Annotated in this window: 56 protein-coding genes (2 of these 56 only partly in view); 29 read left to right on the top strand and 27 right to left on the bottom strand. The window is 58.3% G+C overall.

Annotation, left to right across the window (positions count from 1 at the left end; genetic code table 11):
• From sbcB to IEY47_RS02705, 3 genes are all read right to left on the bottom strand, one after another.
• On the bottom strand, positions 1-1,429 hold the 5' portion of the coding sequence (sbcB, locus tag IEY47_RS02695; RefSeq protein WP_188981586.1) for an exodeoxyribonuclease I. The gene continues 8 nt to the left of window position 1, outside the view; only the first 1,429 of its 1,437 coding nucleotides appear in the window; the start codon lies at positions 1,427-1,429; its stop codon lies off the left edge, out of view.
• Between the two features lie 102 nt (positions 1,430-1,531).
• Entirely contained in the window at positions 1,532-1,891 is a 360-nt protein-coding gene (locus tag IEY47_RS02700) for a PilZ domain-containing protein (protein WP_188981587.1), read from the bottom strand.
• 74 nt (positions 1,892-1,965) lie between these two features.
• Complete coding sequence (locus IEY47_RS02705; RefSeq protein WP_188981588.1) at positions 1,966-2,349, bottom strand: tetratricopeptide repeat protein; 384 nt, start codon at positions 2,347-2,349, stop codon at positions 1,966-1,968.
• Between the two features lie 219 nt (positions 2,350-2,568).
• Here IEY47_RS02705 and pyk point away from each other — a divergent pair, with 219 nt between their 5' ends.
• The 3 genes from pyk (at position 2,569) to IEY47_RS02720 (ending at position 6,981) form a co-directional block, all read left to right on the top strand.
• Positions 2,569-4,020 (top strand): pyruvate kinase, encoded by a 1,452-nt coding sequence (pyk, locus tag IEY47_RS02710; RefSeq protein WP_188981589.1) that lies wholly within the window; start codon positions 2,569-2,571, stop codon positions 4,018-4,020.
• Positions 4,021-4,368: 348 nt separating this feature from the next.
• Positions 4,369-5,892: a fumarate hydratase gene (locus IEY47_RS02715; RefSeq protein WP_188981590.1), complete on the top strand. Its 1,524-nt coding sequence runs from the start codon at positions 4,369-4,371 to the stop codon at positions 5,890-5,892.
• Between the two features lie 321 nt (positions 5,893-6,213).
• Positions 6,214-6,981: a TSUP family transporter gene (locus IEY47_RS02720; protein WP_188981591.1), complete on the top strand. Its 768-nt coding sequence runs from the start codon at positions 6,214-6,216 to the stop codon at positions 6,979-6,981.
• 435 nt (positions 6,982-7,416) lie between these two features.
• Here the strand turns inward: IEY47_RS02720 and IEY47_RS02725 are convergent, their stop codons facing one another.
• Positions 7,417-9,060 carry an OpgD/OpgG family glucan biosynthesis protein gene (locus IEY47_RS02725; RefSeq protein ID WP_188981592.1) on the bottom strand — a complete coding sequence of 548 codons (1,644 nt, stop codon included), beginning with the start codon at positions 9,058-9,060 and terminating at the stop codon, positions 7,417-7,419.
• A gap of 188 nt (positions 9,061-9,248) precedes the next feature.
• Positions 9,249-12,662, bottom strand: a complete 3,414-nt coding sequence (locus IEY47_RS02730) for an AAA family ATPase (protein ID WP_188981593.1) — start codon at positions 12,660-12,662, stop codon at positions 9,249-9,251.
• A gap of 183 nt (positions 12,663-12,845) precedes the next feature.
• Here IEY47_RS02730 and IEY47_RS02735 point away from each other — a divergent pair, with 183 nt between their 5' ends.
• Positions 12,846-13,430, top strand: coding sequence for a cyclodeaminase/cyclohydrolase family protein (locus tag IEY47_RS02735; RefSeq protein WP_188981594.1), 585 nt, complete (start codon positions 12,846-12,848; stop codon positions 13,428-13,430).
• On the opposite strand, the gene sbcD is transcribed toward IEY47_RS02735, so the two are convergent.
• Positions 13,427-14,695, bottom strand: a complete 1,269-nt coding sequence (sbcD, locus tag IEY47_RS02740; protein WP_188981595.1) for an exonuclease subunit SbcD — start codon at positions 14,693-14,695, stop codon at positions 13,427-13,429. The two genes, IEY47_RS02735 and sbcD, sit on opposite strands and share 4 nt — an antisense overlap.
• Before the next feature lie 292 nt (positions 14,696-14,987).
• Here sbcD and IEY47_RS02745 point away from each other — a divergent pair, with 292 nt between their 5' ends.
• On the top strand, positions 14,988-16,334 hold the full coding sequence (locus IEY47_RS02745) for a TAXI family TRAP transporter solute-binding subunit (protein ID WP_188981596.1): 1,347 nt from the start codon (positions 14,988-14,990) through the stop codon (positions 16,332-16,334).
• On the opposite strand, the gene argC is transcribed toward IEY47_RS02745, so the two are convergent.
• Entirely contained in the window at positions 16,335-17,288 is a 954-nt protein-coding gene (gene argC / locus IEY47_RS02750; protein ID WP_188981597.1) for an N-acetyl-gamma-glutamyl-phosphate reductase, read from the bottom strand.
• A 284-nt stretch (positions 17,289-17,572) separates the two neighbouring features.
• Here argC and IEY47_RS02755 point away from each other — a divergent pair, with 284 nt between their 5' ends.
• The 4 genes from IEY47_RS02755 (at position 17,573) to yejK (ending at position 21,676) form a co-directional block, all read left to right on the top strand.
• Complete coding sequence (locus IEY47_RS02755) at positions 17,573-18,364, top strand: SAM-dependent methyltransferase (protein ID WP_188981598.1); 792 nt, start codon at positions 17,573-17,575, stop codon at positions 18,362-18,364.
• Between the two features lie 4 nt (positions 18,365-18,368).
• Positions 18,369-19,709: an APC family permease gene (locus tag IEY47_RS02760; protein ID WP_188981599.1), complete on the top strand. Its 1,341-nt coding sequence runs from the start codon at positions 18,369-18,371 to the stop codon at positions 19,707-19,709.
• Between the two features lie 105 nt (positions 19,710-19,814).
• Positions 19,815-20,513 carry an HAD family hydrolase gene (locus tag IEY47_RS02765; RefSeq protein ID WP_188981600.1) on the top strand — a complete coding sequence of 233 codons (699 nt, stop codon included), beginning with the start codon at positions 19,815-19,817 and terminating at the stop codon, positions 20,511-20,513.
• Positions 20,514-20,668: 155 nt separating this feature from the next.
• Positions 20,669-21,676: a nucleoid-associated protein YejK gene (gene yejK / locus IEY47_RS02770; RefSeq protein ID WP_188981601.1), complete on the top strand. Its 1,008-nt coding sequence runs from the start codon at positions 20,669-20,671 to the stop codon at positions 21,674-21,676.
• Positions 21,677-21,816: 140 nt separating this feature from the next.
• Here the strand turns inward: yejK and IEY47_RS02775 are convergent, their stop codons facing one another.
• From IEY47_RS02775 to IEY47_RS02800, 6 genes are all read right to left on the bottom strand, one after another.
• Positions 21,817-22,158, bottom strand: a complete 342-nt coding sequence (locus IEY47_RS02775) for a GIY-YIG nuclease family protein (RefSeq protein WP_268240414.1) — start codon at positions 22,156-22,158, stop codon at positions 21,817-21,819.
• Positions 22,151-22,864 (bottom strand): phosphatidylcholine synthase, encoded by a 714-nt coding sequence (gene pcsA, locus IEY47_RS02780; RefSeq protein WP_229779133.1) that lies wholly within the window; start codon positions 22,862-22,864, stop codon positions 22,151-22,153. Before pcsA ends, IEY47_RS02775 begins: the two co-directional genes overlap by 8 nt.
• Before the next feature lie 245 nt (positions 22,865-23,109).
• A complete protein-coding gene (locus IEY47_RS02785; RefSeq protein WP_188981602.1) occupies positions 23,110-23,877 on the bottom strand; it encodes an amino acid ABC transporter ATP-binding protein in 768 nt (255 codons plus the stop codon).
• A 15-nt stretch (positions 23,878-23,892) separates the two neighbouring features.
• On the bottom strand, positions 23,893-24,990 hold the full coding sequence (locus IEY47_RS02790) for an amino acid ABC transporter permease (protein ID WP_188981603.1): 1,098 nt from the start codon (positions 24,988-24,990) through the stop codon (positions 23,893-23,895).
• A gap of 9 nt (positions 24,991-24,999) precedes the next feature.
• On the bottom strand, positions 25,000-26,178 hold the full coding sequence (locus IEY47_RS02795) for an amino acid ABC transporter permease (RefSeq protein ID WP_188981604.1): 1,179 nt from the start codon (positions 26,176-26,178) through the stop codon (positions 25,000-25,002).
• 85 nt (positions 26,179-26,263) lie between these two features.
• Positions 26,264-27,292, bottom strand: a complete 1,029-nt coding sequence (locus tag IEY47_RS02800) for an amino acid ABC transporter substrate-binding protein (protein ID WP_188981605.1) — start codon at positions 27,290-27,292, stop codon at positions 26,264-26,266.
• A 360-nt stretch (positions 27,293-27,652) separates the two neighbouring features.
• Here IEY47_RS02800 and IEY47_RS02805 point away from each other — a divergent pair, with 360 nt between their 5' ends.
• From IEY47_RS02805 to IEY47_RS02820, 4 genes are all read left to right on the top strand, one after another.
• On the top strand, positions 27,653-28,303 hold the full coding sequence (locus tag IEY47_RS02805) for an alpha/beta hydrolase (protein ID WP_188981606.1): 651 nt from the start codon (positions 27,653-27,655) through the stop codon (positions 28,301-28,303).
• A 223-nt stretch (positions 28,304-28,526) separates the two neighbouring features.
• On the top strand, positions 28,527-29,462 hold the full coding sequence (locus tag IEY47_RS02810; RefSeq protein ID WP_188981607.1) for a GGDEF domain-containing protein: 936 nt from the start codon (positions 28,527-28,529) through the stop codon (positions 29,460-29,462).
• Positions 29,463-29,678: 216 nt separating this feature from the next.
• Positions 29,679-31,106 carry an ATP-dependent RNA helicase RhlB gene (gene rhlB, locus IEY47_RS02815; protein ID WP_188981608.1) on the top strand — a complete coding sequence of 476 codons (1,428 nt, stop codon included), beginning with the start codon at positions 29,679-29,681 and terminating at the stop codon, positions 31,104-31,106.
• A 77-nt stretch (positions 31,107-31,183) separates the two neighbouring features.
• Positions 31,184-32,464 (top strand): acyltransferase family protein, encoded by a 1,281-nt coding sequence (locus IEY47_RS02820; RefSeq protein WP_188981609.1) that lies wholly within the window; start codon positions 31,184-31,186, stop codon positions 32,462-32,464.
• Positions 32,465-32,576: 112 nt separating this feature from the next.
• Here IEY47_RS02820 and moaE read toward each other — a convergent pair whose 3' ends face one another.
• The 12 genes from moaE to IEY47_RS02880 form a co-directional block, all read right to left on the bottom strand.
• Entirely contained in the window at positions 32,577-33,044 is a 468-nt protein-coding gene (moaE, locus tag IEY47_RS02825; RefSeq protein ID WP_188981610.1) for a molybdopterin synthase catalytic subunit MoaE, read from the bottom strand.
• Between the two features lie 6 nt (positions 33,045-33,050).
• Positions 33,051-33,299 carry a MoaD/ThiS family protein gene (locus tag IEY47_RS02830; protein ID WP_188981611.1) on the bottom strand — a complete coding sequence of 83 codons (249 nt, stop codon included), beginning with the start codon at positions 33,297-33,299 and terminating at the stop codon, positions 33,051-33,053.
• The gene (moaC, locus tag IEY47_RS02835) at positions 33,296-33,769 is read right to left on the bottom strand and encodes a cyclic pyranopterin monophosphate synthase MoaC (protein WP_188981612.1); all 474 of its coding nucleotides are present in this window, start codon (positions 33,767-33,769) and stop codon (positions 33,296-33,298) included. The genes IEY47_RS02830 and moaC overlap by 4 nt, the downstream gene beginning before the upstream one ends.
• Positions 33,770-33,905: 136 nt before the next feature.
• Positions 33,906-34,853, bottom strand: a complete 948-nt coding sequence (gene cyoE / locus IEY47_RS02840) for a heme o synthase (RefSeq protein ID WP_188981613.1) — start codon at positions 34,851-34,853, stop codon at positions 33,906-33,908.
• Positions 34,854-34,868: 15 nt separating this feature from the next.
• Positions 34,869-35,207 carry a cytochrome o ubiquinol oxidase subunit IV gene (locus IEY47_RS02845; RefSeq protein WP_188981614.1) on the bottom strand — a complete coding sequence of 113 codons (339 nt, stop codon included), beginning with the start codon at positions 35,205-35,207 and terminating at the stop codon, positions 34,869-34,871.
• Positions 35,208-35,825 carry a cytochrome o ubiquinol oxidase subunit III gene (gene cyoC, locus IEY47_RS02850; protein ID WP_188981615.1) on the bottom strand — a complete coding sequence of 206 codons (618 nt, stop codon included), beginning with the start codon at positions 35,823-35,825 and terminating at the stop codon, positions 35,208-35,210. It lies immediately after the preceding gene.
• 3 nt (positions 35,826-35,828) lie between these two features.
• On the bottom strand, positions 35,829-37,802 hold the full coding sequence (gene cyoB / locus IEY47_RS02855) for a cytochrome o ubiquinol oxidase subunit I (protein WP_188981616.1): 1,974 nt from the start codon (positions 37,800-37,802) through the stop codon (positions 35,829-35,831).
• Between the two features lie 3 nt (positions 37,803-37,805).
• Positions 37,806-38,705: a ubiquinol oxidase subunit II gene (gene cyoA, locus IEY47_RS02860; RefSeq protein ID WP_188981617.1), complete on the bottom strand. Its 900-nt coding sequence runs from the start codon at positions 38,703-38,705 to the stop codon at positions 37,806-37,808.
• Between the two features lie 542 nt (positions 38,706-39,247).
• A complete protein-coding gene (locus IEY47_RS02865) occupies positions 39,248-39,847 on the bottom strand; it encodes a DUF6436 domain-containing protein (RefSeq protein WP_188981618.1) in 600 nt (199 codons plus the stop codon).
• On the bottom strand, positions 39,844-40,134 hold the full coding sequence (locus IEY47_RS02870) for a hypothetical protein (protein ID WP_188981619.1): 291 nt from the start codon (positions 40,132-40,134) through the stop codon (positions 39,844-39,846). The genes IEY47_RS02865 and IEY47_RS02870 overlap by 4 nt, the downstream gene beginning before the upstream one ends.
• Before the next feature lie 154 nt (positions 40,135-40,288).
• The gene (locus IEY47_RS02875; protein ID WP_188981620.1) at positions 40,289-41,680 is read right to left on the bottom strand and encodes a PhoH family protein; all 1,392 of its coding nucleotides are present in this window, start codon (positions 41,678-41,680) and stop codon (positions 40,289-40,291) included.
• Between the two features lie 319 nt (positions 41,681-41,999).
• Positions 42,000-42,884 (bottom strand): LysR family transcriptional regulator ArgP, encoded by an 885-nt coding sequence (locus IEY47_RS02880; protein WP_188981621.1) that lies wholly within the window; start codon positions 42,882-42,884, stop codon positions 42,000-42,002.
• A gap of 118 nt (positions 42,885-43,002) precedes the next feature.
• Between IEY47_RS02880 and IEY47_RS02885 the strand changes: the two genes are divergently transcribed.
• Positions 43,003-43,614 carry a LysE/ArgO family amino acid transporter gene (locus IEY47_RS02885; protein ID WP_188981622.1) on the top strand — a complete coding sequence of 204 codons (612 nt, stop codon included), beginning with the start codon at positions 43,003-43,005 and terminating at the stop codon, positions 43,612-43,614.
• 185 nt (positions 43,615-43,799) lie between these two features.
• Complete coding sequence (locus IEY47_RS02890) at positions 43,800-44,381, top strand: superoxide dismutase (RefSeq protein ID WP_188981623.1); 582 nt, start codon at positions 43,800-43,802, stop codon at positions 44,379-44,381.
• A 78-nt stretch (positions 44,382-44,459) separates the two neighbouring features.
• Here IEY47_RS02890 and IEY47_RS02895 read toward each other — a convergent pair whose 3' ends face one another.
• On the bottom strand, positions 44,460-45,338 hold the full coding sequence (locus tag IEY47_RS02895; RefSeq protein WP_188981624.1) for an ATPase: 879 nt from the start codon (positions 45,336-45,338) through the stop codon (positions 44,460-44,462).
• A gap of 551 nt (positions 45,339-45,889) precedes the next feature.
• On the opposite strand from IEY47_RS02895, the gene yaaA reads away from it, so the two are divergent.
• From yaaA to IEY47_RS02925, 6 genes are all read left to right on the top strand, one after another.
• The gene (yaaA, locus tag IEY47_RS02900; RefSeq protein ID WP_188981788.1) at positions 45,890-46,663 is read left to right on the top strand and encodes a peroxide stress protein YaaA; all 774 of its coding nucleotides are present in this window, start codon (positions 45,890-45,892) and stop codon (positions 46,661-46,663) included.
• 403 nt (positions 46,664-47,066) lie between these two features.
• Positions 47,067-48,518 (top strand): mannose-1-phosphate guanylyltransferase/mannose-6-phosphate isomerase, encoded by a 1,452-nt coding sequence (locus IEY47_RS02905; RefSeq protein WP_188981625.1) that lies wholly within the window; start codon positions 47,067-47,069, stop codon positions 48,516-48,518.
• Positions 48,519-48,569: 51 nt separating this feature from the next.
• Positions 48,570-49,031, top strand: coding sequence for a multidrug transporter (locus IEY47_RS02910; RefSeq protein WP_188981626.1), 462 nt, complete (start codon positions 48,570-48,572; stop codon positions 49,029-49,031).
• 265 nt (positions 49,032-49,296) lie between these two features.
• Entirely contained in the window at positions 49,297-49,620 is a 324-nt protein-coding gene (locus IEY47_RS02915; protein WP_188981627.1) for a DUF3509 domain-containing protein, read from the top strand.
• 177 nt (positions 49,621-49,797) lie between these two features.
• Positions 49,798-50,061, top strand: a complete 264-nt coding sequence (locus tag IEY47_RS02920; RefSeq protein ID WP_188981628.1) for a YebG family protein — start codon at positions 49,798-49,800, stop codon at positions 50,059-50,061.
• A 191-nt stretch (positions 50,062-50,252) separates the two neighbouring features.
• Complete coding sequence (locus IEY47_RS02925) at positions 50,253-51,059, top strand: SirB1 family protein (RefSeq protein WP_188981629.1); 807 nt, start codon at positions 50,253-50,255, stop codon at positions 51,057-51,059.
• Positions 51,060-51,086: 27 nt separating this feature from the next.
• Here the strand turns inward: IEY47_RS02925 and IEY47_RS02930 are convergent, their stop codons facing one another.
• Positions 51,087-51,551: a flavodoxin gene (locus IEY47_RS02930; protein WP_188981630.1), complete on the bottom strand. Its 465-nt coding sequence runs from the start codon at positions 51,549-51,551 to the stop codon at positions 51,087-51,089.
• A gap of 255 nt (positions 51,552-51,806) precedes the next feature.
• On the opposite strand from IEY47_RS02930, the gene IEY47_RS02935 reads away from it, so the two are divergent.
• From IEY47_RS02935 to IEY47_RS02970, 8 genes are all read left to right on the top strand, one after another.
• Complete coding sequence (locus IEY47_RS02935) at positions 51,807-52,403, top strand: hypothetical protein (RefSeq protein ID WP_188981631.1); 597 nt, start codon at positions 51,807-51,809, stop codon at positions 52,401-52,403.
• 137 nt (positions 52,404-52,540) lie between these two features.
• Positions 52,541-53,107 (top strand): antibiotic biosynthesis monooxygenase, encoded by a 567-nt coding sequence (locus tag IEY47_RS02940; protein ID WP_188981632.1) that lies wholly within the window; start codon positions 52,541-52,543, stop codon positions 53,105-53,107.
• A gap of 141 nt (positions 53,108-53,248) precedes the next feature.
• Complete coding sequence (folM, locus tag IEY47_RS02945) at positions 53,249-53,956, top strand: dihydromonapterin reductase (protein WP_188981633.1); 708 nt, start codon at positions 53,249-53,251, stop codon at positions 53,954-53,956.
• A gap of 26 nt (positions 53,957-53,982) precedes the next feature.
• The gene (gene folX, locus IEY47_RS02950) at positions 53,983-54,360 is read left to right on the top strand and encodes a dihydroneopterin triphosphate 2'-epimerase (RefSeq protein ID WP_188981634.1); all 378 of its coding nucleotides are present in this window, start codon (positions 53,983-53,985) and stop codon (positions 54,358-54,360) included.
• 36 nt (positions 54,361-54,396) lie between these two features.
• Positions 54,397-54,687, top strand: a complete 291-nt coding sequence (locus IEY47_RS02955) for a DUF1244 domain-containing protein (protein ID WP_188981635.1) — start codon at positions 54,397-54,399, stop codon at positions 54,685-54,687.
• A complete protein-coding gene (locus tag IEY47_RS02960) occupies positions 54,684-55,019 on the top strand; it encodes a HopJ type III effector protein (protein WP_188981636.1) in 336 nt (111 codons plus the stop codon). Before IEY47_RS02955 ends, IEY47_RS02960 begins: the two co-directional genes overlap by 4 nt.
• Positions 55,020-55,297: 278 nt before the next feature.
• A complete protein-coding gene (locus tag IEY47_RS02965) occupies positions 55,298-57,367 on the top strand; it encodes a putative bifunctional diguanylate cyclase/phosphodiesterase (protein WP_188981637.1) in 2,070 nt (689 codons plus the stop codon).
• Positions 57,368-57,477: 110 nt separating this feature from the next.
• Positions 57,478-57,671, top strand: the 5' end (the start) of a protein-coding gene (locus tag IEY47_RS02970) for an imelysin family protein (protein ID WP_188981638.1). 1,150 nt of this gene lie beyond the right edge of the window; the window shows 194 of its 1,344 coding nt (coding positions 1-194); the start codon lies at positions 57,478-57,480; its stop codon lies off the right edge, out of view.

Consider the following 57,671-nt stretch of genomic DNA (forward strand, 5'->3'; position numbering starts at 1 on the left):
AACCGTATTTGCTGGCGATTTTTTTGCCATAAGCCCGCCAATCGTCGAGCATTCCACTTTTTTCCGGCGGCGCAGTGAGCGCGCTCTGCTCCAACGCATTGCAAAAATCCGGATAAGTCAGCGGCGCGCCATATTCCGGGCGGCGCAATCGTTGCTGACAGAATTGATGCCAGTCCTGTTGCTCCTGCGGAGACAAGGTATGCGGATAATTTCGCGCGCGGTAGCGAAAGAGCAATTCCGTCAGCCTTGGATCTGCGAATGTCCAATCATCGCCGTTGAGTTCGGCAGGGTCGGCACTTCGAATCAGCGTGCATAGGCGCTTGTCTCGTTCGCCGAAGAAACCGTCATAGAGTTGCTGCTCTGGGTCATCGCACGCCGAAAAGTCCTGCGCGGCATACACCGTAGATAGCTTGTCCTGCCACGCGGATTGTTGATCGCGTAGCCGCTGCGCTCTGCGCTCACACAACGACAGGTCAATGCCTAGACGCGTTTGATCGGCCTCCCGCAGCACTGACAGCGGCGCAACCACCGGGCATTTGTTTATGTGGACCAACTTCAATGGGACAGGCCGCTCGTTTTCCTTGAGGTCGGTATGGCGTGTATATAAACGCTCGCGAAGCTGGTCGCCCGACAAGGACATCAAATCATCGCTTTCGACTTGCAGGTCGCAGACCACCAGCGCATTTCGATTGGTGGGGTGCCACGCAAGCGGCAATACGATCGATAGGTAGCTGCGCTCACCGGCGTACCGGCCAGAAATGTGCACCAGCGGACGAAGTAGCTGCACTTGCTCCATCACACGGTGCTTGCTGCGCAGTGCGTACAGATACGCATACAGTTTGGGTTGGCGATCGCGTAGCAATCGGGCTAGCGCAATAGTCGCCCGGACATCGGAAAGCGCATCGTGTGCCTGACCATGCACGAGGCCGTTGGCTTGAGTGAGTAGTTCCAGCTTGAGCGTGACGCGCCCATCATCCGTCTTTGGCCATTCGATACCCTCGGGCCGCAGCGCGTAGGCGGTCCGCACTAGATCGATAAGATCCCAGCGGCTGTTGCCGGATTGCCACTCGCGGCCGTACGGATCGTAGAAGTTGCGATATAGGCTGAAACGCGTGACCTCATCGTCGAAACGCAAGCTGTTGTAACCAGCAACACAGGTTGAAGGTTGACAGAGCTCGGCGTGCAGGCGGGCCATGAATTCGGCTTCATCGAGCCCGCGCTCTTGTAGACGGGACGGCGAGATACCGGTGACCAGACAGGCAGCAGGATGGGGAAGGATGTCATCGCTCAACCGGCAATACAGATTGAGCGGCTCGCCGATTTCGTTGAGCGCTTCATCCGTACGAATACCCGCGACCTGTAATGGGCGGTCACGGCGCGGGTCGATGCCCGTGGTTTCGTAGTCGTACCAGAAGATGCTGGCGGTCACGATCGCCTCCCTTAAAAGGCATCGAGTCTACCATTCACAGGCGTAGGCGGATCGTTCAGGGCCGCGCTCGCATTAGCTAGTGCGCGGCCGCCTTGAGAACGATCAAGCGGATGTTGGGAGCGGGTGAAAGCTGAAATAGGCGCGCAGTACGTCTACCAGTTCTGCATATTCGACAGGCGGTTCGGAGAGGGAAAAACCCGAATCGTACACCCCCGGATTCACATCCTCGCGACTCCAGTGACAAAGCGCCTTGAAGTCGATGTTGTGCACCACGCCATCCTGCCCAGGGATTTTGAGGCGTAGGTCAAAGCGCGCGTTGACGAGCATTGGTAGCTCGCTGACGAGCATCAATCCTTCCAGGGACACGTTGCCCAGATAACCCATTGGTTTATCCGTGACGCCGTTGAATACCTTGAGGTAGTACGGCAGTTGGTGACGCTCGATTCGTCGCTGCATATGCATGAAGGCATTTCGCTATGATGACACGAGTATGTACACAGCCAGCCGCGTCTGACAATCGCCAACCGCCAAAACCGTTATTTGGCAGCGGTCGGCACGGCGTAAGTCTTCGCGGCTGCGCTGTCCCTGACAAGCCCTAGCTGATCGAGCGTTTGCAAGCGGGCCCGCGCGCGAAACGCATACTCGCTCGCAGGAAAACGCCCAACGATGTACCGATAGGTTTCCGCCGCATCGAGATACAGGCTTTCACGCTCCAGGCACTGACCGCGCAACAGTGAAATCTCCGGCTGCAAATAGGTGCGTGCGTGTGCATTGCGCTCCGCTCGTGACAGCTCAAGCATCGCCTTGCCGCAATCGCCCTGCTCATAGGCCAGGTAAGCCTCGTCCAACTGGCCATGCAGCGCAGCCCGCGTGCACCCGGCCAACACCAGTACTGCCGAACAAATGAGTAAAAAACGCATGATGAAATCCTCCGATGACTTTTTTCATCGGCGCCCGTCCGTATTTCTTCAATATTTGTGATGCATATTCAGTTTCCCCTTCCGAACGGTCCAGCCGGATGGACGGGAATCATCCCCTGAATTTCGATTCGAATAGCAGAAGTAGTGTCCAGCAGGCGATGACTACAGCCACCCCACGTAGTAGCCTGCCAGCCAGCCAAGATGCTCAGGAGCAATTGCATGACCACGCGCCGTACCAAAATCGTCGCCACCCTCGGCCCAGCGAGCCAGTCCCCCGAAGTACTGGAGCAGCTGATCGTTGCAGGGATTGACGTCGCCCGTCTGAACTTCTCGCACGGCACCCCGGACGAGCATAAGGCCCGCGCTCAACTGGTACGTGATTTGGCTGCGAAGCATGGCCGTCACGTGGCGCTGCTGGGTGACCTGCAAGGCCCGAAGATTCGCATCGCCAAGTTCACTAGCAAACGTATCGAGCTCAAGGAAGGCGACACCTTCCGACTTTCCGTCACTCACCCGCGTGACGCGGGCACCCAGGACGTCGTCGGGATCGACTACCCCGATCTGATCAAAGACTGCGGCGTAGGTGATGATCTGCTGCTCGACGACGGTCGCGTCGTGATGACAGTGAAGAATAAAACCGCAGACGAGCTCGAGTGCACCGTTTTGATCGGCGGTCCGCTATCCGACAACAAAGGTATCAACCGTCGCGGCGGTGGCCTGACTGCCCCTGCCTTGACCGCCAAAGACAAAGCCGATATCAAGCTTGCCGCTGAAATGGAGCTGGACTACCTGGCCGTGTCGTTCCCACGTGATGCCGCTGACATGGAGCTCGCCCGCCGCCTACGTGACGAAGCCGGCAGCACTGCCTGGCTCGTTGCTAAAGTCGAGCGTGCCGAAGCAGTCAAGGATGACGAAGCGCTTGACGGCCTGATTCGCGCCAGCGATGCAGTGATGGTTGCCCGCGGCGACCTCGGTGTCGAAATTGGCGATGCCGAACTCGTGGGCATCCAGAAGAAGATCATTCTGCACTCGCGCCGCTACAACAAGGCGGTAATCGTAGCCACGCAGATGATGGAGTCGATGATCACCAACCCGATGCCGACCCGCGCCGAGGTCTCCGACGTGGCGAACGCAGCGCTGGATAATACCGACGCCGTGATGCTGTCTGCCGAAAGCGCAGCCGGCGCGTACCCGGTCGAAGCGGTGAAGGCGATGGCGCGCGTGTGCCTTGGCGCGGAAAAGCATCCGATCAGCCAAAAATCCAGCCACCGTCTTGGCAAGACCTTCGAGCGCTGCGATGAAAGCGTCGCCCTGGCTGCGATGTACACAGCGAATCACTTCCCTGGAGTCAAAGCGATCATCAGCCTGACAGAAAGCGGCTACAGCCCGCTGATCATGTCGCGACTGCGTTCGTCGATCCCGATCTATGCGTTTACCCCCCACCGTGAAGCGCAGGCCAGAGTCGCTCTATTCCGCGGTGTCTACACGGTTCCGTTCGATCCGCTGGCCTATCCGGCGGACAAGGTCAGCCAGGCCGCCGTCGACGAGTTGATCAAGCGTGGCGCGGTTGAGCCCGGTGACTGGGTTGTCCTGACCAAAGGCGACAGCTACCACGGTACCGGAGGTACCAATACGCTCAAGGTACTGCACGTCGGCGACCCTATCGTCTGACCTGAAGGCCGCCTCGCACGAGGCGGCCTTTTTCGTGGGCCGCCTATGATGCGTGCCAACGGCTTCGACTCCCTGCCACCTCAACGTCCCCCAAACGCCCTTCCTGTCAAATCGAGCAACGCCAAGTCTGACCATCGCGGTATACTGCCGCGCTTTTTGCGATAAGCCCGCACGTCGGTATGTGCGAGCCGCAACCGGAATCCGAATGAACGCCACGCAGGGCAAGAACGAGGTTCGGGGTTTCCAACCCTCGACCGCCTCGTCTGCCGGCTGCCAAGGCGATCTGGAGCCGTACGTGGACGCGACCGGCGATAGAACAATGTTCCCGCCTAGAAAGAGGAGCGCCCTGTGACCGTGATCAAGCAAGACGACCTGATTCAGAGCGTCGCCGATGCCCTGCAATTCATTTCGTACTACCACCCCGTCGACTTCATCGAAGCCATGCACGAGGCCTACCTGCGCGAGGAATCCGCAGCGGCGCGTGACTCAATCGCTCAGATCCTGATCAACTCGCGCATGTGCGCCACGGGCCATCGCCCGATCTGCCAGGACACCGGCATCGTCACCGTCTTCGTGAAAGTCGGTATGGACGTGCGCTGGGACGGTGCGACCATGAGCGTCGACGACATGATCAATGAAGGCGTACGCCGCGCCTACAACCTGCCGGAAAACGTCCTGCGCGCCTCGATCCTCGCCGATCCTGCCGGCGCGCGTAAGAACACCAAGGACAACACCCCCGCGGTCATCCACTACTCCATCGTTCCCGGCGACAAGGTCGAAGTGGACGTTGCGGCCAAGGGTGGCGGCTCGGAAAACAAGTCGAAGATGGCGATGCTCAACCCATCCGATTCTATCGTCGACTGGATCCTCAAGACCGTACCGACCATGGGCGCTGGCTGGTGTCCGCCCGGGATGCTGGGTATCGGCATTGGCGGTACCGCCGAGAAAGCAGCCGTATTGGCGAAAGAGTCGTTGATGGACGAAATCGACATCCACGAGCTCAAGGCACGTGGCCCCCAGAATCGTCTGGAAGAGTTGCGCCTCGAAATTTTCGAGAAGGTCAATGCACTGGGTATCGGCGCCCAAGGACTTGGCGGCCTGACCACAGTGTTGGACGTCAAGATCAAGGATTACCCGACGCATGCGGCATCGTTGCCGGTGTGCATGATCCCGAACTGCGCCGCGACTCGTCATGCGCATTTCATTCTCGACGGAAGTGGTCCCGCAGCACTGGAAGCGCCACCGCTAGACGCCTACCCGGAAATCGTCTGGGAAGCTGGCCCCTCGGCCCGCCGGGTCGACCTGAACACCGTCACCCCGGAAGACGTCGCCAGCTGGAAGCCAGGCGAAACCTTGTTGCTCAACGGCAAGATGCTTACCGGTCGCGACGCTGCCCACAAGCGCATGGTCGACATGCTAAACAAAGGTGAGCAACTACCTGTCGACCTCAAAGGCCGCTTCATTTACTACGTTGGCCCAGTCGATCCTGTAGGTGACGAAGTTGTTGGTCCGGCCGGCCCCACCACGGCCACACGGATGGACAAATTCACCCGGCAGATCCTTGAGCAGACCGGCTTGCTGGGCATGATCGGCAAATCCGAGCGCGGCCCGATCGCCATCGAGGCGATCAAGGACAACAAGGCCGTGTACCTGATGGCTGTCGGCGGCGCGGCTTACCTCGTCGCCCAGGCGATCAAGGGCTCCAAGACCCTAGCCTTCCCTGAGCTAGGGATGGAAGCGATCTACGAGTTCGACGTCCAGGACATGCCCGTCACCGTCGCCGTTGATACCAACGGCGAATCGGTACATATCACCGGCCCAGCGATCTGGAGCAAGAAAATTGCTGAAAGTCTTGCGGTAGAAGTGAAGTAAGATCTTGCCGCTAAGCAAAAAGGAGCCCGGCCCAGTGCCGGGCTTTCTTTTGCGCGAATGAACGGAGTCGAATGCTACAAGCGGACCGATGGAAGCCTTCCAGGATTCCAGCCGGCGCTCGAGCAACGTCAGGGAGCCGGCCGGGCGGCGCCCGCCATGCCCACGATTGCGAACCCACCGAGAAAACGCGGCAATACGGTTGAATGAAAGGCACGCTGGCTACCGCGATACTTTTCTTCCAAACGATTGACCCATGACGTTTGTTTCCCAGCGCCGCTCGGCTGATAATTCCCGGCTTCATTCATGGCGGGATGAGCGTTGATGGACGTCGTACTCGATCCACAGATGCTGCTTTTGCTCGGTGTCATTGCGCTCGGAGCGGGTTTCATCGATACCCTCGCAGGCGGCGGTGGGCTTATCACCTTGCCGGCCATGCTGCTCATGCAGGTACCACCGGTCCAGGCGATCGCGACAAACAAGCTGCAGGGCACCTTCGGCACGTTGGTATCGACCCTTACATTGTTGCGTAAACGACAGCTCAGCCTCGATGAGGTCAAGGCTGCATGCCTTTCCTCGTTCATCGGCGCCGCACTCGGCGCGGTAGTGATCCAGTTCATCGATGCCTCAGCGCTAGATCTGTTGGTTCCGGTCGTGCTGCTTAGCATCGCCCTGTATTTCCTGCTCGCGCCGAGCGCTGGTGAGCTCGAACGAAAACCGCGAATAGGTGACCGTGCCTATCGACGTTTCGTGATCCCGGTTATAGGGTTTTACGACGGTTTCTTCGGCCCCGGTACGGGATCGTTCTTCTCACTCGCCGGTGTCGCGCTTCGCGGACGCAACTTGATCAACGCCACCGCGTCTGCCAAAGCCATGAACCTCGCCAGCAACGTCGCGTCGCTGGTCGTATTTGTTTTAGGGGGCAAGGTCCTCTGGACGCTCGGCCTTGTGATGGCAGCCGGGCAACTGGTGGGTGCCTATCTCGGCTCCATGGCACTGATCGCCGGTGGCGCAAAATTGATCCGCCCGTTGATCGTGATCGTCTGCTTCGCCATGGTCGGCCGCTACCTGTACCAGAACGTTTGGCTTTGATGCGGGCCGGGCTGCGAAGGGCTTGCCCGCGAACGCGCTGGCGATGACAACCGCTCCTGCATCTGTATACGTCTTCGATGCGACCGTTTCACGACGGAAGCTTTAAAGCCAAAGCAAAATCTGCACTGATTAACGCAGGATCACCGATCCGATACCGATCCGCGGGCAAGCGAACCGCCGCCTAGCCCTTTCGTACAGCGATCCGGGAATGCTTTTGTAGGAGTACACGAGTCTTCAATGCGGCAGCTTCGATACAAAAGTCCTGCGGTCATACCGAAGGGGCTGGGCTGTCTACACCCGAGACAGCAGGTCTGGTAATGGTTCGCAGGCTGGCCCGCGAATACGGTTACGGGGCAAGAGCGTGGCTAACGTTGGCCCTGTAGTAGATACGGGGCACCCATAAAAAACGCCGCGTGAACGCGGCGTTTTTTTGGCCTAGTAACCGACCGGCGGGTATTTCCGTTCATCGGCGGGCGGCGGAAAGTACTGGTACAGCCAGGTTTCGCTGAGCACTTCCTTGGTTTCGACACGACGAATGTAGGCGCGGAATTCGACAGGATCGGTGCTATCGGTGGTTGGGAACCAGTCGAACTGCGCGCGGAACCCTTTCTCCTCCGGGTGCAACGCGAAGATATTGAATTCCTTCGTCGTGCCACTGGAGGCATCGACAACGACTTCAACCGCGTCTTTCCAATCCATATCGTCCAGCGGGCCACCGATGTAGTCGACGGCGAAACGGCGGGCCCATACGTCCGGCCAATGTTCGCCAGGCGCCCAACCTTGCTTGAAGCCACCCATACCGGAACGCGTGGCGAGCACGCGCGCCAGCGTTGGCTTCACGGGCGGCACCGCAGCCCAGTGCAGCTTGTAGCCGAAACCTAGGGAGTCGCCGGCCTTGATGGGTTGTTTTGGGTTCCAGAACGCCACGATGTTATCCATCGTCTCGCCGGTGGTTGGAATCTCGAGCAGATCGATGCTGCCCTCCCCCCACTGCGTGGTCGGCTCGACCCACAGGCTCGGACGACGGCTGTACCAGTTCGAGGTGTCCTGGTAGTTCATGAATTCATGGTTGCTCTGCACCAGACCGAAACCCTTCGGGCTGTTGTCAGCGAAGGCGTTGAACTGCAGCTTCTCGGGGTTGTTCAGTGGCCGGCAGACCCACTCACCATTTCCACGCCACATGGACAGGCGGTCCGTGTCGTGGATGTTCGGGTTGATGAAGTCGCACATGCGGCGTTCATACGGACCACAAGCGAACATGCTGGTCATGGGCGTGATGCCGAGCTGCTTGATGTCCTTGCGTGCATGGACATGCATATCGATATCCATGATGACGCGGTCCGGCTGGCAATCGATATCGAAACGGTAAGCGCCGGTGATGCTTGGACCGTTCAGCAGGGCATAGAGCTTGAATCGTGTACTGTCTTTCGCTGGGGTTTCGAACCAGAACTCCACGAAATCCGGGAATTCTTCCTGCGTGTCGGCGTAAGTGTTGATCGCGACGCCGCGGGCGGATAGCCCGTACTGCCCCGTGTTGTCCACCGCACGGAAGTAGCTCGCGCCAAGGAAGGACACAATGTCGTAACGGGCGATATTTGGCTGCTTGAAAACCTTGAGACCTGAAAACGCCAGGTCCTTGCCCTTGAGTTGGCTGACGTCGACACCGCTCTGACCGTAGTCGAACAGCTCGGGGCGGTAATGCACCTCCCGCGCTTCGCCGGTTTTCGGATCGAGGCTATGCATGCGAACGGGCTGTTTGAAGCCCATGCCCACGTGGAAGAACTGCACGTCCAGTTGCCCTTCGAGCTCTTTCCAGAGCGAATGCTCGGGGTCGTACTGGATTGCGTTGAACTGTTGCGGCGTCATCTGGGCCAGCGTCGGCGGCAGTGTCTGGGCATTGCTGACATAGGCCTCGCCGGCCATCTTCTTCGCACGTGCCTTTAGGTCGTCATAGCTGAAGCGCTCGGCTTTGCCGTCGGCGGTTTGCGCCATTGCACGCGCGGCAAAAAGGCTGGTTGCGGGGATGCCAGTATAGGCGGCCAGGGCCATGGAAGCTTTCAGTAAGTCTCTGCGTTGCATGGATAACCTTAGCGGTCGGGACAAAGGGGCTGTGCGCGTAGCGCCAATTCGGTCTACAGCGAAGCGGTTAAAAAGGGCTTTGCAACAGATGTTTCAATAGCCCGTCAGTTCCATCGACGGGCGCGATTGTGTCTCCGAACCGCGCGGAGACTGGTATAAGCAATCATTACCGGCTATGTCGGCGCCGATCATTGGGCGACTGCATAGCGGCGGTCAAGTGTGCTGTAGCCCAGCCCGACACCCTTGCTGACCTTTACCTGAACAGGGATGCGTTCCTTCAGGGCCTCGACATGACTGATGACGCCCACCGTCTTGCCGCTGGCATTGAGGTTATCCAGCGCGTCCAGGGCGATTTCCAGCGTTTCGCCGTCGAGAGTGCCGAACCCTTCGTCGAGAAACAGCGAGTCGATACGTGTTCGATGGCTGACGAGATCGGACAACGCCAGGGCCAAGGCCAGGCTGACCAGGAAGCTCTCGCCGCCAGACAGCGTGCGCGTGTCACGGGCCGCATCCGCTTGCCAAGTATCGAGCACCTCGAGCTCCAGCTCACCCACACTACGCCGCGCCAGTTGATAACGCCCATGCAAGCGTTCCAGCTGTCGATTGGCGAGGTGGATCAAATGATCCAGCGTCAGCCCTTGGGCGAAGCGGCGGTAGCGCGCACCGTCCGCTGACCCGATCAACCCATTGAGATGCTGCCAGTCATTGCACCGCTGCGCCTGGCGCTCGATCTCTTCGAGTTGCGCCTTCTGCTCGGCACGGCGCGCATGGTCGTCGCGCAACTGCGCCGCAATTTCGCCCTGTCGCTGAACGCACTGCTTGAGTTCGAGCTCGAGCGCTTCTAACGCCGGCTGCAATACTTCCAGCGAACGCTCCGTTTGCGGATCGGCGAGTAGCCGCTCGAGCGATTGCGCAGCGGCGGCCTGCACGGCTTGGGCCTCGGTAAGCGCTTTGTCGAGACGCGCCTTGAGCGCCAACAGCGCCAGGCGCTGCTCTTCGTCAAGCGACGCGGCAAGAAACGCGTTCTCATCCGTGAAGGGGCTCGCCGCAAGCGCAGCATGCCATACGACAGCCGCCTGAGATTGCGCCTGCGCACAACGCTCAAACTGCGCAACACGGGCGGCCAGCGTTGCCTGCAGAGCCGTTAGCGTTTTCTCACTGTGAAGATAATCCGACTCAACGGTCTCCAATGTGCGATCAGAAAGCCTGTCCAACGAGACGGATGCTACTACTGCGTTCCCTTGGCGTGCCTGCCAGCGCTTGGCGCTCTGTGTAGCGGCCGCCAATGCATGCTCCAGCGCAGGTTGTCGCTCGACCAACGCCTGCCGCTCACGATCATCCGTCTGCCAGCGCGCGCACTCTGCTTCGCGCTCGGCTAACCATGCATCACTATCCACAGGCATGTCATAACCGAACGGTGCCAGCTCATCCTTCAAGGCTTGTGCGAATGCCTCGAATTGCTGTTCGGCGACGCTTAGCCGGCGGGCGACCTCCAAACGCCGAGCTTCAATCGCTTCACGTTCTTTTTCCAACAACGCAAGCCCATTGACCGCCGATGACTCTCGTTGCGCGCATGTCTGTAACGTGCTTAGACGACGCTCAAGATCGCGTCGCAATCCCTCGAGCGCACTCAGCGTTTTTTCCACGGCCGAGCGATCAGCGATTTGCCGTGTCTGCTCGGCACGAATAGCGGCTTCATCCTCAAGGTTCATACCGAGCCGTTCACACAGCGTCGCCCAGTGCTGGTGCAACGATTCGAGCTGTTGACGCGCCTCCTGCTCTTGCTCTGCGGCAGCCTTGATCTGCGCTTCGAGCGAGGCTACCTCGGACGCCAGCGACTGCCCGTCCTGGGTGAGCGTGTCGAGCAATGTGCGGGCTTCGTCGAGCGCGCGCTGCGTTTCGGAGACATCGAGATTCTGATAGTCGTCCACCGCGGGATGGTCGCAAGACCCACACAGCGGGCACGCCTCGCCGGGGCGGAGCTCGGCACGATGGGACTCGAGCGCGCGGATGCGTTGCTCCTGCTCCAGCAGTTTTTCCTTATCCCGGCTCTGTTGCTTGAGCGAACGGTAGCGCTGCCGTAGCGCCTCGACGGCGTCCTTGCGCTGCTGCAGCGTATTGCTGTGACGCGCGGTCGCCTGCGCGGCCTGCATCGCCTTTTGCTCCAGTTGTTGGCGACGCAACACGAGTTGATCAAGGTTTTCGAGAATGGAGCCCCTATCGATAAGCGCCTGCCAGGAAGTGCGCAACGTTGCCTCATCACGCCCTGCCAGCAGGTCTTCCCATCGCTGCTGCACCGATTGCGCTTCCGCCACGGCACTTTCGTGAGCCTGCCGTGTGTCACGCAGATTGGCGTGTGCGGATTGGATTCGCTCGTCGTGCTCCTGCGCCTGACGTAGCTCCTGTACGTGCTGCTGGCGCAGGGTTTCGATCTCCGCCGCATGCTGTCGGTGGGTATCGAAGCGATTGCGCCAACCCTTGAGCCACTCGCCAAGACGCGCGTGCATCGCGCGCTCGGACAGGCTCGTTTCAAGAGCGGTACGCGCATCGAACGACGTTTGTAGCGCGTCGCTGGCGGCCTGATGCTCGATTGCCGCCAATTGAATACCGACACCGAGATGCTCGAGTGCCAGCGCCTGTTGCGACTCGAGATCCTCCTCACACCGGTCACGCTCGCTTTGAGCCTGGCTTTGGGCAAAGACCGTTTGCTGAAACGCGTCGTACTGAGGGCGAATACGCAGCGCCGGTTCGCAATGAGCAAGCCGCTGCAAATCGTCTGCCGCGTCGCTCAAGTCGGCCCGAGCGCGCGCTTCTTCTACGGCGGCCGCGCTCATTCGTTCTTGCGCTTGCAGCGTGTCCTGCAGCCAACGTTGTTCCTGTAACACGGTGGCACGCTGGTTAACGAGCGCTGCTTCAGCCTCCGCTAGGCGCGCAGCATCCTCGGTCAGTTCAGCCACCTGCGACTCGGAAAGCAACGATGCCCCTTCTGCCCTCGCGCGCAGCTGAGCCAGCGACTCGCGCGCTTCACGGCTACGCTCGAATACGCGCTGGGAAACCAGCCCGTAGATTTCGCTGCCAGTCAATTCCTCCAGCAACTCCGCCCGCTGGTTAGCGTTGGCTTCGAGAAAGGCGGCGAACCCGCCCTGTGCCAGCAACATGGATTTGGTGAAGCGGCCGAAGTCCAGCCCTGTCAGCACTTCGACAGCTTTTGGCTTCTCGCTCAGCTTGTCGGTGATGATCTCGCCATCCAACCTGGCCAGCTCCGCACGCGCAGGCTGCAGCGAACCTTCGCTGCGATCCCGCGCCCGGCGTTGACTCCAGAAGGCGCGATAGCCGACCCCTTTCACCTCGAATTCCACTTCGGCCAGGCACTCAGCGGTATGGCGGCTCATCACCTCGTTTTCGCTACCGACGCGCTCCATACGGGGCGTTCGGTGGTAGAGCGCAAGGCAGATCGCGTCCAACAGCGTGGTCTTCCCTGCACCGGTCGGCCCCGTGATGGCGAACAGACCCGCCCCCGCGAAGGGCTCGGCGGTGAAGTCGATCTTCCACTCCCCTTTTAGCGAGTTGAGGTTCTTCAGGCGCAGGCTGAGGATCTTCACGAAGGACTTCCCGAATGGATGAAGGGCCGCCGGCCCCGAATGGATGCAAATCGCCGGGGGGGCGTTGGACAAGCCGCCGATTTTCGCATCGATATCCGCGTGACGCACGCACGGCGCCGCCATCCGACGAACCTAATCGCCTGTAGCGTTATCCAACAGGGACACCTTTGAAAGAGCGCCCCCGTGACCGATTCACTCTGGCATTTGAGCCTCGCCGAGTTCCGCGACAGGGTCGCCTCCGATGCGCCCACGCCAAGCTGCGGCGCCGCTGCGGGTGTCAGTGCCAGCCTTGGGTTGTCCCTCATTCTGAAGGCCATCCGGATCGGTAGCGATCCTGCGGACGTAGGGACCCGCGGACTTATCAACGAGGCCGCGACCCTCCATCAGCAATTGTCGACGCATGCAGATACGGACGCGCGCGTATTCCAGCGCTTCCTGAAAGCCGAGGCTCCGGAGATGAAAGGGCAAGCGGCACGGGACAGTGTGGCTATTCCGCTCGCCACCGCGCATAGCTGCCGAGAGGCCATGCGTCTGGGCGAACGCGCCGCGCCCTATGTGAAAGAAACGATGCGCTCGGATGTAGTCGCGGGCGTCCTGCTGCTGGGAGCCGCCCTGGAGGCCGTATTGCTCAACGTGCGCGCCAACCTTGCGCAGGTCGATGACGACACCGAACGGCGCACGCTGGCGGAACGATGCAGGACCTTACAGGCCGACGCAGACCAGATCCGATCTGGGCTGACGACCAACGAATCCGGCCCAACGGGTTAATCAGTCTCCGAAAGGGTGCTTAGCACCTCACGATGCATGTCCCGCAGGCGGCCCGCCAATTCATCGTCCAGGCTTTCGGAGGAGAGCCGGCGTTCGAACACGTCATGGGGATCGAGCTCGTCCAGCGTTTCGCTCGCGTCGCCTTGCAAACCGGGCGCAAGGTTCTTGCGCTCCCGGCGCACCCGCAGCACATCCACCGACAGCCCCTCGCACAGGGCGTTGATCCGCGGTTGCAGGTCGGCCAGGTAATCGTCCTGGGTCACCACGACTTCCAGCCACAGACGTACATCGGCCTCCAGCGTTGCCGCCCGCTCTGGAAGGGTTTCCGCCAGCTCCGCCAACGAGCCCTTGAGCGATGCGAGAGGCTGGAATACCGGAATGAGGAGTGGCTCGACCGAGCGCAGGGAAGCCCCTTCGAAATCGACGAGCAAGACTTGCTTCTGCTGCGCGCTTTCATCAAAGGCAAGTGCGATCGGCGAACCGCAGTAGCGTATGTGCTCCTCTCCACCCACCGCCTGCGGTCTGTGGATGTGGCCCAGCGCGATGTAGTCGGCTGGCGGAAAGGCATTGGTTGGAAACGCCTCCAGGGCGCCGACATAGATTTCTCGAACCGACTCACTCGCCGAGGCGCCAACCGTCGTCAGATGCCCCGTCGCAATGATCGGCAGATCGGCTCGTAGCGTTTGACGACGCGCTTCGGCAAGCTCATAGACGGTCGCGTAGTGCGCCTGTATGGCCTGCTGCAACGAGCGCTGCTTTTCCTGGGCACTTTGTCCGCCTTCACTTCGTAACAGGTCACGTGGGCGCAGGTAAGGAATGGCGCAAAGCACCGCGCCAGGTTTGCCGTCACGGTGACGCAAGACAACCACCTGATCCGACGCATCTTCTGCACTCGCCGGGATGACCTGGGCATCCAGCGCCGCCAGCAGACCACGGGACTCGCCCAGCATAGCCGCAGAGTCGTGATTGCCCCCGAGCACGACCAGCCGCGCCCCCGTGTCGCGCAGGGCGAGAACAAAATCGTTGTACTGCTCGCGGGCGTAGCTCGGCGGGGTTCCGGTATCGAACACATCGCCCGCGATGACCACCGCATCCACGGCATGCAGACGAACCTGCGCCACCAGCCATGCGCAAAATGCCTGGTGTTCGGCCTGCCGGGTACGCCCCATGAAATGCTGACCCAGGTGCCAGTCGGACGTATGCAATAGGCGAAAGCGCCGCGCGGGCGGTGAAGCGGGAGCGTCGAACAGGTGTAGCGTTTCCATCGGAGGTCCAGAAAGGTGGGTCGCCATGCGTGCCAGGAGGTGAACGCCCGCACCGGGCGACCGGTCAGAATTTTGAATGATGATACGCGCTTAGCACGAGATGGGTGGGCGCGGTCGAGTTGGCCCGACGGAGGTGAGCCCCAGACGGTTCGCGATTTGCCGGATGCTAACCAGAGGGGCCGCAAATGCTAACAGCGCATTCGGCAAGACGTTTCTTGGCCACGACCATGAACCACGAATTCGCTCCCCCAACGCATCGATCACCACAACGAGAAATAACCCAAGGAGCCCCATGAGCAAACTCAACGATGTGAAGCTGTTCATCAAGGGCCACCTTTGGGTCATTCCCATCGTGTTACTAGCGGCGGGCCTATTCTTCTGGGCACTTGATCCCGCGCCGCCGGATCGACTGAAGATGGCTACCGGGGGAACCGGCGGCGGGTATGCCGATTTTGGCGAACGTCTCAAGGCGCGCCTGGCGGAAGACGACATCACCCTGGAACTCGTGCCCACATCCGGGTCACCCGAGAACCTTCAGCAGCTTCTGCGAAAAGACGTACAGATCGCCCTGGTGCAAAGTGGGACCGAGCTCGATCTCGCCCCCGAAGAGCGCCGCCATCTGACGGGCTTGGGTGTCATGTATCGCGAGCCGCTCTGGTTGTTTCAGCGTGAAGGCCTGGACATCGAGGACATCGGCGATCTGCGCGGCCTGAGCGTGGCCAAAGGTGCTGCCGGAACAGGCACCGAAGCGGTCGTCGAAGCGCTGCTGCGGGCAAACGGCATTGGTGACGAAGGCGACTGGCAAGCCATTGGCGGCAATGAAGCGGCGTCAGCCCTACTGGACGGCAACCTGGACGCGGCCTTTTTCGTCGCACCGCCGCAAAATCCGCTGATCAAGCGCCTCGCAGCTGACCCTGGGGTTCGTTTGACAGGCTTTAGCCGCAGTGACGCTTACCGCGCGCACTTTCCGTTTTTGACGACGGTCCGCGTCCCGCGAGGGTTGATTGATCTGGCGAGCGACAATCCCGCTCGCGACATCACTACCCTGTCGCCATTGGCGACACTTGTCGCGAATAACACGCTGCACCCGGCACTGACCCCCCTCCTGCTGGAAGCGGCGCGAGATGTATTGAAAGCGGGCAACTTGCTCGACGAACCGAACCAATATCCGCAAGCAGAGCCGATGACCTTCCGATTGGGAAAAGAAGCGGACAACTACTATCGCAACGGGCCGCCCTATCTGCAGCGCTACCTGCCGTTCAAAGTGGCATCACTGGTGGATCGCTGGATCGTTTTGCTCATTCCCTTCATCGCGATCCTGATTCCACTTTTCAAGTCGATATCGCCGCTGTACACCTGGCGGATTCGCTCACGCATCTACAAGTGGTATCAGAGCTTGCGTGACGTTGAGGAGGAAATTCACAAAGGGACCATCAAGGGCAACGAGGACGCGCGCCTGGCCGACCTCAAGCGGGTGGAAGACGAGCTGAGCGAGGTGGAGGTGCCACTCTCCTACTCGCACGAGCTCTACCAGTTGCACCTGCATGTACGTTACATGCAGGACAGGCTGCGCAACCTACGCGATGGCACGCCGGATCGATCCATCATCGCGGAGGACGGCAACCCCCGCGACGCGTGATCACAGCCCTGTGTTCAGGCTCTGATGCTCGTCGACGCCAAGGTGAATGTTCATGCTTTGCACCGCAGCACCAGCGGCGCCTTTGCCAAGGTTGTCGAGCCGCGCCACCAGGGTCACCCGTTCGGCATTACCGAAGACGAACAGATCGGCGCGGTTCGTGTCATTGGCACCTTGCACATCGAAAAAGCCGTCATCGAGATTGGCGGCGTCCTCAAGCGGCATCACGCGAATGAAGCGCTCGCCCTGGTAGTGTTTAGCCAATGCAGCGTGCAGCGCCGCGGGCGTCGCCTGTGCTGGCAGGTGCGAGAGCTGTAGAGGCACCGTGACGGCAAGCCCTTTGAGAAACTCGCCAACGATTGGGCTGAAGACGGGTGCGGCGGAAATACCCGTCTGCACGCGCATTTCTGGCAAGTGCTTGTGGGCCTGGGCAACGGCATAAGGCCGCGGGCTCTTGAGACGCGGATTACCTCCCGCCTCGTACTCAGCGATCATTTGCTTGCCACCGCCGCTATAGCCCGTCAACGAAAACGCGCTCAGTGCATAGTCGATTGGCAAGAGCCCAGCATCCACCAGTGGGCGGACCAGCAAAATGAACGCTGTCGCGTGACAGCCGGGATTGGCAATTCGCTTGCTCGCACGGATCGCTTCACGCTGGCCGGCAACGAGCTCCGGCAGGCCGTACGTCCAGCTCGTATCGGTACGAAACGCGGTACTGGCGTCGATGATGCAAGTGTTTGGGTTGTTCACCAGGGAAACCGCTTCGCGCGACGCGGCATCAGGAAGGCACAAGAAGGCGACGTCCGCGGCATTGAGGAATCGGCCACGCTCAGCAGAGTCCTTACGCTTCGACTCATCGATGCGCAGCAGCTCAATATCAGTACGGCCATCCAGATAATCCAGCAGGCGCAGACCTGTCGTGCCTTCCTGACCATCCACGTAAACCTTGAACGTCATGACGTAACCCTCATTTCGATCACCCGATGCCCAGGTGAATTGCAGACGTCGGCATTGTACTCATCCCGGCGGGGTTCGCCATCGCGGACGGGCACGCCCAGCTGATACATAGCGTTACACACCCGAAAATCCGCGAAAGTGCCGAGATACGTGCTCTAAAACCATTTTTGGAGACGCGGACGGGCGTCATCGAACGTACCGACAGAAACGTTTTTGCGTTGGGCGGGTCCGCTTTCTGAGCGCCTGCCGTCTAGGTCTTACGAACCCATTCAAGGAGCCGTGCCATGTATCGCATTCCTAGATTCTGTCTTCCCGCCCTCCTGGTTGCCTCGTTATTTCCCGTACAGGGCGTCGCACAGACTGCCCCGAAGCTCGACGTCCCCTACGTTCCAACGCCGGAACCTGTCGTCGCCCGAATGTTGGAAATGGCGAACGTACAGCCTGAAGACCATGTGGTCGATCTCGGATCAGGCGATGGGCGTATTGCCATTGCATCGGTCAAGGACCGAGGTGCGAAATCCGCACTGGGCGTTGACCTCAACCCGGAGCGTATCGAGGAAGCCGAAGCCAACGCTCAGAAAGCGGGCGTTGCCGACAAGGTGACCTTTGAACAGGGTGACCTGTTCAAGAAGGATATTTCCGATGCCAACGTGCTGACAATGTATCTCTTACCGCGAGTGAACATGCAGTTGCGCCCCGTCATTCTCGAAGAGATGGAGCCTGGTACACGCATCGTCTCCCATGCGTTCAGCATGGAAGACTGGGAAGCCGACCAAACCGACGTGGTCGATGGGCGCTACATCTATCTCTGGATCGTTCCTGCCAAGGTGCAAGGCCAATGGCAGGTTAAAAATGGTGAGCAGGCCTTTACGCTGGATCTCGCGCAAACCTTCCAAAACGTGAGAGGCGAAGCGACCGTGAATGGCCGGCCCAGTACCGTGGAAGGCAAGCTCGACGGCGAGCGCCTCCACTTTACCCTGGGTGAGCAGCAATTCATCGGCATCGTGGACGGCGACGAGATCAAGGCCGTGAGTGAAGGCGGCGCTGTCGCCGACTGGAGCGCAACGCGGAGCTGACCCTATGAGCGCACTGACAGATTCGAAGCACGCCCGGGAAGGACTCTCGGTCACGGACGGTGTCGCCGTGGTGGTAGGCGTCGTGGTCGGCATCGGGATATTCGGGTTTCCACCCATGGTCGCCCAACATGTGGAAACGCCCTTGGCCTATTTGGGCCTGTGGCTGGCGGGCGGATTGTTCATGCTGGTCGGTGCGCTTTGCTATGCCGAACTCGGATCGAGCTACCCGAGCGAAGGCGGTGAGTATCACTATTTGCGTAAGGCCTTCGGCGGCCAGCTCGCGCTGCTGTTTGCCTGGGCGCGCGGAACGGTGATCCAGACCGGTGCCATTGCGGTCGTCGCGTTCATCTACGGCGAATATGCGCAAGGCCTGCTCCCCCTCGGCCCGAACGGGGCCAACTGGCATGCGCTCTTTTCTGTCCTGGCATTGACCGCCTTGAATGTCCTTGGCACCCGCGAATCCAAACGTCTGCAGGTCACGCTGAGTCTGCTCACCGTCTTCGCGGTGAGCGGCGTCGCCATTGCCGGCATCCTGATCGGCAACGAACCGCTTGCGCCTGCACAGCTGCCGTCGGGTGGGCCGTCGCTTGGCGTATTAGGCATGGGCATGGTGTTCGTATTGCTGACCTATGGCGGCTGGAACGAAGCGGCCTATCTCACCGGCGAGCTGAAGAACCCCGAGCGTAACGTCGCTCGTGTGCTCGTCATCGGGACGCTCATCGTCACGGGACTTTACCTGCTCTCGAATTTTGCCTTCCTGCAGATATTCGGCCTCGAAGGACTCCGCCAGACAAGTGCGGTGGGCGCGGACCTGATGAGCACAGTCGCAGGCCCTTGGGCATCGGTCGCGCTGAGCCTCATCATCTGCATTGCGGCATTGAGCACCTTGAATGCCACCATCCTAACTGGGGCACGTGTCTATTACGCCATTGGCCGTGATGTGCCGCGCTTCGCCATGCTTGGCGAGTGGAACGACCGTGGCTCAACGCCGGTGCGCGCGCTTCTAGTCCAGGCCGGTATCACATTGATTCTGCTGCTGTTCGGTGCCTTGAGCGAAGACAGCGTCAATAGCATGGTGGCCTACACGGCGCCGGTCTTCTGGTTCTTCATGTTCATGGTGACGCTCTCGTTGCTTCGGCTAAGGCAGCTGGACAAGCGTCGAGAGCGACCTTTCAGCGTACCGCTCTTTCCGTGGCTGCCCCTGTTGTTCGCCGCCGTTTGCCTTGGTTTGTTCTGGTCGAGCACGTTGTATGCGGGAACGGGTGCGCTGCTTGGATTGGTCGTCCTCGCGGCGGGCTTGCCATTGCTTGCCATGCGCAACCCGGTACCGATCGGTACGCGATAGCGTGTTCATCACGGCAAAAATGAATTCCGTTCCGAGGATGCGCAGGAATCTTTCATCAAAGCGTGCTATCAAACCCGCTTTGCCTTATCGCTCCCTAGAGGTTGAATGAACAACGTCCGCTATATCGATCTACTCATCTGCGACTGTGACGGCGTGCTGATCGACAGCGAAATCATCGCCGAGCGCAACGTGCGTGACTCATTGGCCGAACGCTTTCCTATCCATGAGCTGGAACAGGTTCTGGCGGGCACGTTTGGCCTGCAGAGCCGCGACATTCTTGCGCGGGTCGAAGCGCATTTCGGTGTTCAACTGCCACCGTCGTTCTACACCGAAATGCGTGCACGTAACGAAGCGCTGATTCGTAGCCAGGTGCAGGTCATCCCTGGCGTTCGCGACGCGCTGTACGCTATCGATCTACCCTTGGCTGTCGCGTCCAACAGCCGCTACGACGCCGTCGAATTCGCGCTGCAACGAAGTGAGCTTACCGATCGCGTAAACGTTGGTATTTTCAGCGCCGACCGCGTGGAACGTCCAAAACCGGCACCTGATGTCTACCTCGCTGCGGCCAAGGCGGCCAATGTCGATCCCGCTCGATGCATCGTGGTCGAGGACAGCAGCACAGGCGTCACAGCCGCCTTGACCGCCGGCATGCGCGTTTTAGGATTTCTAGGTGCAAGCCACATTCCTGCGGAGCATGGGGAGACCTTGCTTCAGTTGGGCGTGGAGCGCGTTTTCGACGACATGAGCGAACTGCCAGGGCTTATCCATTCGCTTATGCAAATCCCTGGCGAAGGGCACGCCTGACCTTGCTTCCCAACGCGCCCCTTCGTCACTGGCCATCCGAGCAGGGGGCGCAGTACTGGGCAATCAGACGGTGAGGCGTAGTACCGCAGGCGAAGCCAACGCGGAACGACTGGGGTAGACTTCCCGCCTTTAGCCTCTGTTAGCCGGGAAGCCTCATGCCCATCCGCCATTGCATCGTTCACTTGATCGAAAAGAAGCCGGACGGCTCCCCCGCCGTCCTGCATGCGCGTGATTCCGAATTGGCCGAATCACGCGCCATCGAAAACCTCCTCGCCGATCTGAATGACAGCTACAACGCCAAGCAAGGCAAGGCGTGGGGACTGTTTCATGGCGAGTCCGGCGCCTATCCTTTCAGTGGCTGGTTAAAGGAATACCTCGACGGCAACCAGACGTTCGCGCCCTTCACGCGGCAGGCGGTCGAGCATCTGCAAAAGCTGATGGAAGAATCCAACCTGTCAGCCGGCGGCCATGTGTTGTTCGCCCACTACCAGCAAGGCATGACGGATTACCTCGCTATCGCCCTGCTCCATCACAGCGAAGGCGTCGCCGTTACCGATGAACTCGATGTCGCGCCAGCCAAACATCTCGATCTCGGCCAATTGCATCTGGCGGCCCGCATCAACCTTTCCGAATGGCAGAACAACACGCAATCTCGGCAATACATCTCCTTTATCAAAGGCAAAGGCGGAAAAAAGGTCTCGGACTACTTCCGAGATTTCATCGGTTGCCAGGAGGGTGTAGATGCGCCAAACGAGACCCGTACCCTGCTCAAGGCCTTCAGCGACTTCGTCGAAAGCGAGGACTTGGCCGAGGAGCAGGCCAAGGAAAAAACCAGTGCGCTGGTCGACTACGCCAGCAGTCAGGCTCGATTAGGCGAACCCATCGCGCTGGATGAGCTTTCCAGCCTGATCGACGAGGACCGACCGAAAGCGTTTTACGACCACATCCGCAACAAGGATTACGGTCTGGCTCCGGAAATCCCCCCCGACAAGCGCACGCTGAACCAATTCCGGCGCTTCACCGGCCGCGCGGAGGGTTTGTCCATTAGCTTCGAGGCGCACCTTTTAGGCTCGAAAGTTGAGTACGACGAGCAACAAGACGTGCTCATCATTCGCCAGGTTCCGACACAGTTGAAGGATCAATTGAAGCGGCGGCAAGAGTAATCACTCGCCAAGTATTGCGTTCTCGCGCCCCGCTAGTTCCCACGGAGTCAGCAAAATAGGTAGGGTGGATAACGGCGCAGCCTTATCCACGTAACGGCAGCAGCGCGCGCGAAACCAGTGAAAGCAGCTTATTTCTACGCTCACGCATCAAGCAGAATCTTTCGCTTGATAGGCGCGATGTGGGAAGACTCGGCAAGCACCGAACTGGCGACGATCAGCGCTTCCTTTCGATGCTTGCCCAAGCGCTTGATCGCCCGCTCTCGGCGGAGCGCGTCGCCCTTGTTGCCCACCGTTTCGATATAAACGAGCGCCTCGGCCGGGCTTGACCGGAAGAACCGCGCGCCTTTTCCGCTCTGATGTTTGGCAAAGCGCTTGAATGGGTCATCGCTGATGCCGCAGTAGAGCGCTCCGTTCATCGCACGAACGAGGTAGACGAACCAAGGCTTACCTTCGCCTACCTCGAGTAGATCGCCATCAGGCACCCGCGAGCTTTCCGCGTACGGTTCTCCATACGCATACACCGACGAAATACACGCCGGACAGCCACCACAGCGCGGTGATCGCCACCGAGTGATGAGGGTGCTGCCAGATAAGCAGCGCGCTCGTAACCAGCCATATCGCCGTCGCAGCAATATTTAGCGCCATGAACTCGCGAACCCGGAACGGGTGGAGAAACTTCATACGCGTCAACGTCAGTGCCGCTAGCACGATGACGACCACCAAATTCGTCGTTGCACTCATATCCAACAAGAAGAGATACAACGCGACAACGTTCCAGGCAGCTGGAAAGCCGACGAAATAGTTGTCTTTGCTTTTCATGTTGACGTTGCAGAAGCAGTACAGCGATGAGACCAGTATCAGGCCAACGGCAACCAGCGAGAGCGCGGGCGGCATTTCGATGTACTGGTAGATGAAGAGCGCGGGAATGAAAACGTAGCTCAAATAATCGATGACGGAGTCGAGAATCACGCCGTCGAAATGCGGTAGCACAACCTTCACTTGGAATTTACGTGCGAGTGTACCGTCGAGGCCATCGACGATGAGCGCCGCCCCAAGCCATAACAAACAACCCTGAGGCTGCCCATTGACCAGAGCCAACATGGACAACAGCCCGAAGATCACGCCGGTAATTGTAATGGCATGAGCACTCCAGGCCTTGGCTTTATCAAAAATCACGTACTCGGCCACTTGCTAATCTCGACATCGCGGGAAACGGCGGATTATTCACGTCTTATAAGGCACAGACCATGCCCCCGGACAAAAAAATCTTCCTTAACTCACCGCCCAAAAAGGAGGCCCATCAGGCCCCCGCCAATTGCGAAGTAGACCATGACTGCCCGGTGGCGTTCAGGTTCATCGGACCAATTGCACCATTGCATGTCAGCTGTGCACAAAAAAGGGGACTCGAAAGTCCCCTTTCTCTCCATCTTAGCTCAATGCAGGATCTGCCCGAGGAACAGTTTGGTACGCTCGTTTTGCGGATTGTCGAAGAACTGGTTCGGCTCGGCCTGCTCCACGATCTCACCTTTATCCATGAAGATGACTCGGTTCGCCACGGTACGGGCGAAACCCATTTCGTGGGTAACACAGAGCATCGTCATGCCGTCTTCGGCGAGGCCAATCATCGTGTCCAGAACCTCTTTCACCATTTCAGGATCAAGTGCGGACGTCGGCTCGTCGAACAACATGATTTTCGGCTTCATGCACAGGGCACGTGCGATGGCGACGCGCTGCTGTTGCCCACCGGAAAGCTGTCCTGGAAATTTGTTGGCCTGCTCAGGAATCCGAACGCGCTGCAGGTAATGCATTGCGACTTCTTCGGCTTCCTTCTTTGGCATCTTGCGCACCCACATAGGGGCAAGCGTACAGTTCTGCAATACCGTGAGATGCGGGAACAGGTTGAAGTGCTGGAACACCATACCCACTTCGCGGCGGACCGTTTCAATGTCCTTGAGGTTTTCGGTTAGCTCCACGTCATCAACAATGATACTGCCTTTCTGATGCTCTTCGAGGCGGTTGATGCAGCGAATGGTCGTAGACTTGCCCGAGCCAGATGGTCCGCAGAGTACGATACGCTCGCCCTGCTTCACGTTCAGGTTGATGTCCTTCAATACGTGAAACTGGCCGTACCATTTGTTCACGTCCGTCATCTGGATCATCGTCTTATCGCCGATTTCCAGGCGCTTAGCGCTATCACTCATGTTTGCTTTGCTCCTTTAACGACGATGGCCGGTGTCGAGCTTGCGCTCGAGTCGCTGACTGTACTGCGACATGCCAAAGCAGAAGATGAAATAGATCAGGGCACCGAACACGTATCCTTCGGTGGACATACCCAGCCAGGCCGGGTCGACCGTTGCCTGGTGCAGGCTATTCAACAAGTCGAACAGCCCGATGATGATTACTAGGCTGGTGTCTTTGAACAGCGCAATGAAGGTGTTCACGATGCCTGGAATGACCAGCTTCAGGGCTTGCGGCAGGATCACCAAGCCCATCACGCGCCAGTAGCCAAGCCCCATCGCACCTGCCGCTTCGTACTGCCCTTTCGGAATGGCCTGCAAACCGCCCCGGACGACTTCAGCGATGTACGCGGACTGGAACAGGATCACGCCGATGAGTGCACGCAGCAGCTTGTCGAAGCTCATGCCTTCCGGAAGGAACAGGGGCAGCATGACCGACGACATGAACAGCACCGTGATCAACGGGACCCCGCGCCAGAACTCGATGAACGTCACGCAGAGCACACGCACGGCCGGCATGTGCGAACGACGCCCCAGCGCCAACACGATGCCGAGCGGCAGCGCGCCTGCGATACCGGCAGCAGCGATGACGAGGGTGAGCGTGAGCCCGCCCCAGCGAGTCGTCGGTACCTGCTCGAGGCCGAGTACGCCACCATGCAGCAGAATCCAGGCGACCACTGGGTAGACGATGAGGAATCCGATACCGTAAATCGCCCGGCGCGGCATCGCTTTGAAGAATACCGGGGCGGCACCGACGATCGCGATCAACAGCGTCAGGTTTACACGCCAGCGCTCTTCAGTCGGATAGAACCCGTACATGAACTGACCAAAGCGTTCTTTAATGAAGACCCAGCAGGCACCGCCCGGCGCGCAATCCGCCCGCGTAGTGCCACTGAACGTCGCACTGATGAACGCCCAGTCCAACAATGGCGGGATGAGCAACCAGATCAGGTATGCCGCCAACAGCGTCAGCAATGTATTGACGGGGCTCGAGAACAGATTGGCCCGCATCCATGCCCATGCGCCGACCGTCTTTCCCGGCGGCGGCAAGTCTGGTTTGAAAGTATGTGTCGTCATGTTCTTGCCCTATCGCTCCGCCAACGCCATCCGCTTGTTGTACACGTTCATCAGCAGCGAAATGGTCAGACTGATGGTGAGATAGACGGACATGGTAATTGCGATCGTTTCGATCGCTTGCCCGGTCTGGTTCAACACCGTGCCCGCGAACAACGCGACCATGTCGGGATAACCGATGCCAGCGGCCAAAGACGAATTCTTCGTCAGATTCAGGTATTGGCTGGTCAGCGGTGGAATGATGACGCGCATCGCTTGCGGGATGATCACCAGCCTTAGCGTTTTCCCAGCGGGAAGACCAAGCGAATTGGCCGCTTCTGTCTGACCATGGCTGACAGACTGGATACCGGAGCGAACTGTTTCGGCAATGAACGCAGCGGTATAGACCGACAACGCCACCAGCAACGCGAACAGTTCGGGAATCACGACCCAACCACCACGGAAGTTGAAGCCCTGGAGCTGCGGCACTTCCCAATGGAGTGGTGCGCCAAACACCAGCGCAGCGAGCAATGGCAGACCGATGAACAGCCCAAGCACAGTCAGCAGGACCGGGAAGCGCTCGCCGGTCGCGTGGCGTTTCGCTTTGGCCCAGCGGAATACGACGATGCTCGCAACGAAGGCGATCGCCAGCGCGACCAACATCGCTGTCAGGCCTTCTGCACCCACGGGCGCTGGCACGTAAAGTCCGCGGTTGTTGAGGAAAAGCGTACCCATGAAGTCCAGGCTTTGCCGCGGGTTCGGTACCAACCGTAGCACGGCGAAGTACCAAAAGAAGATCTGCAGCAACGGCGGAATATTCCGGAAGACCTCGATATAGACAGAGGCCATTTTGCGAATCAGCCAGTTAGGCGATAACCGCGCGACACCAATGATAAATCCGAGCACTGTGGCAATGATGATGCCGAGTGCGGAGACCAGGAGCGTATTGAGCAAACCGACAAAGAAAAGTCGGCCGTAGCTATTGGCTTCGCTGTAATCGATGAGGCTCTGACTGACGCCGAACCCCGCGCTGTTATCGAGGAACCCGAAGCCGGAGGTAATGCCTCGGTTCTGCAGATTGGTCTGGGTGTTCTGGAAGAGATACCACCCGAGGGCAACCACAGCGACGATCGCGATGATCTGGAACGCCCATGCACGCGTGCGCGGGTCGTTGAGTAACGAGGAGCGCGATGCTCCGACTGGTTTTGCCATGATGCATTCCGGTAAAGACTAAACAAACGCCGCTACCCGGCTCACAGCATTTCGCTAGGAAGCCGGGTAGCGGCGAGGCGACGGATCAGCGCACCGGTGGCGCGTAGAGGATACCGCCGTTGTTCCACTGCGCGTTAAGACCGCGCTTGATCTTCAACTCACTGCCTTGACCGACGTTGCGCTCGAAGGATTCACCGTAGTTGCCGACTTGCTTGACGATCTGAACGGCCCAATCCTTCGGCAATTTCAGGTCGTTGCCGAAGCTGCCTTCAGCACCCAGCAGACGCGCGACGTCCGGGTTCTTGGTTTCTTTCGCCATTTGCTCGACGTTCGCCGAGGTGACGCCCAATTCTTCTGCGCCAATCATGGCAAAGAGGGACCACTTCACGATCGCGAACCAATCTTCGTCGCCACGGCGCACAGCTGGGCCGAGCGGTTCTTTGGAGATGACTTCCGGCAGCACGACGTACTGATCCGGCTGAGCCAGCTTGATACGTTGAGCGTAGAGCTGCGACTGGTCAGAGGTCAGTACGTCGCAACGGCCTGCTTCCAGCGATTTGGCGCTTTCGTCGGAACGATCATAGGTGATGGGGGTGTATTTCAGACCGTTGGCACGGAAGTAATCCGATACGTTGAGTTCGGTCGTGGTACCGGCCTGGATGCAGATCGTCGCACCGTCGAGCTCTTTGGCGCCAGAAACACCAAGCTCCTTGTTCACGAGGAAACCAACGCCGTCATAGTAGTTGACGCCAGCGAAGTTCATGCCCATGCCGCCGTCGCGGGAACTGGTCCAGGTGGTGTTACGCGACAGCATGTCGATTTCACCGGACTGCAGCGCAGTGAAGCGCTCCTTGGCGGTGAGAGGCGAGTAGCGAACCTTGGTTGCATCCCCGAACACCGCTGCGGCGACCGCGCGGCAGACGTCAACGTCGAGCCCCTTGTAGGCGCCGCCCGCTTCGGCATAAGAGAAGCCAGGAAGACCATCACTGATGCCACACTGAACGAAGCCTTTCTTTTTAACGGCATCCAGCGTGGGGCCGGCATGCGCTGTGCCTGCGAGGCCGAACACGGCGGCAGCGGTCAGCGCCGCAAGGGTGGACTTAACCATCTTCATCAAAACCTCCAGTTGCTTTCTTTATATTGGCCCGACAAAAACTACCTACGTCGAACCCTAGCCTGCTTCCTTGGCTTTCGCGTACTTCATCTCGAAACAGCCTTGATGAATTCGATTGACCACAGGACCTGCCGGCATCGGTTACTCAGCATGTAATAACCGCAGGGTGTTACCGTCGTACGAATCGCACGGTGACAAAGTTTCCCTTAGCAAGGGACGTACCACACCCCGACTTTAAGCCCTACTTAACGGGGTCAATAGCAAAAGTTTTATCCTTGCGACATCCTTGTTCACCAATTCCATCGGCCAGTTTTTCCCAGCGCACCGTTATGGACAGACAGGCCCCAAAAAGGAGCATCGATGAGTTCCCCTTTGATTCTAGACCCCACACTTGAAGCGGATGCGTGCATCATTTGGTTGCACGGGCTCGGTGCATTCAAAGACGATTTTCAACCTGTGGGCTTGCACCTGCAGCAACGCTTCCCTTCACTGCGGTTCGTATCGCCACAGGCGCCAACGCGCCCCGTTACCGTCAATGGCGGCATGGAGATGCCCAGTTGGTACGACATTCTCGCCATGAGCCCCACTTCACGCGCTATCAACGAACACGACATCGACAGCGCGGCACATTCGGTGCAGGCACTGGTGAACGAACAACGCCAGTGCGGCCTTCCGTCCTCGAGAATCTTCCTTGCTGGCTTTTCACAGGGTGGAGCCGTGGTTCTGCATACGGCGTATCGCATCTTGGACGCGCCTATTGGCGGCGCTATCGCGCTCTCCACCTATGGGCCAACGCTCGACCGTTACGAGGCTCAGGCGCACGCAACACCCGCGCTGTTCATACACGGGACGTGGGACAATGTGGTCACTCTACCCTTCGGACGTATGGCGTACGACCGGCTCTCTGAGTGCGGCGTGGAGACCGCTTGGAGACAGTTCGACATGGACCACGAGGTAACGATTTCGGAGGTCGATGCCATCGGCGATTGGCTGGCACAAAGGCTTACCTGATCGATCGAGGCGATTCGTCGCGTTATTGCGTTACGAAGGCATAGGACGCGGCGCCACGACAGAGGTCGCGCCACATGTGTCTTAGCAAGATGACACTGCCGAACGTCGGGATCACTGGCACTTTCCCATGAGCCCTCGGTCGATAACGAATCGCAACGTTCAGGAAGTCTTTGCATATGCGTGTGGCGGCATTCACGGCCCCTCGATCAGGGGAAAGCTACCGATGAGAACCCGGGATTGTCAGGACATCCATCAGCTTCGCTGCATGCGCTTGTTCAAGAATGTCGACGTGCAGATTTTGAACCGTCTACTCGACGACGTGCGCGCTTGCGAGCTGGAGTATGGGGAAGTGCTCCTATCACCGGCGAGTCGCAACGAGCACCTCTATCTGCTCGTGGAGGGCCAACTGGACATCCGCCTCGGTCGAATCGATAACCCCACGATCAACGTCATACACCCTGGCGACTGCACCGGTGAAGTCAGCTTTATCGACAGCCAACATCCAAGCGCCTACGTGATAGCGGCCGAGCGCAGCGTTGTCCTGCGCCTGCACCGGGAGCGGCTGCTGCACCTTATGAAAGGCTCTTCAGCACTGATGCAAAATGTGCTCGGCTTGCTTTGCAGCCGGGTACGCCAAGGGAACCAGATCATCCAAGACGTCGAAAAAAGCGCGAACATCGACAGCCTGACCGGCCTCCACAACCGTCGCTGGCTACAGCACACCTTCGAACGTGAGAGCACTCGCTGCGCTTTCGATGAAGCGCCCCTTTGCCTCTTGATGTTCGACGTGGATCATTTCAAAGCCTACAACGATACTCACGGGCATCTTGCTGGGGACTATGCCTTGAGCATGGTCGCTAATACGCTTCGCAACCAGCTGCGTCCGAAGGACAGCATGGCGCGCTTCGGTGGTGAGGAGTTCGTCATTCTGCTCCCGGATCTTGGCTTGAACGAAGCGCGAGACATCGGCGAGCGCTTGCGACATACCCTCGAAAGCGTCGCGACATTCTATTCGCCGCAGGGCGCATTGCCCGGCGTAACGATATCGATCGGGGTCGCGCAGATGGCGCCTAGAGACACGCTGGAAAGCCTGATCGCGCGCGCCGACCAGGCGCTGTATCAAGCTAAGCAGGCCGGTCGTAACTGTTTATGCGGCTAACGTAGACCGTTTGCCCGCTAGCGCCCAGACGATCTCTAGGTCCAGTCTTCCCGTACTTGGAACGGCATCGCCGACGCAATACACACGTCGTACTCGTGACATACCGCGACGCCCGCCTATCCTCTAGAATCTGTCGGTAAGTGCTAACACTTCGCCGGGCGCATTTCTTGCTTTACACTGCGGCTTATCTTTATTTAGTCAATCAATGAGACCGCTGTGCTTAAAGCACTCAAGAAAATGTTCGGCAAGGACGATGCCCTCGCCAGCGAAACGCCTACGGCGCCGGGAACGATAGCCGGAGCCCCCCCTGATTCAATATCAGATGTCGAGCGCGCACCGAAGTCGCTTAGGCAAGAACCTGCCGCATCGAGCGGCGAGGCGAAACGCAAGCCTGCCAAGCCTCGCAAAAGCCCGCCCCCTGCTCCATCTACCTGGACGCCAGACGATTTCAAGGTCGAGCCGCAAGAAGGCAAGACCCGCTTTCACGACTTCGGCCTCGATAGCCGTATCATGCATGCGATCCACGATCTCGGATTTCCTTACTGCACGCCTATTCAGGCGCAGGTATTGGGCTTCACGTTAAAAGGCCAGGACGCCATTGGCCGCGCCCAAACCGGTACCGGCAAGACCGCTGCGTTCCTCATTTCGACAATCACTCAGCTTTTAACGACGCCCGCCCCGGACGAACGCTACATGGGCGAACCGCGCGCGCTGATCATTGCGCCGACCCGCGAGCTGGTAGTGCAGATCGCCAAGGATGCCGAAGCGCTCACCAAGTACAGCGGGCTGAATGTCATGAGCTTCGTTGGCGGTATGGACTTCGACAAACAGCTTAAACAGCTCGAATCGCGCTATTGCGACATCCTGGTCGCTACGCCAGGCCGGCTGCTGGATTTCAACCAACGCGGTGAGGTGCACCTCGACATGGTTGAAGTGATGGTGCTGGACGAGGCGGATCGCATGCTGGACATGGGATTCATTCCTCAGGTCCGCCAGATCATCCGCCAGACCCCCCGCAAGGATGAACGGCAAACGCTGCTGTTCTCTGCCACCTTCACCGACGACGTTATGAACCTCGCCAAACAATGGACCGTTGATCCGGCCATCGTTGAAATCGAGCCCGAAAACGTCGCGAGCGATACGGTCAAGCAGCATGTGTACGCGGTTTCCAGCAGCGACAAGTACAAGCTGTTATATAACCTTGTGACGCATCACGGCTGGGAACGCGTGATGGTTTTCGCAAACCGCCGCGACGAGGTGCGGCGTATCGAAGAACGACTGACCCGTGATGGCGTTAGCGCGGCGCAAATGTCCGGCGACGTCCCCCAGCACAAGCGCATCAAGGTGCTCGAGGGCTTTCGTGAGGGAAGGATCAAAGTATTGGTAGCAACCGATGTGGCCGGGCGCGGCATCCATGTCGACGGGATCAGCCACGTAATCAATTTCACGCTACCGGAAGATCCCGACGACTACGTTCACCGTATCGGTCGCACCGGGCGCGCAGGCACCAGCGGTACCTCTATCAGCTTCGCGGGCGAAGACGATGCTTTTGCCCTTCCCCCTATCGAGGAACTGCTAGGACGTAAGATCGACTGTGAGCAACCACCGGCCGAGTTGCTGAAGGCTGTTCCCCACAGCCGTTGAACGATATGCCTCCGCCGCTGCCTGAAAGGTCAGGCAGCAGGCCTGTCTAGGCGTATAGAGAAGGACGACGATTGCCCGTGGGCACCCAACAAAAACAACGATTCATCGGGCTGGAATGGCTACGCTTCCTGATGGGAATGTATGTGGCCGTGTACCACACCGCACACATGTATTTTCCAGAAGACGGAAGCCTGCAGTGGCTAAGAGACGCCACCAGCATGGGATTTTTCGCGACCAGCACGTTTTTCGTCCTTTCCGGGTTTCTGCTGGCGCACGTGTACTTCGTCGATGACCGTTTGCGCGAACCGGCGCCGAGCTTTTGGTTGAAACGGCTGGCGAATCTCTACCCGATCCACGTCTTCTCGCTGCTGTTGACGATCGCGGTCCTGCTGCTCATGCAGTACATGGCGATTCCGCCCGACGGCGCGAAAGCCAGTGTGCGCTTCGTGGTGTTCGATACCAACGAGGTACTTGCGAGGCAGCAACCAGAGCTTTTCCATCACTACATGAGTAACTGGGAACTGGCGCTCAACTCAGCGCTACAGTTGACGCTGCTGCATGCGTGGAACCCGTTCTATCTCACCTTCAACGCGCCCCTCTGGTCGATCTCGGCCCTGTTCTTCTTCTACCTGATGTTCCCGATCTTCGGGCCCAGGCTGATGGCGTCCAAACAACCGTGGAAGCTGCTGCTGCTCGTCGGCGGCCTGTATCTGATTCCGCCCCTCTTCGTGATCTGGAATCAGGACTATGGCATTCCCTATACCGGCCTGATTCATCGGTTCCCGCTCTTCCGGCTACCCGAATTTCTTGCCGGCATTCTGGCCTATTCGATCTTTCGTTATCAAAGTGAAGCTTCGACGCTTCCAGGCCGTCCGGTACGTTTAGCGTTGATCGCCTACGTCGCAGTAAGTTTCTGCACCGCAACGGTGCTATTCACCAGTGGGCCAAAGTTTTGGTACTACCTGCTGCACAACGGGCTACTGCTCCCTGCCCAGTTGATCCTGGTTTACCTTACCGCGTTGATCGCAGAGCCCAGGTCCGCCAGCTTGAAAAAGTGGCTGCCTCGCCTTGGCGCGGCGTCGCTATCCATCTTCGTTCTTCACGTTCCACTGTCGGCACTGTTCCGAACGCTGGAGAAACTGCTGATGGGTGATCTCCCTCTGTGCTTCTCCGACTGGTCGGCCTGTATTGCTGCAGCCGGCCGCTTCGAGAACACACTCACTGGGTACTTCATCTTTCTCGCGCTGCTTATCGTCGCCAGCGTGCTATTCCAAGAGCGCCTGGTGACGCCAACCCGTAAATGGATCGTAGCCAAACTCTTGCCTTTGGTGGCCAAGCCGTCAAAGCCGGCCAGCTAAGTCGCAGAGGTTGCCTGATAGGCAATTACCGTAGCAGGTAGTCGTGCTTGGACGCCGTGCACGACGCTGACACACGACGAACGCCGCGTGCCAAGCACTGCGAATGATCCGTCTACTGCGAATCCTCGACGTTATTCCAGCGTTCTAACGCCTGTTGATCCGTTTCTCGCCCCTCGACCCATTGCTCGCCCTGTGCCGACCGCTCCTTCTTCCACAGAGGGGCGCGCGTTTTGAGATAGTCCATGATGAAGGCACACGCATTGAATGCCGCCTGGCGATGGGCACTCGCCGTACCGACGAATACGATAGGCTCGCCAGGCTCCAGCGCGCCGACGCGATGCACGATCTCTACCTTCAGCAGCGGCCACCTGCGCTCTGCATCGACCTGAATTGACGCCAGTGCGCGTTCGGTCATCCCTGGGTAGTGCTCAAGGTACATGCCGGATACCTCAAGGCCTTCATTGAAATCACGCATATAGCCAACGAAGCAAACCACCGCACCAATACCGGCGTTTGCCGCATGCATTGCGTCAGTCTCGGCCCCAGGCTCGAACGCAACGTGCTGAATTCGTACGCCCATATTTAATCAGCCCCCAGTCACTGTAGGGAAAAACGCAACCTCATCCTCAGCTTGCAAACGGCTGTCGAGCCCACATAGCTCTTGGTTGAGCGCACACATCAGGTTGCGTTCCTCCAACACAACCCAGACGCCGCCGCGTGCGGCCAGCTTCTTGCGCAGATCGTTCAAAGTAACGAGCGTGGGGTCCCACTCCATCGTTTCCGACGGAACGCCGAGCACTTCACGGTATCTTGCGAAATAGTGGATATTCATCACGCGCCCTCGGCAACGAAGTGACCGCTCTTGCCGCCGTGCTTTTCCAGCAACTGGATCTGCTCAATGACCATGCCACGATCCACCGCCTTACACATGTCATAGAGCGTCAACGCCGCCACGCTAGCTGCGGTCAATGCCTCCATCTCCACACCGGTCTGTCCGCTCAATTTGCACCGCGCCTCGATGCGAACCGTGTCTTCCCCCTCGGACGATAGCTCGACCTTGACGCTGGTCAGCATCAAGGGATGGCAAAGCGGAATGAGGTCCGAAGTTTTCTTGGCCGCTTGAATACCGGCGATGCGCGCCACTGCAAACACATCCCCCTTTGGGTGCTCGCCCTCAGCGATCATGCGAAGCGTCGCTGGCAACATTCTTACTTTGGCAAGAGCGACAGCTTCCCTGTGCGTAATCTCCTTCTCCGTGACGTCCACCATGTTGGCGCGCCCCTGAGCATCTAAATGAGTAAGCACATCAGGCTCCCTATCAATGAAAACGTCTTGGAAAGTTTACACGCTGCCCCGCACCCTGACGCTTCCGCTGGGGCAGCCCCAGAAATGAAAAAGGCCCGCCATTCGACATGGCAGGCCCTTTCGACAAACGCTTAGCTTAGAAGCGGGAGACCAGCGTTTCGCAGATCGCGCTTCCAACGCCCGCGCCTGCACAGATTTCGCTGACCGAAGTCATCAATACCTGCTCAGGCGTCGATCGAAAGTCCACCGACATCATGACGCTCAATGCCGTAATCGTAACGATCGAGAACACGAACAGCTTTCTGGCCCAGACCTTATCGTCCACCGCCTTGTAGCCAGATACCCCCATCCACAACCAGTAAGCACCGCTAACGGCGGCTACGGCGAAGTAGCTGTATCCGGCATAACCGCTGATGGTGAGCATCAAAGTCGCGACTAGAAAAGCAGCGATGTAAAGCACGATATGCCGCTTCGCTGCAGGCACACCCTTGATCACCGGAAGAACCGGGATGTTGGCAGCCTGATAGTCATTGAAACGAAAAATCGCAATCGCGTACGAATGAGGCATCTGCCAAAGGCTGAAGATCAGCAGCAGGATCGCAGCCCCCATATCGAACTCGTTGCTAACGGCGCAGTAGCCGACAACGGGCGGAGCAGCACCCGACAAGCTGCCTACCAATGTTCCATAAACCGAGTGACGCTTGAGATAGAGGCTGTAGAGGCCGACGTATACGACGAACCCCATCAGAACCAGCCAAACCGCAAGCATGTTCGTCGCTTTATAGAGCAGCGCAACACCTGCGACCAAAAGGACGCAGGCGTAGAAGATAGCAGTCGTCGGAGCGACCAGACCCTGTACGAGTACACGGTTCTTGGTCCGCTCCATTTTCACATCGATGTCCATGTCGATGTAGTTGTTGAACACGCAACCGGAAGCAATGACCAACGCGACACCGACTGCCGTTGCGAGAAACAGCAGCAGGTCGATATCGCCCTTCGAAGCCAGGAAAAAGCCACCAGCCACGGAAATCATGTTTCCGAAGACGATGCCCGGCTTCGTCAGGAGCAGGTATTGCTTGAACATCGGGAGCACGCTCGCTTAGTTGGTCATCATGTAGTAGTGCATGCTCCAGATGATCCAGATGGACAGCACGACGACGATGATGGTGATCAGCACGGTAAACACGAAGGCAACTGTGTTCCAGCGCTGCTCGGAGGACGTGTTCATGTGCAGGAAGTACACGAGGTGCACGAGAATCTGCACGACGCCGAACCCGACGATAGTGAACAGCGTAGCCGAAGGAGACATGATCGGGTTCATCACGATCGCGAACGGAATGACCGTCAAGATGATCGATACGATGAAGCCGGTCATGTACGACTTGGTGCTGCCGTGATCGGCACCTGCCGAATTGGTGTGGTGGTGGTCGTGAGCCATTTATAGCGCTCCCATCAGATAGACAACGGTGAAGACGCAAATCCAGACGACGTCGAGGAAGTGCCAGAACAGGCTCAAGCAGCTCAGGCGGGTCTGATTGGTCGCCGTCAGGCCGCGCGTAGCGACCTGGTGCATCATGATCGCCATCCAGGTCAGACCAGCAGTCACGTGCAAACCGTGAGTACCGACCAACGTGAAGAACGCGGACCAATAGGCGCTTACCTGAGGACCGGCACCTTCATGGATCAGGTGGTTGAATTCGTAGAGTTCGATGCTCAGGAACATCGCACCGAACACGAACGTCGCCGCTAGCCAGGAGAGTGTCTTGCCCTTGTCACCGCGGTACATGGCAAGCATCGCCATGCCGTAGGTGATACTGGAGAACAGCAGTGCGAAGGTCTCGACCAGAACCAGCTTGAGATCGATCAGCTCCTTTGGGGTAGGCCCGCCAGCGTACGCGGTGCTGAGCACCGCGAAGCCTGCGAAGATACTCGCGAAAAGGATGCAGTCCGTCATCAGGTAGATCCAGAACCCGAAGACCTTCATTTCACCTGCGTCGTGGTGATGCTCATGATCATCGTCATGAGCGGCGTGGTTGCTCAAAACTTCACTGGACATGGTTTACGCCTGATTAGCCTTTGCTTGGATGTGTGCCTGTTCGATACGGGCGATTTCGTCGGGCTGTACGTAGTAGTCGACGTCTTCGTTGTAGCTGCGCGAGATCAGCGCAACGAAGGTACCAACGAAGCTAACGGCCGCCAGCCACCAGATGTGCCAGATGAGTGCAAAACCGAACGCCAAAGCGAACGCCGACATGACCAGACCAACACCGGTGTTCTTCGGCATGTGAATAGGCGAGTACGTTGCCGGCGGAGTCGGCAGACCGTCACGCTTCATTTCGTGGAAAGCATCCAACTTGTCTGCATGCGGAACCACGGCGAAGTTGTAGAACGGCGGAGGCGACGACATCGACCACTCGAGGGTACGGCCATTCCATGGGTCACCGGTCACGTCCATGTTCTTCTTACGATTCATGATCGAGACGACGAACTGGATGACGGTGCACAGGATACCGATACCGACCAACACGGCGCCGAACAGGGCAACGTAGGTCAGCGGAACCCACTCGGGGTTATCGACAGTGTTCAGACGGCGCGTCATCCCCATGAAGCCCAGGATGTAGAGCGGCATGAACGCGAAGTAGAAGCCGATGCACCAGAACCAGAACGATGCCTTGCCCCACCCTTCGTGCAGCTTGAAGCCAAACGCTTTCGGGAACCAGTAGGCGATACCGGCCATGTAGCCAAACACTGCACCACCGATGATCACGTTATGGAAGTGCGCGATCAGGAACAGGCTGTTATGCAACAGGAAGTCGGCGCCCGGTACTGCGAGCAGAACGCCAGTCATACCGCCGATGGAGAACGTCACGAGGAAGCCCAACGTCCACAGGATCGGCGTGGTGAATTCCAGACGTCCGCGGTACATCGTGAACAGCCAGGTGAAAATCTTCACGCCCGTTGGGATCGCAATGATCATCGTCGCGATGCCGAAGAACGCGTTGACGCTGGCACCTGAACCCATAGTGAAGAAGTGGTGTAGCCATACGACGAACGACAGAACGGTGATCGCAACCGTTGCCCAGACCATGGAGTGGTAGCCGAACAGGCGCTTGCGAGCAAAGGTCGCCGTCACTTCAGAGAACACACCGAAGGCAGGCAGAATCAGGATGTACACCTCAGGGTGGCCCCAGGCCCACAGGAGGTTGACGTACATCATGGGATTACCACCGGCTTCGTTGGTGAAGAAGTGGAAATCGAGGTAGCGATCCAGCGTCAGCATACCGAGAACGGCAGTCAGGATCGGGAACGCGCCACAAATGATGACCGCGGTGCAGAGGATGGTCCAGGTGAAGATCGGCATCTTCATCAGGGTCATGCCAGGGGCACGCATCTTGATGATCGTGACGAAGAAGTTCACACCTGTCAGCAGCGTACCGATACCGGATATCTGCAGTGCCCATATATAGTAGTCGACCCCGACCCCCGGACTGTACTCGATCCCGGATAGAGGCGGATACGCGACCCAGCCAGTCATGGCGAACTCGCCCACGAACAGCGAGACGTTGATCAGCAGCGCGCCGACGACGAATAGCCAGAAGCTCAGCGAGTTGAGGAACGGGAACGCGACGTCACGTGCACCAATCTGCAGCGGAACGACGATGTTCATCAGGCCCACAACCAACGGCATCGCCACGAAGAAGATCATGATCGTACCGTGAGCGGTGAAGATCTGATCGTAGTGGTGAGGCGGCAAGTAACCTTCGGCACCGCCATGGGCAAGCGCCTGTTGGGTACGCATCATGATGGCGTCAGCGAAGCCACGCAGCAGCATGACCAGGGCAACGGCAATGTACATAACGCCGATTTTCTTGTGGTCAACGGAGGTCAGCCACTCGGTCCACAGATAGCCCCACTTCTTGAAGTAGGTCAGTCCTGCAAAAACAGCGAGCCCACCCAGCACCACCGCAATCATGGTGACGACTAGAATCGGCTCATGTAAGGGTATTGCGTCAAATGTCAGTTTTCCGAACATCTCTTATTCCTCCGCACCGGAACTGGCGTGCGTCGCCTCACCTGCATGATTGCTCTTCTTGTAGTCGATGTACTGGCCGAGGATCTGACGGAACAGACCAGGCTGAGCATTGAAGTACTCGACGGGATTGTTCTCGCTCGGCTTCGCCAGCATCTTGTAGCTTTCGAAGTCCAGCGTGTTCTGCGACTGCTTGACCTGGCCGACCCACTGGTCGAATTCCTGGTCGGTAACCGCGTGCGTCATGAAACGCATGCCGGTGAAGCCGTGACCGCTGTAGTTACCCGACAAGCCGAAGAATTGGCCCGTCTCGTTGGCGATCAGGTTGAGGTGAGTACGCATGCCGCCCATGGCATAGATCATTCCGCCAAGCTGAGGAATGAAGAAGGTGTTCATGACCGATTGCGAGGTTACGTGGAAGGTCACCGGCGTGTGCTCGGGAATGTAGAGCTCGTTCACCGTCGCGATGCCCTGCTCCGGATAGATGAACAACCACTTCCAGTCCATCGAAACGACTTCGATCGTCATACCGGGCTTTTCCGCTTCGATCGGACGATAGGGGTCCAGCGAATGCGTGGTCTTCCAGGTGATCACCGCAAGCACGATGATGATGACCAATGGCACGCCCCAGACGACCGCCTCGATTTTATGCGAGTGCGCCCACTCGGGCGTGTAGGTCGCCTGCTTGTTCGAAGCGCGGTAGCGCCAGGCGAACAGGAAGGTCATGACAATGACGGGAACCACCACAATCAGCATAAGCAGGGTGGCAGTAATGATGAGATTTCCCTGCTCGACCCCTATCTGTCCCTTCGAGTTGAAGAGCACCCAGTCACACCCGCTCAGTGAAGCAGCGGCAGCGATTAATAGAAGCGAGCGGAAAAAGCGGTGGTACTTCTCTTCTCTCATTTCACGACCTTCAGCAAAGTGATATCCCACATATCGTTTTGTTCAGCCAAACGCCCGGCGCTCGATCGGGGCCGTAGGAGCGCCCCGCACTACGTGCTGGAGGTGAACCTGGAACGTACGGCATTCGAGATGCCGAGCCCAGACATGCCTGCAAAAGTCGGCCTGCCCGGAAAGGGCGCATATTATGCAGTTACCGAAGGGGAAAACGCGACCAGATATGCTCGGACGCCTGCTATCCCCCCATCACGCACGCTTGGTCGGAAGCACCATTACGCTGACGGCGTTCCCAAAACAGACCTCGCATTCAGAGTAGTCACAAATGATCGATCCGGTAGCCTGCTCCTAAGCCATCCGCTTAACGCCCACACGCTGTGGTGCGATAGCGCGACGTCCCATGAGGGCTTGGCTGACCGATCGAAACGACTCTCTGAATACGCGCCGAATGTTAGCAAAAATTACCCCTCTTTCCGGCGCGGTAATATGTCGCACCATGCACCACCCGAACACATTTCCTACACGCACCTTGCCCGGCAGATGGGTGCCTAGCGCGCGTCATTCGACCAATCGCAATAGCAACCGAGCGCCATGGTATTGGTCGATGAAACTGAGCGACCAGACGAAAGGGCATCCAGTACCGGCTCAACGAAACTGGTCGAAGAATTGCAAACGAGGCCCTCGCTGTAGGGGCCCGCATACGCGAGCTTTCCGTGCTCGTCCCAAATCGCAACGGCGGGGCTTGCAGGCAAGGACTCCATACCTTCCAGATCAGGAAGCTCAGTCAACTTTCCTTTTAGGAAGCTGGACATCTCACCCTGAGTGCCGGGCTTCTGAACGCTGTAGAACGCTACGTTCGAAAAACGATACAAACTGATGAGGTAATTCAGGTGAGCATCCGTTTCGCGATGGCACGGACAGGCCGGGTCCCAGAAATGCACGAAGCGAATCGGACCCGGCCCGGCGAGTTCGCTTGGCAGGCGCAACGTATCCCCACTGAAAAAATAGGCTTGCTCGGTATAGGCCCTGAGATTGGAAACACCGAACCTCCACCACCACGCAAGCGCGATGAGTAATGCCAAGGCGATTGCGATCCCAGTCGATATCAACAGGAATCGCTTCGAAGGCGTGCCAGTACCTGCGCTCATTTCGGCTCGTCGCCGAACTTGATCCGATATTGTTTCTCACGCTCTACGCAGCTGTCCTTCGCAAAGGACCGGGATGTCGGCGTCGCGGTCTCGTCATTAGCGCGCTTCCAGCAGGCCTCGATCGCTGCGCGCTCGTTGGCCTTGACGCTATCCGTGGACGGTCGAGTGATCGAATAGATGATGATCGCGAAAACCAGAACGATAAATGCGACCCCAGCCAGCATGAGCCACAGACAACCACCCTTGTTGCCACCACTGGCATTTGCTGTGTGCGGGTGCTCACTCATTGTTTACCCCTCTTATCCAGAGGGCGCGAAACATAGCACCTTTCTTCTTGTGCGTGCGCGACGGCCACAGAGACCGATAGTCGCACCGGCAAAGCGCCCACCTATCCAGCAGCACAGAGGGCAGGCCCGCACCATAGGCCTGCCCCGCGCTTTACTACATGTGCGCTTCGGCGTATTCCGCGAGAACCGAACGCGGCACACCTTGCAACGTAATGTGTACACCGTGGGCGAAGTCTTTGAAACGCTCGGTCAGGTAGGTGAGCCCGGAACTCGGCGCAGATAAATAAGGCGTGTCGATCTGTGCGAGGTTGCCCAGGCAAATGACCTTCGAACCGCTGCCCGCGCGCGTGATGATGGTTTTCATCTGGTGGGGCGTCAGGTTCTGGCACTCGTCGATCAGGATGAGGCTTTGCTGGAAGCTTCTCCCGCGAATGTAATTGAGCGACTTGAATTGCAACGGCACCTTTTGAAGGATGTAATCGACGCTGCTGTGCGTATTTTCATCCTCCATGTGAAGCGCCTCCAGGTTATCGGTGATAGCGCCCAACCAGGGCTCCATCTTTTCAGCTTCAGTCCCTGGCAAGAAGCCAATTTCTTGATCCAAGCCCTGAACGCTACGCGTCGCAATGATGCGGCGATAACGCTTACTGACCATCGTCTGCTCGATGGCAGCCGCGAGCGCAAGGATCGTCTTGCCCGAACCTGCGGCACCCGACAGGTTGACTAAGTGAATATCCGGATCGAGCAGCGCAAACAGCGCCAGCGCTTGGTGGATATCACGGGGCCTCAGCCCCCAGGCTTCCTGGTGCAACAGGGGTTCCTGGTGCAGATCCAAAAGGATCAGCTCATCCTTGCGCACCCCCTTTACCCAGCCGACAAAACCTTGCTCGTCGAGAATGAATTCGTTCATGTGCACATTTGGCAACGGCTCAGCCAGCTGAACCCGGTGCCAGGTACGACCGGCTTCCTGACGCGTATCTACCTTCGCGACGCGATCCCAGAATGCGCCCGTGACGCTGTGATACCCCTGCGATAGCAGGTTCACGTCATCGACCAGTTGATCGGTATGGTAATCCTCGGACGCGATGCCGCAGGCCCGCGCCTTAAGGCGCATATTGATGTCTTTGGTGACGAGTACGACACTCAGGCCCGGGCGCTGGGTGCGTAACTCAACCAACTGATTGATGATGCGATTGTCGTTGAGGTTGTCCGGCAGCCAGGTCATCGGGGCTGCACGTTTGCTCATTAGAATGGTGAGGAACCCGCGAGGCCCGCTTTTGCCCCGTTGTATCGGCACCCCTTCTTCTATCTGCTCCGGCGATGCTTCCCCTAGGACCGAATCGATGAGCCGGATCGCTTGGCGACATTCGGCGGCGACACTGTGTTTACCCGTTTTGAGCTTGTCCAATTCCTCCAGCACCGTCATCGGGATCGCGACGAAGTGCTCTTGGAAGTTCAGCAATGCATTAGGGTCGTGAATCAGGACATTGGTATCGAGGACATAGAAGATAGGCGTGGTGGCGCTGGCGCGTCCGTTGTCATCCATACTCGGTCACCTTTTCCGGGGCTTGCCGAAAGAAGGCAGAAAGCCCCTGTTGAGCCATGCGGTGATTGCGCGTTGGAGCAATCGACCGTTATGGACCACCGACCTTCCGGGCCGCGGCGCGGAAGTCTGAGGACGAGATGAGGGCCTGATCTCAAGGCCGCCACCTGTCTGCAGGGTTCGGCGGTCTGCCCAAGTTGATACCGCAAAACAGCGCATAACCCAACGAATTTTTTCATGCGCGAGCACATTTATTTTTTTGAGCAGGCGGAACACCAATGCGAGGAGGCGTCGTTGCGGCAATCCACCTTAGCCGGAGCGGTTAGCCGCGCAAATCGCCCTGCCGCGTATCCATCAGTCGCTTGCCGAGCAGCTCGAGCAATGCGCCGCCATTCCGCCAGTGATGCCAGTAAAGCGGTACGTCCACCACATGGCCTGCTACCAATTCTCGAAGTGCCCCGCCACGCATTTCGTCCTTCACCTGCATTTCTGGAAGCAAGCCCCACCCAAGACCGGCACATACCATCCGGACAAAGCCTTCCGAAGAGGGGCAAAGGTGGTAAGGGAACGCGCCAGCACCTCCAAGCGAGGCGATGTACCGATGCTGTAGATAGTCATCCGGGCCGAACACGATAGCCGGCGCTCTGCCCAGCGCGATTGCATCGACCCCAGATTCGAAATGCCGCGCGATGAATGCTGGGCTCGCCAATCCAAGGTAGCGCATTGCGCCGACCGGAACCGAACGCGCACCTGCGATGGGGCGCTCGCTGGCACACAGACAAGCTGCGACCTCCCCTGCTTTCATTCGATTCAAGCCCACATCCTGGTCCTCGACGACCAGATCCAACAGCACGTTCTGCTCGATGCAAAATTCAGCGACGGCAGCTACCCACCAAGTGGCGACACTGTCTGCGTTGATCGCAATCCGAATGCGCTCCGGTGCGGGCTCTTCCAACGCCGGAACTACTGCCCGAAGGTCGCGCTCTAGCAAACGCACCTGCTGCACATGATTGAGCAGGCGGCGCCCTAGATCCGTAGTCGTCGGAGGCGTCGAACGAATCAACACCGGTTGCCCCACCCTTGCCTCTAGCAATTTTATGCGTTGCGAAATAGCCGATTGCGAAAGGCCGAGCAATGCCGCACCCCGTTCGAAACCACCCTGCTCGACGACTGCAACGAGCGCTTGCAGCAACTTATAGTCCAGCATGATTTCCCCTAATGCCTCAGTTTGAAATTCGATTTCACTTATACCGATCGCTGCGACAGACTCCAACGCCTATCGCGACTCCGCCACGGAGCCGCTCGACCAGTAATAAGAGTGAGCCATGTGGGACAGCTACATAAGCAGCTATATAAACGGTGCGCTGATCGGCGCAGGCTTGATCGTGGCTATCGGCGCGCAGAATGCGTTCGTGCTCGCTCAGAGCGTTAGACGGGAATATCACTGGCAAGTCGCGCTGACCTGCATGCTGTGTGATGCCGTCCTGATAACGGTAGGCGTATTCGGACTAGCGACCGTTCTTGCAGAAAACCACACGTTGCTAGCCGCCGTACGCTGGGGAGGCATCGCCTTCCTTCTGTGGTACAGCGTAAAAGCGCTGTCCAGGGCGCTGTCTCCACAAGGTCTGTATGCAAACCAAAACCGCGAGCGTTCGTTCGCGCGGGTGATGGCCACAACGCTTGCGGTGACGCTGCTCAATCCTCATGTCTACCTCGACACCGTGCTGCTTGTCGGCTCCCTCGGGGCGCAACAATCGTCTTCGGCCGCCTACGCGGCGGGCGCGGTTAACGCGTCCCTCCTTTGGTTTACCTTGTTGGCAGGCGGCGGCGCATTGCTATCGCGCCATCTGGCGCGCCCCGTTACCTGGCGAATTCTAGACGTACTGGTCGCGTCCATGATGCTGGTGCTGGCGTTTCGCTTAATACAAACGAGTTAGCTTCAAAAGCGCTCTGCTGCGCGGGTTAAACCGCACAGATGCTGCGTGGATAGGTCTCCGACCCGATGCTATGATCCGCCCGCTGCGGTATCCGAAGAGCATTCAAAATGCTTCACCGCACATTCAAGCCGACCGTGAACGGCACAGCGCTTGCGCACCAGTCCTGATATGACAAGGAGATAACCATGGCTTTCGAATTGCCGCCGCTGCCATACGAAAAGACCGCCCTCGAGCCCCACATTTCTGCGGAGACGCTTGAGTTTCACCACGACAAGCATCACGCCACGTATGTAAACACGCTGAATAACCTGGTCCCAGGAACGGAATTCGAGGGCAAGGACCTGGAAAGCATCATCAAGTCCTCGTCCGGCGCTGTATTCAACAACGCTGCACAGGTGTGGAACCACACGTTCTACTGGAACTGCCTCAGCCCCAACGGCGGTGGCGAACCTACAGGCGCACTGGCCGATGCGATCAATGAGTCGTTCGGCTCGTTCGAGCAGTTCAAGGAAGCATTCACCAAGACCACTATCGGCACCTTCGGTGCAGGCTGGGGCTGGCTGGTGAAGAAGCCTGACGGTTCGCTCGCACTGGCAAGCACCATCGGCGCAGGCAACCCGATGACCAGCGGCGACACACCGTTGCTCACCTGCGACGTCTGGGAACATGCGTATTACGTCGATTACCGAAACGCACGTCCCAAGTATGTTGAAGCCTTCTGGGCGCTGGTGAACTGGGAGTTCGTCTCGAAGAACTTCGCCGGCTAATCCAGCAACGACAAAAAAGCCCTCGTATTGCAGCGAGGGCTTTTTTATAAGGATAAACACAGGGAAGCGCGAGCTAACCTAGCGCGCGTTGATCTGCTGCTGAAGGCTCTGCAGCTGTCCTTGCAACGAATTTATATTGCGGGTCATCTGCCCACGGAAGGCGTCGAACTCCGCATTGTTTCGATTTTCCAACTGGCTGCGCAGTACCGTAATGTCTTGCCTGATCGCCTGGATATCGTAGTTCGGGTTTCGATCCCGCAGCTTGTTCAGGTCAGTGGCCATCGTATTCATACGCGCATTGAGCTTCTCGATCTCCGCGGAGCTGTCACCACCCGCCGATTGCGTCCCTGTTTGCTTTAACTCGGCCTGTTCGCTCGCAAGCGTTTTCTGCTGACTAGCAAGCGCCTCGGACTGCTCGGATAACTGCTTCACCTGGCTGGCCAATGCTTGCACCTGCGGACCGGCGTCATCTGCTGCACCGCGAGACGACATATCACCGCTCAAGCTATCCATGCGCTGGACCATGCTCTCCAGCTGCCCGATCAGAGCCTGCTGCTGTTTGCCCATGTCAGCCAAACGACGTTGCAACTGGCGAACCTGCCCCTGAAGCGCTTCGCTTCCTGTGGACACGTTGGACTCGTTCGCAACCACCTTTCCAGAAATGTCCTGAATCCGCCCCGCTGCTTCCTCACTGATACGCGCGAAGCTCTCTTGGGTCGCGACCAACTGCTGCTCGAGCACGGCGATTTGGCGATAACTCCACCAACCTAATACGCCTAGCGTAATCAGCAGTGCTACCACGATGGCCCAGAGTACGCCTGAACTGCGTCCCTTGACTGGCGCGTCCTCCTCGTCATATCTGGACCCCATCCGCGAGGACTCCCTATCGCCCCGCTCTCGCCTTGAAGTGACGACGCTTGGGATATCGTCCAACTCATCATAAGTATCGTTACGCATGCAGCGTCCTATACGTTCGGCTCAAAGCCACAAAGTATAAAGAGTCCAGACCGTCCTGATTCAAATGCTTCGCCGCGGTGCATCTCGCACCTTAATGAAGCATTTTAGCTACGACATTCTTGCCGTCCGCCCCGAAACTAAAGGGATTGGACTCTGGAATAAACATTGCTAGTACCGCTAAGGGTGTCGGGGGGCACCCAGCAAGGACGTAGTCCACCGTCGCTGAAATGCGGCTATCGTATCGCCTCGATGATGCGACTTTCCTGGGATTGCACGGACGCAGTCCTAGGAAACACTTAGCGTCTCCTTCAGTCCGCCACCCAAACCGTCGTTTCGGACCGCCATTTTTTCCATTTGTTTAATCCGCAACGCGCGTGATGTCTATGCATGGACTGAGCGAGCATCGCAGCCGCCGCACTTCAAGGCCCAAACGCCACGTCCCTGACAACACATCGATCTTCATGGAAGCGAGACGAATTCGCTATGGCGGATAGCTCGCTGCGGTCACCTGAACACCTCTAGAATGTGTGTTCGCATTTAGGAGACGCATGATGCTGTTGGTCATCTCACCCGCAAAAACGCTGGATTACGACAACCCACCCCCGCTTTCCGAATTCACCCAGCCACGCCATATCGATGACGCGCAACTCCTGATCGACGCGCTGCGCGACTACACACCCGCCGCCATTGCAGGTCTGATGGGACTGTCCGACAAGCTTGCTGCTCTCAACGTGGCGCGATACGAGAGCTGGTCAAAGCATTTTGATGAGTCGAATGCCAAGCAAGCCCTCTTCGCGTTCAAGGGTGACGTCTACACCGGTTTGAGCGCGGACGATTTTACTCAAGCCGATGCCGCGTTCGCACAGCGCCACCTTCGCATGCTGTCCGGGCTTTACGGGCTTTTGCGGCCGCTCGATCTCATGCAGCCTTACCGCCTGGAAATGGGAACACGCCTGCCAAACGTGAGGGGCAAGGATCTTTACGCCTTCTGGGGCGAGCGTATCACCCAGCGGCTTAACGACGACCTCAAGGCCCAGGGCGATGACTTACTGGTCAATCTCGCCTCGAACGAGTATTTCCAGGCCGTTAAATCGAGAGCGCTATCGGGCAATATCATCGACGTCGAATTTCGTGACCGCAAAGGTGATGACTACAAGATCATCAGCTTCCACGCGAAAAAAGCACGCGGGCTCATGGCACGTTATGTCATCAAGCACCGGATAGACCAAATCGACGCCCTCCGGGCCTTCGATAGCAACGGTTATCGTTACGACGACGAACGGTCCACACCGAACAAGCTCGTCTTCTTGCGCGACCCGCAATAACCCTCGAAGCGCCGGCTAGGCTGGCGCGCCGCTAATGAACTCTCCTTTGCTGCATCTCGAAATTGCTGAGCGCTCACGCTTACATTGGGTGATATGCGACCCACTCGACAATTTTTAATCGACCCCAGGGCACCAAAACGGAAAACGCCAGTCACATACCGCGTACCGACTTACCAGGTAATGGACTAGCCCCTTCAAGCCAGCGGATTTAGGCGAGTACGGTGAACCCTAATGACGATGCCATGGATTGCGCATAACCCTGTGATCCCGACACATTGCCACCGCTTCCCATTAAAAATTGCGGTGTGAGCAGAGCATCAAGCCTTGATATAGCCCGGCACTAGAACTACGCGCTGATCATCAATGCGTCACGAATCAATGAGTTACGCTCAGGAGAGAAAATATGATTCCGGTGATTTTGTCCGGGGGCAGCGGCTCCCGTCTCTGGCCACTCTCGCGCAAGCAGTTCCCGAAGCAGTTTCTGGCACTGACTAGCGAACGCACACTCTTCCAGCAGACGTTGAATCGTCTCGCCGTAGAAGGTATGGAACCTCCGGTGGTGGTGTGCAACCAGGAGCACCGTTTTATCGTCAACGAGCAGTTGGCAGGTATTGGCCAAAAGGCACAGGCGATGTTGTTCGAGCCGTTCGGCCGCAACACCGCCCCCGCGATCGCGATTGCAGCCATGAAGCTGCTGGCCGAGGATCGTGACGAACTACTACTCGTATTACCGGCCGACCACGTATTGGAAGACCAGCGGGCGTTCCAGAGAGCTCTTGCGCTGGCCGCAGAGGCCGCCCGCGAAGGTGAAATGGTGCTGTTCGGCGTCCCCGCCACGCACCCCGAAACGGGATACGGCTATATCCGTGCCACGCAAACCGAAGGCCTGCCAGAAGGCGTCGCGCGCGTTGCACAATTCGTTGAAAAGCCTGACGAAGTCCGGGCTCGCGAGTTCGTAGCGTCTGGCGACTACTTCTGGAACAGCGGCATGTTCATGTTCCGGGCGAGCCGCTTCATCGAAGAACTCAAGAAGTACGACGCCGATATCTACGATACCTGCCGCTTGGCGCTGGAACGTAGCCGTACCGATGGCGAAGAGATCCATATCGATCCAGCCACCTTTGCCCAGTGCCCTGAAAACTCCATCGACTATGCCGTCATGGAAAAAACCGAACACGCATGCGTCGTTCCGCTCAGCGCTGGTTGGAGCGATGTCGGTAGCTGGTCCTCGATTTGGGACGTTCAGAACAAGGACAGTGATGGCAACGTTGTAAAAGGCGACGTGGTCATGCATGACGCGCGCAACTGCCTGGTTCAAGGTAACGGCAAGCTCGTCACCGTTCTGGGCCTCGAAGACGTCGTCGTCGTTGAGACCAAAGATGCTGTAATGGTCGCGCACAAAGATCGCGTTCAAGACGTCAAGAAGCTTGTCGGTGAGCTTGATGCGCGTGGCCGTAAAGAGACCACCAGCCACTGTGAAGTCTATCGTCCGTGGGGCGCCTACGACTCGGTCGACAATGGCGTACGTCACCAGGTCAAGCGCATCACCGTAAAACCCGGTGCCAGCCTTTCTCTGCAGATGCACCACCACCGCGCTGAACACTGGATCGTAGTCTCGGGTACTGCACAGGTCACCTGTGACGACAAGGTGTTCCTGCTGTGCGAAAACCAGTCCACGTACATCCCAATCGCCTCGGTCCATCGCTTGGCGAACCCAGGCAAGATTCCGCTGGAAATCATCGAAGTCCAGTCGGGTAGCTATCTTGGCGAAGATGACATCGAGCGCTATGAAGATGTCTACGGTCGCACCGAGGCTGCTGAAGCAGCACCTGGCAAGACCGGCGTCGCACGCTGATGTTATGAGGCTTCGCCGCAAGGCGGAGCCTCATTGCTGTAGCAAGTCCGCATGATTGTCGGTGTATTCTTACTTATCGCATGGCTGGTTCTTCTACTGAAGTACCCGGCTAAAGCATTACCCGTCTCGCTTGCAGCGCTTTGCGCGCTCGGAATCGTCGCTGCGGTCGTCGCCTGGCAACAAACGCGCCTGGATCATCAGCTCGCGGGCCTCGACATCAGTCTGAACGTAGACACAAGGCAATGCCCTGCCACTACTCCGCTCTTCGTTACCGTACGCAATACTCAAGATGCGCCATTAATTACGCTTAGTTGGCGTACGGCCGCCTATTTTCCTGGCGATCGTAACGATCTCGCGGCCAATGATTATTCCCGCCCTCAATACTCAGCTCCACACGCCATTCCACCCGGCGAAGCCTGGACCACCTGTTTGCCCGTACCTCCATTACGCGACGGGTACCGCGCAGAAACACTTCAGTACCGAGCCGAGGCACTGGAAGGCAGCTTCGACTGATAGCCCGCCATTGCATCAATCGCTTGCACATATCGAACCTGCACATGGCTCTTGCGCCATAAACAAGCATACGCATAGGTTTTCAAGCACTTACATGACCTCGGCGTGCGGATTTCGGCCACGACAGCGCACCGCTCAGGTGCAGTAAAAGTACCGACCTTGGGGCCACTTTTGCGTTCGTCATCCAACCGCTAAGCGGGCGCGAACTTTAGCCAAAATGGGGTAGTCCATTCCCTCGCTACCCGCGACATTTCAGGACGCCGCCATGGACAACCCTTTTCAGCTCATCACTCATGCTTTCCAGGACGATTTCAGAGTGAACTTCAGCGTCGAGCGCCTCGGCGGAAGCATCACGCTCACCTTGTCTGACGATCGAGGTCTTGTAGCCAAGCGCATGATTGGCGCAAGCACACTGAAAGACAGCGTTCAACTTCAGCGGCTCATTCAAAGTGTGAAGTTTGGCATTGCCATCGAACGCGACGGGATGGCCGCTCAGATGTTATCGACGATGATCGATGGTGGGTTGTTCGACGCTACGGCAACTAACTCGCCGAACCGCCTCGGCCGAAACGCACACGCCACTCTGTAGTTATCACCGAGCAAACCGACCAAGCTTCTCCTGTCAGATTGACTTAATAGGCCAGTCCGCGAGGCGCCATACCTGCTTGTGCAGGCTCGGCGTGTTGCCACCTGAGTGCTATCCATAACGACGCTCAGCGGCTAGACTGTTCATTCATACAGTAGCCATGGATGTCAGAGGTGATGAATGGCCGTCGAAGTGGTGTATCGAAGCAGTCGAGATCAGGGCCGTCTTTTCATGGATAAGGCAGAAGCAGACCGCTACGACAAAATGCTGGAGCTGGCTGAAGGTCTGTCGGACGTGCTGCAAAAAGCCGTTCCTTCTCTTTCGGAAAAGCAGGTCGAAGACGTTGGCATCTTCATGGCGCGCAATCGCGACCTATTCGCTCGCGCCTTCAAAAATCAGCCAGATGCGTTACAAGAGATCGAAATTCCAGAAAGTAGCGGCTGATCGCCTCAACGGAAGTGTCGGCGCTCGCACGGGGCGCTTGTTATCGCTAACCAACGCTCCATCGATCATCACGCATGGCACTCACCATTCGTTTGATATCCGTCGGACGCGGGGGTCGCATGTCATAAAGCTCGGCTGGACGAAGCGGTACAAGGCGGCTAAACCCATTGGAAACGCCTTGGGAGCCCACGATGAAACCGCGCGAACGCTATTTGGCCTGCACAGCCGGGGAAAACGTATCATTGCTCGAAGCAGCCCTATGGGTCGCTGCCGAGCATGACGCTAATGCGGTGCCTCAGCGGTCGCTTGCGCAGGCGCGCGATGTCGAAGTGTCCTTGCGTATCCGGTTGCCCAACGCATCCCCTGTCGATTCGGCGCAAGCACTTCTGCGGGAAATGGCGGCACTGAGCTTTGCGCGAGACGATGATCCTTCTCCCAAGCCGCGCTCGGCGTTATTGCATCACGTACTCGAGCGAAAAAAGGGCCAGCCTTTGTCGCTCGCGATGCTCGCCCTCGAGTATGCAAAGCGACTGGATATTCCCCTCATAGGCATTAATTTTCCGGGCCATTTCCTCCTGCGCGCCACCGGTGCCGATTACTTTCTGGATCCGTGCGGCGGTCGGCGTTTGTATTTGCCGGATTGCCATGCGCTGCTGCGCCAGCAAATGGGTGCGAACGCCACTTTGAATGCACAGCATCTACAGCCTGCGACACCTCGCCAGATGCTGCTGCGGCTTTCTCGCAATTTGAGGCACTTGTACTGGCTCGCCGATGATCCCGCCGCAGCGTTGATAGACGCAAATCGCGTACTCGAGCTTGGCGAGCCACACGCAGACGATCATTTAGCAAGAGCCGAACTCTACCAACGCCTGGGTTGCCCACAAGCCGAACGGTACGATCTGGAACGAGCCTTGCTCTTGAGCGAAGACGAAAGCCAGCGGTTAATCCTGACAGCGCGCCTCGGCAGCTTTACGCAGCTCAATGAAGCGCTGCACTAACGGGAACGCGCCACATGCCAAACCGACTCAGCCCAGACGCGCCTTCAAATGCTCCGCCGTCGAGTCCAGCCAAGGTTCTGCATCGTTTTCAGGTGTAACGGTTTCACTGGCGTCGAGACGCAGCATCTCGCTTACCTCGGAAACCCCGAGCTCCGCGAACAACTCATGCATTTGCTCACCGCCCGCGCAAAACGTGTCTCCATACGCGGAATCGCCTAACGCGATAATGGCCCCGAGCAGACCTCGAAAGGACTGCGGAAGGGCATCGCGCAGCTCGTGATATAGCGGCTGAATATCGTCAGGCAACTCGCCGAGCCCCGTCGTCGAGCACACGGCAAGGAGGGCTTGCGGCTCGAAAGCCATGACCTCGTTCATGCTTGAACGGCGAAAGAGCTGTGCAGTAAACCCTTTGCTTTCAAGCCGATCCAACGCGTGTCTCGCAACCTCCTCTGCGGTGCCAAACACGCTGCCGGAAAGAATGGCGATTTTCATGCGATCTCCTGAAGCCACATCCCTCGATACGCATGTAGCCAAGCGATGTATAGATGATGACGCGTTACAGCGTCGACACGTTGCATGCATCATTATGCAGCTGGCGCCTTGGCTGTCGAACCGTCTTTGCAGACGCGCGCGTCTCATCCCGGTCGACTCGACGCCCGGATGTATTGCTTGTACCCCGCGCTGGCAGTGAGAAACCACTAAAAAGCGAACTTACGCTCATGCGCCAGTCAAACATTGACCTTTTACATGGTGCCCAACGCCGTGGCAGACAACCCGCTTCTTACCCAGGATGAACTCGACTTCATTCGCGACGTGCTCCTAAGCCCTCGAATGGGCGTCAGCCTGGCCGTACCGCGCTCCGATATCGACGCGCCACGGGCGCTCGAGCTGCTTAGACGCCTGGGTGAAAGCGGCAAACTGACCCTCGAGGCAAAGCTGGAAGAACAGCGCCTTACCTTTCCCCTGCAGGTCGTAGGGAGCGAAGCGGACCACCTCCATCTCGAGATCAGCGCACCACGTATCCTTGAGTCCGGTAAAAGGACTCGCGCCTGGCGTTTGATGCTCGACCAGCCCCTCCCCTTGCTCACCATAGATGGCGCACCCACTTCCTTGGACGTGTGGGAATTGTCCCCGGACAGCGCCCGAGTTCGACTTCGTGAGAAAAACGGCACCCTGCCACAGCGTTTCGATTTCCAGTTGCCACTGTCGGACGAGCACGCACTACCGGTTAGCGGCGAGCTGATCAGACGCATCGACCCTCGAACCGCGGCTTATCAATTGAAGATGAGCCAGGCCGAGACCGAACGCTTGCGGCATTTCTTGTTCGAACATATCGAGATGTAGGCGCCGTGAATCGGAAACCTACTCACGCGCTCATAAAACGGGAATAATCGTCGCCAGCCATATCCGCAGCCATTACCCGGCGCTGCGTGAATGAGTCGAGCCTACCCGGCACGATCGTACGATCTCTGGAGATAACCATGTCTACCGAACCCGTCACCCTGATGGTGGCGCGCCGCGTTTCTCGTGGGCGTTACCATGAATTCATTACCTGGCTTCGCGAAGGCGAACGCCTCGCCAATGACTTCCCCGGATATTTGGGCTCTGGCGTCCTGGCGCCGCCAGAAGGCGATGATGAGTTTCAGATGGTCTTTCGCTTTTCGGATGAGCAGACCATGGCCACATGGGAGCATTCCGAGTCCCGACGCGCCTGGCTGGAACGCGGCACGGGCTTGTTCGCCGACCCTTCCGAGAAAAGAGCGCATGGCCTAGACATGTGGTTCGGCCCGACGGACCGGCGCCCGCCTCGCTGGAAGCAATCGATTGCCGTATGGCTCGCCTTTTTTCCGGTGTCGCTTGTATTCAATCTGTTCTTCGGCGATGCGCTCGCGGCATTACCGTTGGTACCTCGTATCCTGCTCAGCACGCTCATTCTTACGCCGCTGATGGTTTACTTCTTCATTCCCTTGTCGACGTCCAAGCTGGCGCCCTGGCTACAGGCACAGAAACCCAGAACGACGAGAAGCACGCGAACCCGCGAGGCGTAGTTCAGCACGGCGACTCGCTCTCGCAGGCGTTTCAATGCCCCAGGTTTAGCGGCATCATGGGTCATATTCAGGTGACCCCACGCCCATACAGCGCGTTGTTTGGGCCCTACCGTACCGCATTGACCCCAGCCGAGCGCCGCCATGCCTAATTCACCTCCAATTCTCATCACCGGCGCGGCCCAGCGGCTGGGGCTGCACTGTGCCCGGCGTTTGCTCGACGACGGCGAACGGGTCATCGTGACCTATCGCACGGAAAAGCCCGCCCTCTCCGAATTACGCGAACGCGGCGCCCAGACGATTCACGCCGACCTCGGCAGCGAAACGGGCACACTGGCCTTCGTCGAGACGTTGAAGGCATCGACGCCAACGCTTCGGGCCATCGTCCATAACGCGTCGGAGTGGATTGCTGAGACGTCCGGTACGCTCGCGCAACCCTTCGAACGCATGTTCAACGTGCACATGCTTGCGCCGTACCTGATCAATACCCATTGCGCGGAGATGCTACGGCACGGCGGACCCGCAGACATCATCCATATGACCGATGACGTCGTGCGTAAAGGAAGCGCGAAACACACGGCCTATTGCGCCACCAAGGCCGGCCTGGAAAGTCTCATGCAGTCTTTCGCCGCGCGTTTTGCGCCGCAGATCAAGGTAAACGCGATCGCGCCTGCGCTGATCCAGTTCAACGAAGAGGACAGCATCGATTACCGCCAAAAAGCGCTTCTGAAATCAGCGCTCGGGATCGAGCCGGGCGCTGAAGTCATCTACCAAAGCGTACGGTATTTACTGGACAATCCGTACGTCACTGGAACCACGCTTAGTGTCAACGGCGGACGTCACCTGAAATGACCGCCTTCGCGCTGTAAGGAGAAGCAATGCCCAGACAAGAACCCGGTATGGCACGCATCAGGGTGAAGAATCTTCGCTTGCGGACGTACATCGGCATCAAGGAAGAAGAAATCGCCAATAAACAGGACGTGCTCATCAACCTGACCGTCCTCTATCCAGCCGTCGATGCCGTGCGTGATAACGATATCGAGCATGCACTCAACTACCGGACGATAACCAAAGCCATCATTCGCCACGTCGAAGAAAACCGATTCGCGTTACTCGAGCGCCTGACGCAGGAAATTCTTGACCTGGTCATGACCCACGACGCCGTACGTTACGCCGAGGTGGAAGTCGACAAACCTCATGCGCTACGGTTCGCCGAGTCGGTGTCGATCACCCTCACCGCCCACCGTGATAGCTAATGCACAATCCTACTGCCTTTGATCAAGGGTCTTGCCATGAATGACGAACAACGCCAGGAACTCGAAGCCGCAGCCTTTCGCACGCTCGTGCAGCACCTGCGCGAGCGGCCGGACGTGCAGAATATCGAATTGATGAACTTGGCTGGCTTCTGCCGTAACTGCCTGTCGAAATGGTACAAGGCGGCGGCCGACGATCTCGGATACGACATTTCGCCAGACGCGGCACGCGAAGAAATCTACGGAATGCCCTACGCCGATTGGAAAGCGAAATACCAGAAAGAAGCCACGGCGGAGCAAAAGGCCGCCTTCGACAAGAGCAAACCATGACACTCGACCAGTTCCGCCAAAGCCTCAAAAGCGGCGAGCATACGTTCGCGACCACGCTCGAATTCATCGCTGAGCATTACGACTACACGCCACGCGCATTCGCTAACGGCGAGGTTCATAACGACGCTGGGCAGAACGAAGGCTCATGTAAAACGCTAGGCGTTGCGCTGTTGGAAGCGCTGAGCGACGACGAAGCGCTGCTGGCCTTTGGCGAACACTATCGCGCCGTTCTTTTCGAGCCGGAAGGCACTGACCACGCCAACATTCGCGCCCTCCAACGCAGCGGCCTCTCAGGTGTTCGTTTCGAGTCGCCCTCAATTACGCGTCGCTGATACGGTGATCGGGCGGCTGCCGCCCGATTCCATTTCAATCCAGGCAATGCCGGTCGATCCTCGTCGGACGGCCCTTTCCTCCCGCCTCGCCTATCAATGTCCGCGCCGCTTTGCAGATATTGCCAAGCCGGCGTACCAGGCCGATAACAGCAACGAAACGCCGATAACACCTCAAGTCTTCGTTCATGTGGCCGACAACGTAACAGCGAGGCGGTTGTCGCCCTCACTTGACGCCCTACTCCCTCATTCTCGATCGGCAACACCGGAGAGTTTTGCCTTTGCCGCGCCCCATCGAACGCAGTCTTTCACGCAAGCTTCTACGCACAGTGTTGCTGTATGCACTACTGGTGGGCGTAGCATTGAGTTGCGCCCAAATCTTCTTCGATGCCTACAAGGTGCGTGGTGAGGTCGACGCCGACGCTCAACAAATCCTGTCGATGTTCCGTGAGCCTTCGACCCAGGCGATCTATAGTCTCGACCGACAAATGGCACTCCAGGTCATCGAGGGAATGTTCAACCACGAGGCGTTACTGCGTGCGGTCATCGGGCATCCGGATGAAATGGCGCTCGCGGAGAAGCTTCGCCCGTTGGCGTCCCACCCCCTGCGCTGGCTGACCGACGCTTTTCTCGCACCCGAGCGCGCTTACAGTATTCGCCTGGAAGGCGCTGCGCCCTACAGCGACTACTACGGCGAACTGTCCATCGCGCTCGACACCAGCCCATACGGCCGCGAGTTCCTCACCGACTCTGCGATCATTCTGGGTTCCGGGATGCTACGGGCGGTCGCGATGGCCTTGATCCTGTACATGATCTACCAGTGGCTGCTGACGAAACCGCTGTCGAAGATCGTCCAACATCTCTCCCGAATCGATCCTAGCCGACCCGGCGCGCAGAAGCTGCCCATGCTCGTGGGTAACGAGAAAAATGAACTTGGACTATGGATAGACACGGCCAACGATCTGTTGGACGCCATCCAGCACAGTCATAAGCTTCACCGGGAGGCGGAGGACCGGGTCCAGCGCCTGTCGCGCTATGACTTTCTAACCGGTCTTCCCAATCGCCAACAGATTCAACTGCAGCTCGACCCATTGCTTGAGTCAGCGTCCCGCCACCAGCGTCGCGTCGCTGTCCTGTGCGTGGGACTGGACGATTTCAAAGGGGTGAATGAGAAATATGGCTACGAAATAGGCGATCAACTGCTCGTTCTTCTCGCTGACCGCCTCCGTATGGGCTGCGGAAATATTGGCACGCTGGCGCGGCTGGGCGGTGATCAGTTCGCCTTGGTGCAATCCGAATTGGAGTATCCCTACGAGGCCGCCGAGCTGGCGCAACGCATGCTCGACGAGATCGATACGCCGTTCCCTTTCGAGCACGAGTCCATCAGCCTGCGCGCCACGATTGGCATCACGCTCTTCCCAGAGGACGGTGACAGCGCGGAAAAACTGCTGCAAAAGGCCGAGCAGACCATGACGCTGGCAAAGGTACGGTCGCGCAATCGCTATCAGTTCTATATCGCCAGCGTCGACCTCGAAATGCGCCGACGCCGAACCCTCGAGCAAGACCTGTACAGCGCCATCGAACAGGGCGAGCTCAGCCTGGTTTATCAGCCTCAGATCGATTATCGCGATCATCGGATCTGCGGCGTGGAAGCGCTGTTGCGCTGGAATCACCCGCAGTTGGGGTTCGTGCCTCCAGACCAGTTCATTCCTCTCGCGGAGCAGAACGGCAGCATCGTCCAGATCGGTGAGTGGGTGCTCGATCAGGCCTGCCAGCAACTGCGCGAATGGCTGGACCAGGGTTTCGTCATCCGCATGGCGGTCAACCTCTCCACTGTGCAGCTGCACCACGCCGAACTGCCCCGCCTGATCGACGACCTCATGCGCGTCTATGCCCTACCCACCGGCAGCCTGGAGCTGGAAGTCACGGAAACGGGCCTGATGGAAGACATCGCTAGCGCGGCACAGCACCTGGCCAGTTTGCGCCAGTCGGGCGCGCTCATCGCCATCGACGACTTCGGGACCGGGTACTCGTCCTTGAGTTACCTACGAAGCCTGCCGCTGGATAAGATCAAAGTCGATCGCTCTTTCGTCAACGACCTACTCGAGAGCGAGGACGATGCCATGATCGTCAAAGCCATTATCCAACTGGCACGCAACCTTGGCATGCAAGTCATCGCCGAGGGCGTCGAGAGCCTGGCGCAGGAGCAATACCTCATCGCTCAGGGCTGCCATGAAGGGCAGGGATACTTCTATAGCAAGCCGCTACCGGCCCAGGGATGCCTCGATTTCCTGCGCGAGAAGAACGGCCACTGGCCAAGCATTGAAGCCTCGCGCCCCGCTAGTCACTAACAAGAGAAGCGACCGCCCCTTTTCAAAAATGCAAATCTTTCGCATTATGTGCCGGATTTTTCGCCGCGCCGTGGCGCTCGCACATTCAAATAGCAAAGGATTTCGCCAAGATGATTCGCATGCCTCTGGCTTCCGCCAGCCTGCTCGCCGTCGCAATTGCCCTCGCTGGATGCGGAGAGGACAAGAAAGAAGCTCCTGCCCAGCAGAGCTCAGCGCCTGCCACCGAAAGCGCCGCGCCGGCGACTCCGGAAACCAAAGCGCCTTATGACGAAGCTGCAGCGAAGGCCGCCGTCAAGCACTACGC

It is taken from the genome of Pseudomonas matsuisoli, from assembly GCF_014647635.1.
Classification (GTDB): domain Bacteria; phylum Pseudomonadota; class Gammaproteobacteria; order Pseudomonadales; family Pseudomonadaceae; genus Pseudomonas_P; species Pseudomonas_P matsuisoli.

What these genes read in the sequence shown, in the direction of transcription:
- IEY47_RS02910 (WP_188981626.1), top strand. Translation starts at nt 48,570, where the DNA reads ATGATTGTCGGTGTATTCTTACTTATCGCATGGCTGGTTCTTCTACTG.
- cyoA (WP_188981617.1), bottom strand. Translation starts at nt 38,705, where the DNA reads ATGAGAGAAGAGAAGTACCACCGCTTTTTCCGCTCGCTTCTATTAATC.
- IEY47_RS02705 (WP_188981588.1), bottom strand. Translation starts at nt 2,349, where the DNA reads ATGCGTTTTTTACTCATTTGTTCGGCAGTACTGGTGTTGGCCGGGTGC.
- IEY47_RS02955 (WP_188981635.1), top strand. Translation starts at nt 54,397, where the DNA reads ATGAATGACGAACAACGCCAGGAACTCGAAGCCGCAGCCTTTCGCACG.
- IEY47_RS02915 (WP_188981627.1), top strand. Translation starts at nt 49,297, where the DNA reads ATGGACAACCCTTTTCAGCTCATCACTCATGCTTTCCAGGACGATTTC.
- IEY47_RS02960 (WP_188981636.1), top strand. Translation starts at nt 54,684, where the DNA reads ATGACACTCGACCAGTTCCGCCAAAGCCTCAAAAGCGGCGAGCATACG.
- IEY47_RS02870 (WP_188981619.1), bottom strand. Translation starts at nt 40,134, where the DNA reads ATGAGTGAGCACCCGCACACAGCAAATGCCAGTGGTGGCAACAAGGGT.
- cyoB (WP_188981616.1), bottom strand. Translation starts at nt 37,802, where the DNA reads ATGTTCGGAAAACTGACATTTGACGCAATACCCTTACATGAGCCGATT.
- argC (WP_188981597.1), bottom strand. Translation starts at nt 17,288, where the DNA reads ATGACGTTCAAGGTTTACGTGGATGGTCAGGAAGGCACGACAGGTCTG.
- IEY47_RS02810 (WP_188981607.1), top strand. Translation starts at nt 28,527, where the DNA reads ATGAGAACCCGGGATTGTCAGGACATCCATCAGCTTCGCTGCATGCGC.
- IEY47_RS02875 (WP_188981620.1), bottom strand. Translation starts at nt 41,680, where the DNA reads ATGGATGACAACGGACGCGCCAGCGCCACCACGCCTATCTTCTATGTC.
- IEY47_RS02940 (WP_188981632.1), top strand. Translation starts at nt 52,541, where the DNA reads ATGTCTACCGAACCCGTCACCCTGATGGTGGCGCGCCGCGTTTCTCGT.
- IEY47_RS02795 (WP_188981604.1), bottom strand. Translation starts at nt 26,178, where the DNA reads ATGGCAAAACCAGTCGGAGCATCGCGCTCCTCGTTACTCAACGACCCG.
- sbcD (WP_188981595.1), bottom strand. Translation starts at nt 14,695, where the DNA reads ATGGAAACGCTACACCTGTTCGACGCTCCCGCTTCACCGCCCGCGCGG.
- IEY47_RS02745 (WP_188981596.1), top strand. Translation starts at nt 14,988, where the DNA reads ATGAGCAAACTCAACGATGTGAAGCTGTTCATCAAGGGCCACCTTTGG.
- IEY47_RS02890 (WP_188981623.1), top strand. Translation starts at nt 43,800, where the DNA reads ATGGCTTTCGAATTGCCGCCGCTGCCATACGAAAAGACCGCCCTCGAG.
- IEY47_RS02785 (WP_188981602.1), bottom strand. Translation starts at nt 23,877, where the DNA reads ATGAGTGATAGCGCTAAGCGCCTGGAAATCGGCGATAAGACGATGATC.
- IEY47_RS02865 (WP_188981618.1), bottom strand. Translation starts at nt 39,847, where the DNA reads ATGAGCGCAGGTACTGGCACGCCTTCGAAGCGATTCCTGTTGATATCG.
- IEY47_RS02725 (WP_188981592.1), bottom strand. Translation starts at nt 9,060, where the DNA reads ATGCAACGCAGAGACTTACTGAAAGCTTCCATGGCCCTGGCCGCCTAT.
- IEY47_RS02755 (WP_188981598.1), top strand. Translation starts at nt 17,573, where the DNA reads ATGTATCGCATTCCTAGATTCTGTCTTCCCGCCCTCCTGGTTGCCTCG.
- yaaA (WP_188981788.1), top strand. Translation starts at nt 45,890, where the DNA reads ATGCTGTTGGTCATCTCACCCGCAAAAACGCTGGATTACGACAACCCA.
- IEY47_RS02800 (WP_188981605.1), bottom strand. Translation starts at nt 27,292, where the DNA reads ATGAAGATGGTTAAGTCCACCCTTGCGGCGCTGACCGCTGCCGCCGTG.
- pyk (WP_188981589.1), top strand. Translation starts at nt 2,569, where the DNA reads ATGACCACGCGCCGTACCAAAATCGTCGCCACCCTCGGCCCAGCGAGC.
- IEY47_RS02720 (WP_188981591.1), top strand. Translation starts at nt 6,214, where the DNA reads ATGGACGTCGTACTCGATCCACAGATGCTGCTTTTGCTCGGTGTCATT.
- folX (WP_188981634.1), top strand. Translation starts at nt 53,983, where the DNA reads ATGCCCAGACAAGAACCCGGTATGGCACGCATCAGGGTGAAGAATCTT.
- IEY47_RS02930 (WP_188981630.1), bottom strand. Translation starts at nt 51,551, where the DNA reads ATGAAAATCGCCATTCTTTCCGGCAGCGTGTTTGGCACCGCAGAGGAG.
- IEY47_RS02880 (WP_188981621.1), bottom strand. Translation starts at nt 42,884, where the DNA reads ATGCTGGACTATAAGTTGCTGCAAGCGCTCGTTGCAGTCGTCGAGCAG.
- IEY47_RS02905 (WP_188981625.1), top strand. Translation starts at nt 47,067, where the DNA reads ATGATTCCGGTGATTTTGTCCGGGGGCAGCGGCTCCCGTCTCTGGCCA.
- IEY47_RS02700 (WP_188981587.1), bottom strand. Translation starts at nt 1,891, where the DNA reads ATGCATATGCAGCGACGAATCGAGCGTCACCAACTGCCGTACTACCTC.
- IEY47_RS02895 (WP_188981624.1), bottom strand. Translation starts at nt 45,338, where the DNA reads ATGCGTAACGATACTTATGATGAGTTGGACGATATCCCAAGCGTCGTC.
- IEY47_RS02805 (WP_188981606.1), top strand. Translation starts at nt 27,653, where the DNA reads ATGAGTTCCCCTTTGATTCTAGACCCCACACTTGAAGCGGATGCGTGC.
- IEY47_RS02760 (WP_188981599.1), top strand. Translation starts at nt 18,369, where the DNA reads ATGAGCGCACTGACAGATTCGAAGCACGCCCGGGAAGGACTCTCGGTC.
- IEY47_RS02765 (WP_188981600.1), top strand. Translation starts at nt 19,815, where the DNA reads ATGAACAACGTCCGCTATATCGATCTACTCATCTGCGACTGTGACGGC.
- folM (WP_188981633.1), top strand. Translation starts at nt 53,249, where the DNA reads ATGCCTAATTCACCTCCAATTCTCATCACCGGCGCGGCCCAGCGGCTG.
- cyoE (WP_188981613.1), bottom strand. Translation starts at nt 34,853, where the DNA reads ATGTTCAAGCAATACCTGCTCCTGACGAAGCCGGGCATCGTCTTCGGA.
- IEY47_RS02925 (WP_188981629.1), top strand. Translation starts at nt 50,253, where the DNA reads ATGAAACCGCGCGAACGCTATTTGGCCTGCACAGCCGGGGAAAACGTA.
- cyoC (WP_188981615.1), bottom strand. Translation starts at nt 35,825, where the DNA reads ATGTCCAGTGAAGTTTTGAGCAACCACGCCGCTCATGACGATGATCAT.
- yejK (WP_188981601.1), top strand. Translation starts at nt 20,669, where the DNA reads ATGCCCATCCGCCATTGCATCGTTCACTTGATCGAAAAGAAGCCGGAC.
- IEY47_RS02885 (WP_188981622.1), top strand. Translation starts at nt 43,003, where the DNA reads ATGTGGGACAGCTACATAAGCAGCTATATAAACGGTGCGCTGATCGGC.
- moaE (WP_188981610.1), bottom strand. Translation starts at nt 33,044, where the DNA reads ATGGGCGTACGAATTCAGCACGTTGCGTTCGAGCCTGGGGCCGAGACT.
- IEY47_RS02790 (WP_188981603.1), bottom strand. Translation starts at nt 24,990, where the DNA reads ATGACGACACATACTTTCAAACCAGACTTGCCGCCGCCGGGAAAGACG.
- IEY47_RS02845 (WP_188981614.1), bottom strand. Translation starts at nt 35,207, where the DNA reads ATGGCTCACGACCACCACCACACCAATTCGGCAGGTGCCGATCACGGC.
- IEY47_RS02935 (WP_188981631.1), top strand. Translation starts at nt 51,807, where the DNA reads ATGGTGCCCAACGCCGTGGCAGACAACCCGCTTCTTACCCAGGATGAA.
- IEY47_RS02920 (WP_188981628.1), top strand. Translation starts at nt 49,798, where the DNA reads ATGGCCGTCGAAGTGGTGTATCGAAGCAGTCGAGATCAGGGCCGTCTT.